General features: G+C 68.8%; 48 protein-coding genes, 4 pseudogenes and 1 riboswitch (1 of these 53 running past the window's edge). Of the genes and pseudogenes, 43 read left to right on the top strand and 9 right to left on the bottom strand.

What is annotated here, in order from left to right; translation table 11 throughout:
- Positions 1–23, top strand: partial view of a hypothetical protein gene (locus ACWDZ6_RS24450; RefSeq protein ID WP_451504556.1) — the final stretch only. The gene continues 199 nt to the left of window position 1, outside the view; the window shows 23 of its 222 coding nt (coding positions 200–222); its start codon lies beyond the left edge, outside the window; the stop codon is at positions 21–23.
- 8 nt (positions 24–31) lie between these two features.
- On the opposite strand, the pseudogene ACWDZ6_RS24445 reads toward ACWDZ6_RS24450, so the two are convergent.
- Positions 32–147 (bottom strand): annotated as a pseudogene (locus ACWDZ6_RS24445) (glutathione S-transferase family protein); the annotation flags it as partial.
- A gap of 338 nt (positions 148–485) precedes the next feature.
- On the opposite strand from ACWDZ6_RS24445, the pseudogene trpD reads away from it, so the two are divergent.
- Positions 486–1,516, top strand: a pseudogene (gene trpD, locus ACWDZ6_RS24440) (anthranilate phosphoribosyltransferase).
- Positions 1,517–1,817: 301 nt separating this feature from the next.
- A pseudogene (locus tag ACWDZ6_RS24435) lies at positions 1,818–1,928 on the top strand (gas vesicle protein); the annotation flags it as partial.
- Positions 1,929–2,457: 529 nt separating this feature from the next.
- Here the strand turns inward: ACWDZ6_RS24435 and ACWDZ6_RS24430 are convergent.
- Positions 2,458–3,834 carry an L-serine ammonia-lyase gene (locus ACWDZ6_RS24430; RefSeq protein ID WP_451504509.1) on the bottom strand — a complete coding sequence of 459 codons (1,377 nt, stop codon included), beginning with the start codon at positions 3,832–3,834 and terminating at the stop codon, positions 2,458–2,460.
- 176 nt (positions 3,835–4,010) lie between these two features.
- On the opposite strand from ACWDZ6_RS24430, the gene ACWDZ6_RS24425 reads away from it, so the two are divergent.
- The 3 genes from ACWDZ6_RS24425 (at position 4,011) to ACWDZ6_RS24415 (ending at position 6,794) form a co-directional block, all read left to right on the top strand.
- Positions 4,011–4,373 carry a bifunctional 3-phenylpropionate/cinnamic acid dioxygenase ferredoxin subunit gene (locus tag ACWDZ6_RS24425; RefSeq protein ID WP_326654540.1) on the top strand — a complete coding sequence of 121 codons (363 nt, stop codon included), beginning with the start codon at positions 4,011–4,013 and terminating at the stop codon, positions 4,371–4,373.
- Positions 4,370–5,533, top strand: a complete 1,164-nt coding sequence (locus ACWDZ6_RS24420; RefSeq protein WP_451504508.1) for an NAD(P)/FAD-dependent oxidoreductase — start codon at positions 4,370–4,372, stop codon at positions 5,531–5,533. The genes ACWDZ6_RS24425 and ACWDZ6_RS24420 overlap by 4 nt, the downstream gene beginning before the upstream one ends.
- Before the next feature lie 127 nt (positions 5,534–5,660).
- Complete coding sequence (locus tag ACWDZ6_RS24415; protein ID WP_451504507.1) at positions 5,661–6,794, top strand: aromatic ring-hydroxylating oxygenase subunit alpha; 1,134 nt, start codon at positions 5,661–5,663, stop codon at positions 6,792–6,794.
- Positions 6,795–6,937: 143 nt separating this feature from the next.
- Here the strand turns inward: ACWDZ6_RS24415 and ACWDZ6_RS24410 are convergent, their stop codons facing one another.
- Positions 6,938–7,735, bottom strand: a complete 798-nt coding sequence (locus tag ACWDZ6_RS24410) for an IclR family transcriptional regulator (RefSeq protein WP_351453633.1) — start codon at positions 7,733–7,735, stop codon at positions 6,938–6,940.
- 144 nt (positions 7,736–7,879) lie between these two features.
- On the opposite strand from ACWDZ6_RS24410, the gene betA reads away from it, so the two are divergent.
- Together betA and ACWDZ6_RS24400 are read left to right on the top strand one after the other, a co-directional pair.
- A complete protein-coding gene (betA, locus tag ACWDZ6_RS24405; protein ID WP_451504506.1) occupies positions 7,880–9,538 on the top strand; it encodes a choline dehydrogenase in 1,659 nt (552 codons plus the stop codon).
- Positions 9,535–10,359 (top strand): methylenetetrahydrofolate reductase, encoded by an 825-nt coding sequence (locus tag ACWDZ6_RS24400; RefSeq protein ID WP_451504505.1) that lies wholly within the window; start codon positions 9,535–9,537, stop codon positions 10,357–10,359. Before betA ends, ACWDZ6_RS24400 begins: the two co-directional genes overlap by 4 nt.
- A 134-nt stretch (positions 10,360–10,493) precedes the next feature.
- Here the strand turns inward: ACWDZ6_RS24400 and purU are convergent, their stop codons facing one another.
- A complete protein-coding gene (gene purU, locus ACWDZ6_RS24395; RefSeq protein ID WP_351453639.1) occupies positions 10,494–11,366 on the bottom strand; it encodes a formyltetrahydrofolate deformylase in 873 nt (290 codons plus the stop codon).
- A gap of 218 nt (positions 11,367–11,584) precedes the next feature.
- Here purU and ACWDZ6_RS24390 point away from each other — a divergent pair, with 218 nt between their 5' ends.
- From ACWDZ6_RS24390 to ACWDZ6_RS24345, 10 genes are all read left to right on the top strand, one after another.
- Complete coding sequence (locus ACWDZ6_RS24390; RefSeq protein ID WP_451504504.1) at positions 11,585–13,054, top strand: aldehyde dehydrogenase family protein; 1,470 nt, start codon at positions 11,585–11,587, stop codon at positions 13,052–13,054.
- A 20-nt stretch (positions 13,055–13,074) separates the two neighbouring features.
- Positions 13,075–14,163, top strand: a complete 1,089-nt coding sequence (locus tag ACWDZ6_RS24385; RefSeq protein WP_389185293.1) for a quaternary amine ABC transporter ATP-binding protein — start codon at positions 13,075–13,077, stop codon at positions 14,161–14,163.
- Complete coding sequence (locus ACWDZ6_RS24380) at positions 14,163–16,154, top strand: ABC transporter permease (protein ID WP_451504503.1); 1,992 nt, start codon at positions 14,163–14,165, stop codon at positions 16,152–16,154. The genes ACWDZ6_RS24385 and ACWDZ6_RS24380 overlap by 1 nt, the downstream gene beginning before the upstream one ends.
- Before the next feature lie 47 nt (positions 16,155–16,201).
- Complete coding sequence (locus tag ACWDZ6_RS24375) at positions 16,202–17,203, top strand: ABC transporter substrate-binding protein (protein ID WP_351453650.1); 1,002 nt, start codon at positions 16,202–16,204, stop codon at positions 17,201–17,203.
- A 198-nt stretch (positions 17,204–17,401) separates the two neighbouring features.
- Positions 17,402–19,867: a GcvT family protein gene (locus ACWDZ6_RS24370; RefSeq protein ID WP_451504502.1), complete on the top strand. Its 2,466-nt coding sequence runs from the start codon at positions 17,402–17,404 to the stop codon at positions 19,865–19,867.
- 27 nt (positions 19,868–19,894) lie between these two features.
- On the top strand, positions 19,895–20,746 hold the full coding sequence (locus ACWDZ6_RS24365; protein WP_451504501.1) for a bifunctional methylenetetrahydrofolate dehydrogenase/methenyltetrahydrofolate cyclohydrolase: 852 nt from the start codon (positions 19,895–19,897) through the stop codon (positions 20,744–20,746).
- A complete protein-coding gene (gene glyA / locus ACWDZ6_RS24360) occupies positions 20,743–22,020 on the top strand; it encodes a serine hydroxymethyltransferase (RefSeq protein WP_451504500.1) in 1,278 nt (425 codons plus the stop codon). The genes ACWDZ6_RS24365 and glyA overlap by 4 nt, the downstream gene beginning before the upstream one ends.
- Complete coding sequence (locus ACWDZ6_RS24355) at positions 22,017–23,249, top strand: sarcosine oxidase subunit beta family protein (protein WP_389185311.1); 1,233 nt, start codon at positions 22,017–22,019, stop codon at positions 23,247–23,249. The genes glyA and ACWDZ6_RS24355 overlap by 4 nt, the downstream gene beginning before the upstream one ends.
- A 12-nt stretch (positions 23,250–23,261) precedes the next feature.
- Positions 23,262–26,507 (top strand): sarcosine oxidase subunit alpha family protein, encoded by a 3,246-nt coding sequence (locus ACWDZ6_RS24350; protein WP_451504499.1) that lies wholly within the window; start codon positions 23,262–23,264, stop codon positions 26,505–26,507.
- Positions 26,500–27,093, top strand: coding sequence for a sarcosine oxidase subunit gamma (locus ACWDZ6_RS24345; protein WP_366732718.1), 594 nt, complete (start codon positions 26,500–26,502; stop codon positions 27,091–27,093). The genes ACWDZ6_RS24350 and ACWDZ6_RS24345 overlap by 8 nt, the downstream gene beginning before the upstream one ends.
- A gap of 30 nt (positions 27,094–27,123) precedes the next feature.
- On the opposite strand, the gene ACWDZ6_RS24340 is transcribed toward ACWDZ6_RS24345, so the two are convergent.
- The gene (locus ACWDZ6_RS24340; RefSeq protein ID WP_451504498.1) at positions 27,124–28,506 is read right to left on the bottom strand and encodes a S1 family peptidase; all 1,383 of its coding nucleotides are present in this window, start codon (positions 28,504–28,506) and stop codon (positions 27,124–27,126) included.
- Between the two features lie 474 nt (positions 28,507–28,980).
- On the opposite strand from ACWDZ6_RS24340, the gene ACWDZ6_RS24335 reads away from it, so the two are divergent.
- The gene (locus ACWDZ6_RS24335) at positions 28,981–29,493 is read left to right on the top strand and encodes a hypothetical protein (RefSeq protein ID WP_451504497.1); all 513 of its coding nucleotides are present in this window, start codon (positions 28,981–28,983) and stop codon (positions 29,491–29,493) included.
- A 383-nt stretch (positions 29,494–29,876) separates the two neighbouring features.
- On the opposite strand, the gene ACWDZ6_RS24330 is transcribed toward ACWDZ6_RS24335, so the two are convergent.
- Positions 29,877–30,245: a low affinity iron permease family protein gene (locus ACWDZ6_RS24330; protein WP_451504496.1), complete on the bottom strand. Its 369-nt coding sequence runs from the start codon at positions 30,243–30,245 to the stop codon at positions 29,877–29,879.
- A 292-nt stretch (positions 30,246–30,537) separates the two neighbouring features.
- On the opposite strand from ACWDZ6_RS24330, the gene ACWDZ6_RS24325 reads away from it, so the two are divergent.
- From ACWDZ6_RS24325 to ACWDZ6_RS24285, 9 genes are all read left to right on the top strand, one after another.
- Positions 30,538–32,334: a hydrogenase maturation protein gene (locus ACWDZ6_RS24325; RefSeq protein ID WP_451504495.1), complete on the top strand. Its 1,797-nt coding sequence runs from the start codon at positions 30,538–30,540 to the stop codon at positions 32,332–32,334.
- Positions 32,335–32,382: 48 nt separating this feature from the next.
- Positions 32,383–33,468 (top strand): NADH-quinone oxidoreductase subunit B family protein, encoded by a 1,086-nt coding sequence (locus ACWDZ6_RS24320; RefSeq protein WP_366732723.1) that lies wholly within the window; start codon positions 32,383–32,385, stop codon positions 33,466–33,468.
- A gap of 74 nt (positions 33,469–33,542) precedes the next feature.
- On the top strand, positions 33,543–35,327 hold the full coding sequence (locus ACWDZ6_RS24315) for a nickel-dependent hydrogenase large subunit (protein WP_366732724.1): 1,785 nt from the start codon (positions 33,543–33,545) through the stop codon (positions 35,325–35,327).
- Entirely contained in the window at positions 35,324–35,938 is a 615-nt protein-coding gene (locus ACWDZ6_RS24310) for a hypothetical protein (protein WP_451504494.1), read from the top strand. Before ACWDZ6_RS24315 ends, ACWDZ6_RS24310 begins: the two co-directional genes overlap by 4 nt.
- Complete coding sequence (locus ACWDZ6_RS24305; RefSeq protein ID WP_451504493.1) at positions 35,935–36,603, top strand: DUF5947 family protein; 669 nt, start codon at positions 35,935–35,937, stop codon at positions 36,601–36,603. The genes ACWDZ6_RS24310 and ACWDZ6_RS24305 overlap by 4 nt, the downstream gene beginning before the upstream one ends.
- A complete protein-coding gene (locus ACWDZ6_RS24300) occupies positions 36,600–37,298 on the top strand; it encodes a DUF6084 family protein (protein WP_326654566.1) in 699 nt (232 codons plus the stop codon). Before ACWDZ6_RS24305 ends, ACWDZ6_RS24300 begins: the two co-directional genes overlap by 4 nt.
- The gene (locus tag ACWDZ6_RS24295) at positions 37,295–38,734 is read left to right on the top strand and encodes a hypothetical protein (protein ID WP_451504492.1); all 1,440 of its coding nucleotides are present in this window, start codon (positions 37,295–37,297) and stop codon (positions 38,732–38,734) included. Before ACWDZ6_RS24300 ends, ACWDZ6_RS24295 begins: the two co-directional genes overlap by 4 nt.
- Positions 38,731–39,279: a hydrogenase maturation protease gene (locus tag ACWDZ6_RS24290; RefSeq protein ID WP_451504491.1), complete on the top strand. Its 549-nt coding sequence runs from the start codon at positions 38,731–38,733 to the stop codon at positions 39,277–39,279. The genes ACWDZ6_RS24295 and ACWDZ6_RS24290 overlap by 4 nt, the downstream gene beginning before the upstream one ends.
- Positions 39,280–39,289: 10 nt before the next feature.
- Positions 39,290–39,406, top strand: coding sequence for a DUF6893 family small protein (locus tag ACWDZ6_RS24285; RefSeq protein WP_389185347.1), 117 nt, complete (start codon positions 39,290–39,292; stop codon positions 39,404–39,406).
- Between the two features lie 20 nt (positions 39,407–39,426).
- On the opposite strand, the gene ACWDZ6_RS24280 is transcribed toward ACWDZ6_RS24285, so the two are convergent.
- Positions 39,427–40,233: a transglycosylase SLT domain-containing protein gene (locus ACWDZ6_RS24280; protein ID WP_451504490.1), complete on the bottom strand. Its 807-nt coding sequence runs from the start codon at positions 40,231–40,233 to the stop codon at positions 39,427–39,429.
- A gap of 2 nt (positions 40,234–40,235) precedes the next feature.
- A riboswitch (cyclic di-AMP (ydaO/yuaA leader) is annotated at positions 40,236–40,396 on the bottom strand.
- 719 nt (positions 40,397–41,115) lie between these two features.
- On the opposite strand from ACWDZ6_RS24280, the gene ACWDZ6_RS24275 reads away from it, so the two are divergent.
- From ACWDZ6_RS24275 to ACWDZ6_RS24245, 7 genes are all read left to right on the top strand, one after another.
- Positions 41,116–41,256, top strand: a complete 141-nt coding sequence (locus ACWDZ6_RS24275; protein WP_451504489.1) for a hypothetical protein — start codon at positions 41,116–41,118, stop codon at positions 41,254–41,256.
- Positions 41,257–41,363: 107 nt separating this feature from the next.
- Entirely contained in the window at positions 41,364–41,525 is a 162-nt protein-coding gene (locus tag ACWDZ6_RS24270; RefSeq protein WP_451504488.1) for a hypothetical protein, read from the top strand.
- A gap of 1,185 nt (positions 41,526–42,710) precedes the next feature.
- Positions 42,711–43,445 carry a class I SAM-dependent methyltransferase gene (locus ACWDZ6_RS24265; RefSeq protein ID WP_451504487.1) on the top strand — a complete coding sequence of 245 codons (735 nt, stop codon included), beginning with the start codon at positions 42,711–42,713 and terminating at the stop codon, positions 43,443–43,445.
- Positions 43,446–43,691: 246 nt separating this feature from the next.
- Positions 43,692–44,585 (top strand): hypothetical protein, encoded by an 894-nt coding sequence (locus ACWDZ6_RS24260; RefSeq protein ID WP_451504486.1) that lies wholly within the window; start codon positions 43,692–43,694, stop codon positions 44,583–44,585.
- Positions 44,586–44,806: 221 nt separating this feature from the next.
- A complete protein-coding gene (locus ACWDZ6_RS24255) occupies positions 44,807–45,748 on the top strand; it encodes a class I SAM-dependent methyltransferase (RefSeq protein WP_451504554.1) in 942 nt (313 codons plus the stop codon).
- Positions 45,745–46,773, top strand: a complete 1,029-nt coding sequence (locus tag ACWDZ6_RS24250) for a UbiA family prenyltransferase (protein ID WP_451504485.1) — start codon at positions 45,745–45,747, stop codon at positions 46,771–46,773. The genes ACWDZ6_RS24255 and ACWDZ6_RS24250 overlap by 4 nt, the downstream gene beginning before the upstream one ends.
- A gap of 44 nt (positions 46,774–46,817) precedes the next feature.
- Positions 46,818–47,420 carry a class I SAM-dependent methyltransferase gene (locus tag ACWDZ6_RS24245; RefSeq protein ID WP_451504484.1) on the top strand — a complete coding sequence of 201 codons (603 nt, stop codon included), beginning with the start codon at positions 46,818–46,820 and terminating at the stop codon, positions 47,418–47,420.
- A gap of 163 nt (positions 47,421–47,583) precedes the next feature.
- On the opposite strand, the gene ACWDZ6_RS24240 is transcribed toward ACWDZ6_RS24245, so the two are convergent.
- Positions 47,584–48,300 carry a hypothetical protein gene (locus tag ACWDZ6_RS24240; protein ID WP_451504483.1) on the bottom strand — a complete coding sequence of 239 codons (717 nt, stop codon included), beginning with the start codon at positions 48,298–48,300 and terminating at the stop codon, positions 47,584–47,586.
- A 283-nt stretch (positions 48,301–48,583) separates the two neighbouring features.
- On the opposite strand from ACWDZ6_RS24240, the gene ACWDZ6_RS24235 reads away from it, so the two are divergent.
- From ACWDZ6_RS24235 to ACWDZ6_RS24200, 8 genes are all read left to right on the top strand, one after another.
- Complete coding sequence (locus ACWDZ6_RS24235) at positions 48,584–50,119, top strand: FAD-dependent monooxygenase (RefSeq protein WP_451504482.1); 1,536 nt, start codon at positions 48,584–48,586, stop codon at positions 50,117–50,119.
- A 263-nt stretch (positions 50,120–50,382) separates the two neighbouring features.
- Positions 50,383–50,778 (top strand): hydrogenase maturation nickel metallochaperone HypA/HybF, encoded by a 396-nt coding sequence (locus ACWDZ6_RS24230; protein ID WP_366732732.1) that lies wholly within the window; start codon positions 50,383–50,385, stop codon positions 50,776–50,778.
- Between the two features lie 3 nt (positions 50,779–50,781).
- Positions 50,782–51,546, top strand: coding sequence for a hydrogenase nickel incorporation protein HypB (gene hypB, locus ACWDZ6_RS24225; RefSeq protein WP_451504481.1), 765 nt, complete (start codon positions 50,782–50,784; stop codon positions 51,544–51,546).
- On the top strand, positions 51,543–53,945 hold the full coding sequence (hypF, locus tag ACWDZ6_RS24220; protein WP_451504480.1) for a carbamoyltransferase HypF: 2,403 nt from the start codon (positions 51,543–51,545) through the stop codon (positions 53,943–53,945). Before hypB ends, hypF begins: the two co-directional genes overlap by 4 nt.
- Before the next feature lie 53 nt (positions 53,946–53,998).
- Positions 53,999–54,322, top strand: a complete 324-nt coding sequence (locus tag ACWDZ6_RS24215; RefSeq protein WP_451504479.1) for a HypC/HybG/HupF family hydrogenase formation chaperone — start codon at positions 53,999–54,001, stop codon at positions 54,320–54,322.
- Complete coding sequence (gene hypD / locus ACWDZ6_RS24210) at positions 54,319–55,443, top strand: hydrogenase formation protein HypD (RefSeq protein WP_366732735.1); 1,125 nt, start codon at positions 54,319–54,321, stop codon at positions 55,441–55,443. Before ACWDZ6_RS24215 ends, hypD begins: the two co-directional genes overlap by 4 nt.
- Before the next feature lie 31 nt (positions 55,444–55,474).
- Positions 55,475–56,557, top strand: a complete 1,083-nt coding sequence (gene hypE / locus ACWDZ6_RS24205) for a hydrogenase expression/formation protein HypE (protein ID WP_451504553.1) — start codon at positions 55,475–55,477, stop codon at positions 56,555–56,557.
- Between the two features lie 226 nt (positions 56,558–56,783).
- Positions 56,784–57,332, top strand: a complete 549-nt coding sequence (locus ACWDZ6_RS24200) for a CchlQ (RefSeq protein WP_451504478.1) — start codon at positions 56,784–56,786, stop codon at positions 57,330–57,332.
- 81 nt (positions 57,333–57,413) lie between these two features.
- On the opposite strand, the pseudogene ACWDZ6_RS24195 reads toward ACWDZ6_RS24200, so the two are convergent.
- Positions 57,414–57,671: pseudogene (locus tag ACWDZ6_RS24195) on the bottom strand (hypothetical protein); the annotation flags it as partial.

Here is a 57,671-nt window from a genome sequence, read left to right as displayed (position 1 = left end):
ACCGCCTCGTTAGCAGCCCTTGAAAACCACTGCCGGCCCGGTAGACCCCGTTGTTCACGTCCTTGTAGACCGCCTCGTTCATCGCATCGATCTCCGACCGCAATGCCGACGGATACAAGGCCGGAGCACCTCGTCACGGTGATACTCGGCCCTCTCCAGCGCCATGTTGGCAACGGGCGCCGATCGGGTGCCCTGCTCAGACGATCGGCTCGTGGATGGCCAGCAATGTCCCATCGCTGTCACGGAACCAGGCGCCGCGCCCATCTCCTGTGCAGTCAGGACGAGTTCGGTGTGCTTGGCTTGGTGGGGGCTGCGGCCCGGCCGGCGATGCGGTGACTCACGCACACGGTCTCCACTGTCATCTACACCACTCTCGGGGCAGTCGAACCGGCTCGCGCCAGTCACTACGCTTTCATTCACTGCCGGCCCGCAGCGGCCGCACCGAGAGGATCCCCGTGTCTGAGCGCGCCCGCTCCTGGCCACACCTGCTCGCAGCCCTCCTGCGCGGGCAGAATCTCACCGCGGACGACACCCGGTGGGCGATGCGGCAGGTCATGGACGACTCCGCCGACTCCGCTCAGCTCGCCGGATTCCTGGTTGCCCTGCGCGCCAAGGGAGAGAACACCGCAGAACTCCACGGCATGCTCGGCGCCCTTATGGAACGGGTCGTGCCCCTTCCAGTCGACGGCGCAGACGTTGTCGACATCGTGGGCGCACCGGCGGGGACGGCGCCCACACGGTGAACGTGAGCACCATGGCGGCGATCGTCGTCGCTGCCACAGGCGCCCCGGTGGTCAAGAACGGCGGCCGTTCGGTGTCCAGTAAGGCCGGCTCCGCCGATGTCCTTGAAGCCCTGGGCCTGCCGCTCGACCTCACTGCCGACGACATCGCCCGGTGCCTGCGCGAAGTCGGCATCGGCTTCACCTTCGCCCCGCGTTTCCACCACGGGCTGCGCCACGCCGGCCCGGTACGTAAGGCGCTCGGCGTCCCCACCGCCATCAACTACGTGGCGCCGCTGACCAACCCCGCCAGCCCCCGCGCTGCCCTCGTCGGCTGCTCCAACACCGCCCTCGCCCCGGTCCTGGCGGGAGTGCTCGCAGAACGGGGCACCAGCGCCCTGGTCGTACGCGGAGAAGACGGCCTCGACGAAATCACCACCGCGGCACCCACCAGCATCTGGATCGCTGACAGCGGCGGCGTCCGGCAAGAGACGCTGGACGCCGCCGATTTCGGGCTCGCCCGCAGCACACCCGATGCGCTCCGCGGCGGTGACGCCACCTACAACGCCTTGGTCGTCCACCGGGTCCTGGGCGGTGAGCTGGGTGCCGCCCGTGGCGCCGTCCTCGCCAACGCCGCCGGGGCCCTCGCTGCGCACCGCAGACTCGACGGAGGCCTCCATGACGCCTTCGCGACTGGTTTGAAGGAAGCGCGCCACGCGATCGACAGCGGCGCCGCCGCCGCCACACTCAAGAACTGGCTGAAGCTCGCGGCGTCCCTGACCAGCCAGAAGCGCTGACAGAACTGAATTGCCTGCGGGGCTGTGGGCTCGGGGTGGTGTTCGACTAGCGCCCGATAACGCTCCGGCGGCGGGCGTCACCCCGGGCGCGCCTATCTCCATAACCGCAGGGAACAGCAGAGTGTCACGGACGGCATCTACAGCGCGGCCCAGCAGGCCGATGAGCGGGTGGAGGCGGCCGGGCACAGGCACGCCGAGACGGACTCCCAGGGGTCAGGGCCGATTGTCACGGGCCATGGGCGCCGTACCCCTTCGCCATGCCCGTTGCTGGATCTCCCGACGCGTCAGAAGGCGCAAGCCCATGACTGAAGCCGACCGGCCATCCGTGCTGGAGCCCCTGCCGAACCGACAGGTCGCACTCATCGACCTACTGGCCCGCCTACTCAGCGGCGGAGTCGTCGTCACCGGCGATTGCCCGCGACGTCCTCCTGGGTATGGCCACCTGCCTCTACGGCGTGTGCGACGCCTGCCTCGGACGCTGTCAGCTCGCCCGAGCCGACCACCTCCCGGCCGTCACCATTTCCCCGAGTCGGCGGATTCGGACAGAAACGGTCATCGGACTCATCTCCTCTTTCGGATCGGCCGCCCGCGTTGCGGTGTTCTCCCGCATTCAGCCCGGGAACTCGGGTCCCGGACGGCTGTCCGCAGGAGGGCTTGTGGAAGCCGACAACCTCGGCGACCCTCCTTCTTGTCACTAGCAGTGCCCGTCCTGGTGGCCAGCCGGTGGCCGGACGCCTGGCCGAGCCAGGCGAGAAGAGAAGCGGGCCCAGGGATAGGCTCACGCTTGCCTTGGAAGCCACCGCTGAACATGGGACAACCCAGGGACTTTTCAGGGACTTTCAGGACTGTGCCAGGGAGGTTGCAGGGACTTTCCGCTGTGCAAGCAGGGAAGGTCCTGACAGCGCTGAAAGAGACGAAGGCGCTGGTCAGGGCCCATCTCCTCAGCACTCGATGACGTTGACCGCGAGGCCGCCGCGCGAGGTCTCCTTGTACTTCACCTTCATGTCGGCGCCGGTCTCGCGCATGGTCTTGATGACCTTGTCGAGAGAGACCACATGGGTGCCGTCGCCGCGCAGCGCCATCCGCGCCGCATTGATCGCCTTGACCGAGGCGATCGCGTTCCTCTCTATGCAGGGGATCTGGACCAGGCCTCCGACCGGGTCGCAGGTCAGTCCGAGGTTGTGCTCCATGCCGATCTCTGCCGCGTTCTCGACCTGTTCCGGTGTGCCGCCGAGCGCCTCGGCAAGGCCGGCGGCCGCCATGGAGCACGCCGATCCGACCTCGCCCTGGCAGCCCACCTCCGCGCCGGAGATCGAGGCGTTCTCCTTGAACAGCTCTCCCACCGCTCCGGCGGCCAGCAGAAAGCGGACGACTCCGTCCTCGTCGGCCCCGGGGACGAAGCGGGTGTAGTAGTGGAGCACCGCAGGCACGATCCCGGCGGCGCCGTTGGTGGGCGCTGTCACGATGCGGCCGCCCGAGGCGTTCTCCTCGTTCACGGCCAAGGCGTAGAGATTGACCCAGTCCATGACCTTCAGCGGGTCCCCGGGCCGGGTGTCCCCGGCGAGCCTGCGCAGCAGGTTGGGGGCGCGGCGTGGCACTTTCAGCCGCCCGGGCAGGGTGATCTCGGTCCGTGAGCAGCCGCGGTCGACGCACTCCCGCATGACGGTCCAGATCCGCAGCAGGCCGGCTCGCACCTCGCTCTCGCTCCGCCAGGACAGTTCGTTGGCGAGCATGACTCCGCTCAGGGGCAGGCCGGACTCGTAGGCGCGCAGCAGCAGTTCGGACGCGGAGTGGAAGGGGAGGCGTACGGGTGTGTCGTCGGGCTTGATCCGGTCGGCTCCGGTGGCGGACTCGTCGACGACGAAGCCGCCGCCCACCGAGTAGTACGTACGTGTCCGCAGCTCGCCGCCGTCGTGGTCCAGAGCCTGGAACCGCATGCCGTTCGGGTGGAACGGCAGGGTGCGCCTGCGGTGCAGCACCAAGTGCTCGCGCTCGCGGAAGTCCACGTCCTTGACGCCCAGGAGTCGCAGCCGGCCCGTCTCGCGGATCCGGCGCACCCGGTCGTCCACGGTGTGGGTGTCCACGGTTTCGGGTTCCTCGCCCTCCAGGCCCAGGAGTACCGCCTTGTCACTGCCGTGACCGTGGCCGGTGGCGCCGAGGGACCCGAAGAGCTCTGCCCGCACCGAGACGGCGCGGGCCAGCAGGCTGTCCTCGTTCAGTGCGGTGACGAAGAGGCGGGCTGCTTTCATCGGCCCCACGGTGTGCGAGCTGGAGGGCCCGATACCCACTTTGAACAGGTCGAAGACGCTGATCGCCACGTCGTTCCCTCCGGGTCGGGAGTTGTGTACTGCGCACAGCGTTGCGTAAAAAGAAACATGGAACAAGGGGTCGGCCTGTCCGGGGGATGCCTTGACACGGGCTTTGGGGGACTTCAAACTGGCGTTGCGCTAACCGCAATCCGTTCCGCTATATGCACCCGAGCGCCCGAGGTGTCATGATGATTCCCGCGTGCCGTCTCGCGGATCTGCCGCGAGGTGAGGCCCACCGGCTCGACATCGATCCGCCCGTCTCGGTGTTCCATACCGATGACGGCGAGGTCTTCGCCATTGACGACACTTGCACCCACCAGGACGCGTCGCTCGCCGACGGCTGGCTGGAGGGGTGCGAGGTCGAATGCCCGCTGCACGCCTCGAAGTTCGACCTCCGGACGGGGGCCGTCGACTCACCGCCGGCCAAGCTTCCGGTCCGTACCCATCAGGTGCTGATCGAGGACGGCATGATCTACGTACAGCCGTCCACGGATGCGCCGAATCTGCCGCCCTGTATCGTGGCGCGGCTCGCCGGGGGTCCCGCGTGAGGACTGTCGCCGTGGTCGGCGCCTCGCTCGCGGGGCTGTCGGCCGCACGCTCCCTGCGGAAGCAGGGCTACGACGGACGGCTCGTCGTGATCGGTGACGAGCCGCACCGGCCGTACGACAGACCGCCGTTGTCCAAGGAGTTCCTCGCCGGCGCGATCGGCGAAGCGGACCTCGCGCTGGAGACGAACGGCGAGGACCTGCAGGCAGAGTGGCTGCTCGGCATGCGTGCCGCGGGATTCGACCCCGGTGACCGCTCCGTGAAGCTCGCGGACGGCAGGTCCGTCCGTGCCGACGGGGTCGTCATCGCCACCGGTGCGACCGCACGCATGCTGCCGGGGGGTGACGGCCTGGCCGGGGTACATACGCTGCGCACCCTGGACGACGCCCGTGCCCTGCGGGCCGACCTGGCCGCGGGCGGGCGACTGGTGGTGATCGGTGGCGGGTTCATCGGCGCCGAGGTCGCCTCGACCGCGTACGGCCTGGGGCTTGACGTGACGGTCGTCGAGGCCGCGCCGACTCCGCTGGCCGGGCCGCTCGGCGAGCTGATGGGAGGCGTCGTCTCCACACTCCACGCGGATCACGGCGTACGCCTGCTGTGCGGCGTCGGCGTCAAAGGGCTGAGCGGGGCGGCCCGCGTAGAGGCGGTCCTGCTGGAGGACGGACGGCGCCTCCCGGCCGACACCGTCGTCGTCGGCGTGGGCGCCCGCCCGTGCGTCGAGTGGCTGGACGGGTGTGGCGTCGTACTGGACAACGGCGTCAAGTGCGGCGCGGACGGCCGCACAAGCGTGTCCGGTCTGGTCGCGGTCGGAGACTGCGCGTCCTGGTACGACCCGGTCGCCGGGGTCCACCGTCGCGTCGAGCACTGGACCGGCGCGCGGGAACGGCCCGATGCGGCCGTGGCCGCGCTGCTGTCCGGCGGCGCGGCCACGCCGGGAGTGCCCAAGCCGCCGTACTTCTGGTCGGACCAGTACGGCGTACGGATCCAGTTCGCAGGGCACTCCGCCGGGGCCGACAGTGTGACGGTCGAGGAGGGGCTCCCGGACGACCGCAGCTTCCTGGCGGTCTACCGGCGGTCGGGGCATCCGGTCGCTGTCCTCGGAATGAACCAGCCGCGCCTGTTCACCCGCTGGCGCAAGCAGCTCTCCGCCACCACGCTCTGACGCCACTCGTGGGGCGTCGCCTGCTGTTGCTCATCACGCCCTTCATACATACCGCGCCACGCCGCTCGGACTACCTCGTCCCGGGCGCGACGACCGACCGACGACGTCACCCCGCGAGGAGTGCACCATGAGCTCGACCAGCCTGCCGGACAGCCTGATCGCCACGCTCCCCGGCTCCTATTACACCGATCCCCAGATCTTCGCCCAGGAGCAGGAGCGCATCTTCGAGGAGATGTGGTTCTGCGTCGCGCGTTCCTCGGATCTGGCCAGGCCCGGCGCCTTCCGGACCGTCGAGGTGGGCCGCGAGAGCATCCTCGTCACCCGGGCCCGGGACAACTCCGTCCGCGCCTTCTTCAATGTCTGCCGGCACCGCGGCGCCAAGCTGTGCACGGAGGAGACCGGCGAGGTCAAGCGGGCCTTTCAGTGCCCGTACCACGCGTGGACGTACGACCTGACGGGCAAGCTCGTCGCGGCGCCCAACCTCACGAAGATGCCCGACGTCGGCCGTGTCGAGTACGGCCTGGCGAATGTGGCCGTTCGCGAATGGCTGGGCTATGTCTGGGTCTGTCCGGCGGAGACCCCGCCCTCCTTCGAGGAACAGGTCGTCGGCGAGGTCGTCGCACGGCTGGGTGACGTGGAGTCGATCGAGCGCTACGACATGGAAAGTCTCGAAGTCGGCAGGCGGATCGTCTACGACGTGAAGGCGAACTGGAAGCTCATCATCGAGAACTTCATGGAGTGCTACCACTGCGCCACGATTCACCCGGAACTCACCGAGGTTCTGCCGGAGTTCGCCGACGGTTATGCCGCGCAGTACTACGTCGGCCACGGCGCCGAATTCGGCGCGGACATCAAGGGCTTCACCGTGGACGGCTCCGAAGGGCTCGACCGCATTCCCGGGGTCTCCGAGGACCAGGACCGCCGCTACTACGCGATCACCGTCCCACCGCAGGTATTCATCAATCTCGTCCCCGACCACGTGATCTTCCACCGGATGTACCCGGTCGCCGTCGACCGCACGATCGTCGAGTGCGACTGGCTCTATCTCAAGGACGTGGTGGACAGTGGCAGGGATGTCAGCCGGTCCGTGGAGCTCTTCGACCGGGTCAACCGGCAGGATTTCGACGCCTGCGAACGCTGCCAGCCCGCGATGAGCTCCCGCCTGTATGCCAAGGGCGGGGTACTCGTCCCCAGCGAGCACCACATCGGCGCGTTCCACGACTGGATCCACGAGCGCCTCGGTACCCGGCAACTGGAGTAGACCGATGACGGCACGCAACGGCGCCGCCGCCCGAAAACCCGGCGACGACGACCTGGAGAACAGCGGGAGCAAGACCTGGGCCGAAGGGAGTCCCCGACGACGCCGCACGCCCTGCCTGCGGATCCGGCTGCAGCGCGCCCGGGTCAGCCCAGGTAGCCCATCCGGTGACTGATCTCGTCCGCGCCCTCGATCAGCAACGGGGCGAGCTCGCGCATGCGCTCCTCGGTGAACCGGTACGAAGGGCCCGAGGCGCTGAGTGCCGCGATGACCTCTCCGTCCCTGTTGCGGACCGGCGCGGCCATGGCGTGCAGCCCGAGCTCCAGCTCCTCCAGGGTCCAGGAGTAGCCGTGCTCTCTGGCGTCGGCGAGGTTCTTCTCGAGCTTCGTCTTCCCCGTCAGGGTGCGCGGGGTCATCTTCTTCAGGCCCGTCTGCGCCAGCAGTTCGGCGCGCTCCTTGGCGGGCAGGTGGGCCAGCAGGATCTTGCCGCTGGAGGTGGCGTGCAGCGGGGTCAGCTGGCCGACCCAGTTGTGCGCCGCGACCGCCGCGGGCCCGCGCACCTGGAAGAGGTTGATCGCGAAGTGTTCCTGCATGACCGCGATGTTGACGGTCTCGCCCATCTCCTCGGCGAGGCGCTCGCAGACCGGGCGGCCCTGCTGCGTGATGTCGATGCGGCCCGTGACCGCGCCGGCCAGGCGCACGATGCCGAAGCCGAGACGGTACTTGCCGCGCTCGCCCGCCTGCTCCACCAGACCGCGCGATTCCAGTGCGCCGAGCAGGCGGAACGCCGTGGATTTGTGGACATCGATCTCGGCTGCCACGTCACTGACGCCTGCTTCGCCCTGTTGGGCAAGGATTTCCAGCACGCTGATGGCGCGGTCGACGGACTGGACCCCGCCGGGCTGCGAACCGGTCGTTTCGGTATCTGGACTGTAGTTGCTCACAACGAAACTATACGCGCAGTAAACAACAGCCGCGTAGAGGAACGCACCTCCCCGTAAGTTGCGTGGCTCGCAACCTGGTGCGTATAACGCTACTCGTACTACCATGCCGGGCGTATCGAACGGCGCGATCGAGACGAGGCAGCCATGGCTCCCCAGCAGTACGACTTCGTCATCGTCGGCGGCGGATCGGCCGGCAGCGCACTGGCGAACCGGCTTTCCGCCGATCCGGACAACAGCGTTCTGGTGCTGGAGGCCGGCCGGTCCGACTATCCGTGGGACGTGTTCATCCACATGCCGGCGGCGCTGACCTATCCCATCGGCAGCCGCTTCTACGACTGGAAGTACGAATCCGAGCCCGAGCCCCACATGGGCGGCCGCCGCGTCTACCACGCCCGCGGCAAGGTGCTCGGCGGTTCCAGCAGCATCAACGGCATGATCTTCCAGCGCGGCAACCCCATGGACTATGAGCGGTGGGCGGCCGACCCGGGCATGGAGACCTGGGACTACGCGCACTGCCTGCCGTACTTCCAGCGGATGGAGAACTGCCTGGCGGCCGACCCGGACGATGAGTTCCGCGGCCACGACGGCCCCCTCGTCCTCGAACGCGGCCCAGCCTCCAGCCCCCTCTTCCCCGCCTTCCTCGAGGCCGTCCAGGAGGCCGGCTACCCCCGCACCGACGACGTCAACGGCTATCGGCAGGAAGGCTTCGCCCCGTTCGACCGCAACGTCCACCGAGGCCGCCGTCTGTCGGCCGCCAAGGCGTACCTCAAGCCCGTGAAGAGGCGGCCGAACCTCACGGTGAAGACCCGTGCCCTGGTCACTCGCGTGATCTTCGAGGGCAAGCGCGCCGTCGGTGTCGAGTACCGGCGCGGCCGTGGCAAGCCCCAGCAGGTCCGTGCCCGCGAGGTGATCCTCTGCGGCGGTGCCATCAACTCCCCGCAACTGCTGCAGCTCTCCGGCGTGGGCAACGCGGAGGAGCTGAGCGCGCTCGGCATCGACGTCGTCCACGACCTCCCCGGCGTCGGCGAGAACCTCCAGGATCACCTGGAGGTGTACGTCCAGTACGCCTGCAAGCAGCCGGTCTCCATGCAGCCGTACATGGCGAAGTGGCGTGCCCCGTTCATCGGCCTCCAGTGGCTCTTCCGCAAGGGCCCGGCCGCCACCAATCACTTCGAGGCCGGCGGCTTCGCCCGCAGCAACGAGGACGTGGACTACCCCAACCTGATGTTCCACTTCCTGCCCGTCGCGGTCCGTTACGACGGCTCCTCGCCCTCCGGCGGGCACGGCTACCAAGTGCATGTCGGACCCATGTACTCCGACGCCATCGGCTCCGTGAAGGTCAGGAGCAAGGACCCGCGCGAGCACCCGGCCCTGCGGTTCAACTACCTGTCCACCGAACAGGACCGCCGCGAGTGGGTCGAGGCGGTCCGGGTGACCCGCAAGCTCCTCAACCAGCCCGCGCTCGCCCCGTACAACGGCGGAGAGGTCTCGCCCGGACGGTCCGTGGAGAGCGACGAGGAGATCCTCGCCTGGGTCGCGAAGGAGGGCGAAACCGCCCTGCACCCTTCCTGCACCTGCAAGATGGGCACCGACGAGATGGCCGTCGTCGACCCCGCCAGCATGCGCGTGCACGGTCTGGAGGGACTGCGCGTGGTGGACGCCTCGGTGATGCCCTATGTCACCAACGGCAATATCTACGCGCCGGTGATGATGATCGCCGAGAAGGCCGCCGACCTCATTCTCGGCAAGGACCCCCTGCCGTCCTCCAAGGCCGTGTACTACAGGCACCGCGATCCGCGGTGAGAACGCTGCTGAAGAGCGTCCGGTACGAAGTCCTGCCGGCGAAGTCCACCGAGGACAAGGTCCTCGCCGATGTGCCGCACGACGTGGTGGTCACGGTCACCGCGTCGCCGGTCAAGGGCCTGGAGCCGACCCTGGACCTGGCGACCCGGCTGGCCGCGCACGACTACCGCGTCGTGCCGCACGTTCCCGCCCGGCTGCTGCGCGACGGTGCCCATGTGGCGGAGGTCGTCCACCGGCTGCGTGAGGCGGGCGTGGATGACGTCTTCGTACCTGCCGGGGACGCCGATCCGCCCGTCGGCCCGTACGAGGGCGCGCTGCCCCTGCTACGGCACCTCGCGGAGCTGGGAAGCCCCTTCGCCCGGGTCGGCATCACCGGCTACCCGGAGAGACACCCGCTCATCGACGACGACATCACCATCCAGGCGATGTGGGACAAGCATGCCCACGCGACGTACATAGTCAGCAACTTGTGCTTCGACCCGCGCGTACTGGGGGAGTGGGTGACACGGGTGCGGCGGCGCGATGTCACGCTCCCGGTGTATGTGGGCGTGGCCGGGCCCGTCGAGCGTACGAAGCTGCTTGCGATGGCGGCGAAGATCGGTGTGGGGGAGTCGACGCGCTTCCTGGCCCGGCACGCCTCCTGGTTCGTGCGCTTCGCGGCGCCGGGCGGCTACGCGCCGGAGCGGCTGCTGCGGCGCAGCGCGCCCGCGCTGACCGCGCCCTCGGCGGCGGTGGCGGGGCTGCACCTTTTCACGTTCAACCAGATCGCCGAGACGGAGCGCTGGCGACAGGCCATGCTGGACCGCCTCGACGGGTGTTAGCGCCCACCCGCGCTTTCCCGAAACCGGGGCAAGCCCCGGACCCCGTACGCCCTTCGGGCGTGTCCTCAATCGCCGGACGGGCTGATCAAGCCTCGCCGGCGATTGAGGCGCGGGGTCCGGGGCGGAGCCCCGGTTCAGCGGAAGACAACCGTCCGGCTCCCGTCGACCATGACGCGGCTCTCGCTGTGCCACTTCACCGCGTGCGCCAGCACCTGCGCCTCCACGTCCCGCCCCACCGTGACCAGTTCGTCCGGGTCGAGCGAGTGATCCACGCGAACCACGTCCTGCTCGATGATCTGTCCCTCGTCCAGGTCCGGTGTCACATAGTGCGCCGTCGCGCCGACGAGCTTCACACCGCGGTCGTACGCCTGCCCGTACGGGCGTGCGCCCTTGAAACTGGGCAGGAAGGAGTGGTGGATGTTGATAGCCCGGCCCTCGAGCTGCTTGCACAGGTCGTCGGAGAGGATCTGCATGTAGCGGGCGAGCACCACCAGGTCGACGTCCAGCTCACGCACCAGCTCCAGAAGACGTGCCTCGGCGTCGGCCTTGGTGTCCCTGGTCACCGGGATGTGGTGGAAGGGGATGCCGTACGTCCCGGCCAGCTCCTCGAACTCGTCGTGGTTGGAGACGATGGCCGGGATTTCGATGTTGAGCGCGCCGGTGCGCCGGCGGAAGAGCAGGTCGTTCAGGCAGTGGCCGAATTTCGACACCATGATGAGCGTGCGGGTCGGGGTCGAGGCGTCCCGCAGGGTCCACGAGATCCGGTAGGCCTCGGCAACGGGGCCGAATCGGTCACGCAGATGTTTCACATCGGTGTCGGGATCGGACACGGCGAAGTGGACCCTCATGAAGAAGCGGTCCTGGAGCCGGTCGTCGAACTGCTGGCTCTCCAGGATGTTGCCGGAGTTCCTGACCAGGTAGCCGCTCACGGCGTGTACCAGTCCGGCCTGGTCCGGGCACGAGAGGGTGAGGACGTATTCGCGGCCAGGTTGCGGTCGAGGGGACATACGCGGCCTCCGTTGGTGCGTATTGCACAACGCGGTGAGTGATACGCAACATGGTCCGTCCCTCGCGGGTCCGTGGTCAAGAGAAGAGGGACAACTGGACCTCGGGGTGAAATCCGCCCGTCTCGCCCTCTTGACGTGGGTCACACGTTCGGCCAGGGTTCCACCACAAGCAATGCGGTGCATGATGCGCAACGAACTTCGGTCGAAGGGTTCCGCTCGTGGCAGACCTGTATGTGGACGGAGAATGGTGCGATCCGGTGGCCGGAAACCACCGGGAGATCCTCTGCCCCGCAGATGGCACGCTTGCGGCGGTCGTGTCCGAAGGGACGCGGGCCGACAGTGAGGCCGCGATCGCGGCGGCCCGCCGGGCGTTCGACGAAGGCCCCTGGCCGAGAACCCCCGAGCGGGAGCGCGGCGCGCTGCTGCTGCGTACCGCCGATCTGATCGAGCGCGACGCCAAGGAGTTCGCCCGCGCCGAGTCGCTGGACACCGGCAAGCGGTTGGTGGAGAGCGAGTACGACATCGCCGATGTGGTCTCCTGCTTCCGCTACTACGGCGGGATCGCGGGCACCAGCACCGGCCGGGTGGTCGACACCGGACGCGACGACGCCGTCAGCCGCGTCACGTACGAGCCGGTCGGAGTCTGCGGATTGATCACCCCGTGGAACTACCCGCTGCTCCAGGCTTCGTGGAAGGTCGCCCCCGCTCTGCTGGCCGGAAACACGATCGTCGTGAAGCCGAGCGAGCTCACCCCGTCCACAACGATCATGCTGATGCGGGCACTTGAGGAGGCCGGTCTGCCGGCCGGTGCCGCCAACCTCGTGCTCGGCACCGGTCCCGAGGTGGGCGCGCCACTGTCGGAAGATCCCGCCGTCGACATGATCTCCTTCACCGGGGGCCTGGACACCGGTCGAAGGATCATGGCCACAGCCGCCGCGACCGTCAAGAAGGTCGCTCTCGAACTGGGCGGCAAGAACCCCAACGTCGTCTTCGCCGACGCCGATTTCGAGACCGCGGTGGACTTCGCTCTCACGGCCGTCTTCCTGCATTCCGGACAGGTCTGCTCGGCCGGCGCCCGCCTGATCGTCGAAGACTCCCTCCATGACGCCTTCGTCGACGAGGTCGTGCGCCGCGCGGGGCGAATCCGTCTGGGCGGCCCCTTCGATGCCGAGGCCGACACCGGCCCACTGGTCTCCGCACAGCACCGGGACAAGGTCGAGGCCTATGTCGCGGCGGGCCTCGCCGAGGGCGCCGTACTGCGCTGCGGCGGCAGTCGCCCCGAGGACCCGGCACTCAAGGACGGCTACTACTACCCGCCGACCGTGCTCGACGAGTGCCGCCAGGACATGCGCGTGGTGCATGAGGAGTCCTTCGGCCCCGTGCTGACCGTGGAGCGCTTCAGGGGCGAGGACGACGCCGTACGCATCGCCAATGACACCGAGTTCGGACTCGCCGGAGCCGTATGGACGCAGGACGCCGGCAAGGCCCAGCGGGTCGCGCGACGGCTGCGCCACGGCACCGTGTGGATCAACGACTACCACCCCTATGTGCCGCAGGCGGAATGGGGTGGCTTCGGGCACTCCGGCGTGGGCCGGGAACTGGGGCCGACGGGCCTGGACGAATACCGCGAGCCGAAGCACATCTGGCAGAACATCCAACCCCGGCCGCAGCACTGGTTCCGCGGCTGAACGCCGAAGAGAGGTCGACCGTGACCCCAACGCAGACTGAACTGCCGCAGCGGCGCGGCACATCCCAGAACCAGGACGGACCGCCGGTCGTCTCCGTGCGCGGGCTGTGGAAGGTGTTCGGGCCCAAGGCCGACCAGGTGCCGGATTCCGAGGAGCTGTGCGGGCTCACGCGTCGCGAGCTCATGGACCGCACGGGATGCACCGCCGCCGTACGGGATGTGAGCTTCGACGTGTCGCCCGGCGAGGTCTTCGTCGTGATGGGTCTGTCCGGCTCGGGCAAGTCCACATTGGTGCGATGTCTCACCCGGCTGATCGAACCCACCGCGGGCGAAGTCAACTTCGAGGGTGAGGACATCCGCGGCGCTGACGCCAAACGGCTGCGGGAGCTGCGGCGCCACAAGTTCTCCATGGTCTTCCAGCACTTCGGACTGCTGCCGCACCGCCGGGTCGTCGACAATGTCTCGTACGGCCTGGAGATACGCGGCATGGGCAGGGCCGAGCGCGCCAAGCGGGCCATGGAGGTCGTCGAACTGGTCGGCCTGGCCGGATACGAGAACTCCTACCCCGACCAGCTCTCCGGCGGCATGCAGCAGCGCGTCGGCCTGGCCCGCGCGCTTGCCGGCGATCCGGACGTGCTCTTCTTCGACGAGCCGTTCTCCGCGCTCGACCCGCTGATCCGCCGCGATATGCAGAACGAGGTCATCCGCCTGCACCACGAGGTCGGCAAGACCATGGTGTTCATCACCCATGACCTGTCCGAGGCGCTCAAGCTCGGCGATCGCATCCTCATCATGCGCGACGGCAAGATGGTCCAGTGCGGCACGGGTGACGAGCTGGTCGGCGCGCCCGCCGACGACTATGTCCGCGAGTTCGTCAAGGACGTGTCCCGCGCCGAAGTCCTGACCCTGCGCTGGATCATGCGCGAGCCCGAGCCCGGCGACGCCCTCGACGGCCCGGAGCTGGGCCCGGACGTCGTGGTGCGCGAGGCGACGCGGGCGGTGCTGGCCGCCGACAGGCCGGTCAAGGTCGTCGAGGGCGGGCGGCTGCTGGGCATCGTCGGCGACGAGGAGATCCTCGCGGTCGTCGCCGGACAGGAAGGCGGCAGGTGATGGCTGTCGCGGCCGACGTGGCCGCCCCGGTCCAGGCCGCGCGCCGAGTCGGCCGCCGCGTCGTGGTGGCCGCGATCGTGATCGCTTGGCTGGTGCTGTTCGCCGCCCTGCGTGGGCGGCAGACCCTGGCGCTGGCGGCGGCCGACCTGACGGACCTGCACCGCTGGTTCAACTCGGTCAACGACAGCATCGGGGCGAACCGGAACAGCAACCCGCTCTTCCTCTACTTCTTCAACGAGATCCGTCTGGTCATCGACAATCTCGTCACCTTCATCCAGTCGCTGATCTCCCAGCCGCAGGGCGGGCGTCCGGTCCCCGCCATCGGCTGGCTGGGCGTCGTCGGCCTCGCCGGCTACATCTCCTGGGCGTTCGGGAACATACGCGTCGCGGCCCTGGCCGTGGCCGGGTTCGTCTTCCTCGGCCTGCAGGGACTGTGGCAGGAGAGCATGGACACGCTGGCCCTGACCCTCTCTGCGGTCTTTGTCTCCCTGCTCATCGGCATTCCGCTCGGCATCTGGGCGGGGCTCTCCGACCGGGTGAACCGTGCCATCACGCCGTTCCTGGACTTCATGCAGACGATGCCGACTTTCGTCTACCTGGCTCCGCTCACCCTGATCTTCCTCATCGGCCCGGCGTCCGCGACGATCGCCACACTCATCTACGCGGCGCCGCCCGCCATCCGCATCACCGCGCACGCCATCCGCTCGGTGCCCGCCACCACGGTCGAGGCCGCCGAGTCGCTGGGCTCCACCCGGCAGCAGACGCTCACCAAGGTGCTGCTGCCCATGTCCAAGCAGACCGTGGTGATGGGCGTGAACCAGACCATCATGGCCGCGCTGTCCATGGTCACCATCGCCGCCCTGATCGACGCGCCCGGTCTGGGCAAGACGGTCGTCAAGGCGCTGCAGACCCTGGACGTCGGTGTCGCCTTCAACGCCGGCCTGGCCATCGTCGTCATGGCCATCGTGCTGGACCGGGTGACGACCGCGGCGGGTGAACGCGTGGAGGCCGCGAGGAAGCGCGGCCCCGGCCGCTTCACGAAGTGGCGTCGGCCGCTGCTGTTGGCCGGCGGCGCGGTGGCCGCGGTATGCGTGTGGCTGTCCCACACCTATGTGTGGGCAGCCCAGTTCCCCGGGGACTCCGGAGTCGGCGGCGCGATCGCGCGCACGACGGACTCGGTCACCCTGTGGACGCAGGACACCTTCGGCCCACTGACCAACGGAACCAGGGACCTGGTCACCAGTGCCCTGCTCAATCCCTTCGAGACGCTCCTCACCGAGTCCCCCTGGTGGCTGGTCGGCGTGGTCCTCGTCGCCATCGGCGCGGTGCTCGGCGGGTGGCGCGCGGGTGTCACGGCGGCGCTCTGTGTGGCCCTGCTCGTCGGAACCGGAGTGTGGTCGGACAGTATGACGACGCTGGCCTCCACGGCGGTGGCGACTCTGATCGTGATGCTGTTCGGCGTCGTGGCCGGCGTCTGGATGGGCCGCAGTCCGCTGGTCGACCGGCTGATCAGACCCAGTCTCGACGCGGGGCAGACCATGCCGTCGTTCGTGTACCTGGTGCCGTTCCTGGCGCTGTTCGGGGCCACTCGTTTCACCGCGATCATCGCCGCGGTCGTCTTCGCGGCCCCCGTGACGATCAAGATCATCGCGGATGGTGTGCGAGCGGTGCCCCAGACCACGGTGGAGGCCGCCACGGCTGCCGGCTCCAGCACCTGGCAGATCATCACCAAGGTCCAGCTCCCCATGTCACGCAGCGCCCTCACCCTCGCGACCAACCAGGGCTTGATCTACGTCCTGTCCATGGTGGTCGTGGGAGGTCTGGTCGGTGCGGGCGCCCTGGGCTACGACGTCGTAGCCGGTTTCTCCCAGGGCGAGTTGTACGGCAAGGGCCTCGCGGCGGGTCTTGCCATCGTTCTGCTCGGGGTCATGTTCGACCGGATAACCCAGGCAGCGGCACGGCGCACAACGAGAGCGCCCGGCGCCCGCTAGGCCGGACACCACTCAGCGGCCACAGGATGCAGCACAGGAGGCAGTACATGATCGGGAACTTCATTACGCAGTCGCGGCCCGCGAGACAGCGGGCCGCGGTGGCCGGGCTGGCGGCGCTGAGTCTGGCCGCGCTCACCGCCTGCGGCGGAGCCAAGGTCGGCGAGTCGGGTTCGGACAAGGCGGGGGGTGCCTCCGGCAAGTGCGGCACGTTCAACCTCGCGGTCAACCCCTGGGTCGGTTACGAGGCCAACGCGGCGGTCATCGCCTATGTCGCCGAGAAGGACCTCAAGTGTCAGGTGACCAAGAAGGACCTCAAGGAAGAGGTCGCCTGGCAGGGCTTCGGCACCGGCGAGGTGGACGCGGTCGTCGAGAACTGGGGCCATGACGACCTGAAGAAGAAGTACATCACCGACCAGAAGACCGCCGTGTCGGCCGGGGCGACCGGCAACACGGGTGTCATCGGCTGGTTCGTGCCGCCGTGGCTGGCCAAGGAACACCCGGACATCACCGACTGGAAGAACCTCAACAAGTACGCCACCAATTTCAAGACCTCCGAGTCGGGTGCCAAGGGCCAGTTCCTCGACGGAGATCCGTCGTTCGTCACGAACGACGCCGCACTGGTGAAGAATCTCAAGTTGGACTACAAGGTTGTCTATGGCGGCAGCGAGGCCGCGCTCATCCAGGCGTTCAGACAGGCCGAGGCCAAGAAGTCCTGGGTGATCGGGTACTTCTACGCTCCGCAGTGGTTCCTGTCGGAGATAGAGCTGGTGAAGGTGAAGCTGCCACCGTACGCGGAGGGCTGTGACGCGGACGCGGCGAAGGTTGCCTGCGACTACCCCCAGTACGAGCTGGACAAGATCGTCAGCAAGAAGTTCGCCGACTCGGGCAGCCCCGCCTATGACCTCGTCAAGAACTTCACCTGGACCAACTCGGACCAGAACCTCGTGGCCAAGTACATCGCCGAGGACAAGATGACACCGGAGGCGGCGGCCAAGAAGTGGGTGGACGCCAACCGCGACAAGGTCGATTTCTGGCTGAAGAAGAGCTGATCCACCAGAGGGGCCGGGAAGCGTCAACCGTGCCCGGCGGGCTGCCGTGACAGCCCGCCGGGCACGGCTCTTTTTTTGCCCCGGGCACGGCCGTGAAGGCCCCTTGACACCCTCCTCGGCGACCGGCATCGTGAGTTGCGCAACCTGAAGCATGTTGCGCTCACAGCAACTGGACTGCTTAAAGGCGGAGGTGCGGCGATGGCGGGACCCCGAGTGGTCATCATCGGAGCGGGCGTCGTGGGAGCGGCGCTCGCGGACGAACTGTCCTTCGCGGGCTGGACCGACATCACGGTCGTCGACCAAGGGCCCCTCCCCGCCACCGGCGGCTCGTCGTCCCACGCGCCGGGGCTGGTCTTCCAGACGAACTCCTCGAAGACCATGACCGAGCTCGCCCGCTACACCGTCGAGAAGTTCTGCAGCCTCGACGTCGACGGACAGCCCTGCTTCCTGCAGGTCGGCGGACTCGAGGTGGCCACCACCCCCGAGCGCCTCACCGAGCTGCACCGCCGCCACGGCTGGGTCACCGCCTGGGGTGTCGAGTCCCGGCTGCTGAGCCCGGAGGAGTGCATCGAACTGCACCCGCTGGTGGACCGCGGCCGCGTCCTCGGCGGCCTCCTGGTCCCCACCGACGGCCTGGCCAAGGCGGTACTCGCCGTCGAGGCCCAGATCCGGCGGGCCACCGAGCGCGGCGTACGCTTCCTCGCCCGCCACGAAGTCCTCGACGTCGTACACAGCGAGGGCGAGGTCAGCGCCGTCGTCGTCACCGACCTGGGATCCCCCACGCCGCGGGCCACGGGAGAGATCCCCGCCGACATCGTCGTGTGCTGCGCCGGCATCTGGGGCCCGAAGATCGCCCGCATGGTCGGCATGAACCTGCCGCTGACCCCGCTCGCACACCAGCTCGCCTGGACCGGCCCCGTCCCCGCGCTTGAGGGCCAGGCCGAGGAGGCCGTCCGGCCGATCCTGCGCCACCAGGACGCGGACCTGTACTACCGCGACCGCTTCGACCGCATCGGTATCGGCTACTACGGCCACCGGCCCATGCCCGTCGACCCGGAGGACATCGCCTCGGTGGACGAGGCCGAGCAGATGCCCTCCGTCCTGAAGTTCACCGAGGACGACTTCGCCGAAGCCTGGGCCGAGACGCAGGCACTGCTGCCCGCCACCCGCGAAACCAAGATCGAAGAGGGCATCAACGGCCTCTTCTCCTTCACCACCGACGGACTGCCGCTGCTGGGTGAATCACCGGACGTCAAGGGCTTCTGGGTCGCCGAGGCCGTGTGGGTCACCCACTCGGCCGGCGTGGCCCGCGCGGTGGCCGAATGGCTCGTGGACGGTCACTGCTCGTCCTTCGATCTGCACGAGTGCGACGTCAACCGCTTCGAGCCGCACCAGCTCTCCCCGGAGTACGTCCTGGCCCGCGACTGCCAGAACTTCGTCGAGGTCTACGACATCCTCCACCCCCTCCAGCCGGCCGGCGCGCCACGCCCCCTGCGCACCAGCCCCTTCTACGGCCGCCAGCAGGAACTCGGCGCGGTCTTCCTGGAGGCCACGGGCTGGGAGCGGCCCCAGTGGTACGGAGCCAACGAGCACCTGGCAGCCGGGCGTGCCATTCCCACGCCGGGCGACTGGGCAGCCCGCTACTGGTCGCCCATCGTCGGCGCGGAGGCCCAGACCACGCGCGAGACGGTCGCGATGTACGACATGACGGCACTCAAGCGCCTGGAAGTCACCGGTCGCGGCGCCGCCGCCTTCCTTCAGCGACTGTGCACCGGCAATGTCGACAAGTCGGTCGGCTCGGTGACGTACACCCTGCTCCTCGACGAAGGCGGACGCATCCGCAGCGACATCACCGTCGCCCGCCTCGGCCGCGACCACTTCCAGGTCGGCGCCAACGGCAACCTGGACCTCGACTGGTTCGGCCGGCACCTGCCGGCGGACGGGTCGGTCCAGGTGCGCGACATCACCGCCGGCACCTGCTGCATCGGTCTGTGGGGCCCACTGGCCCGCGAGGTCCTCCAGCCGCTCGCCGACGCGGACTTCTCGGGCGACGGTCTGAAGTACTTCCGCGCCAAGCGCGCCCACATCGGCTCCGTCCCCGTCACCGCGATGCGCCTGTCGTACGTCGGCGAACGCGGCTGGGAGCTGTACACCACCGCCGACATGGGCCTGAAACTGTGGGACACCCTGTGGCGGGCCGCCCAGCCCCTCGGTGGCATCGCCGCCGGTCGCGGCGCCTTCAACAGCCTCCGTCTGGAGAAGGGTTACCGCTCCTTCGGCACCGACATGACCTATGAGCACGACCCCTACGAGGCGGGCGTCGGCTTCGCCGTCAAGCTCGACAAGGACGACTTCATCGGAAAGGCCGCGCTGGAACGGCGCAAGGCCGATGTGCGCCGCCGCCTGACCTGTCTGACCATCGACGATCCGCAGGCCGTGGTCATGGGCAAGGAGCCGGTGTACGACGGCGACCGCCCCGTCGGCTACGTCACCAGTGCCGCGTACGGCTACACGATCGGCAAGGGCATCGCCTATGCCTGGCTGCCCGCCGAGCTCGCCACGGCCGGCACCGCCCTGCACATCGGCTCCTTCGACCGGCGCGTGGAAGCGGTCGTCGCCGACGAGCCGCTGTTCGACCCCTCCATGTCCCGCCTGCGCGGCTGAGCCCCCACCCGTAAGAAGAGGAGCGATGTGAACGCACGGATCCTGGACGGCAAGCGGACCGCGGCGGCGATCCGCACCGAACTCGCCGAGCGCGTCGCCAAGCTGGCCGCGCGGGGCATCACACCGGGCCTCGGCACCGTACTGGTCGGCGACGACCCCGGCAGCCACGCCTACGTCGCCGGTAAGCACCGCGACTGCGAACAGGCAGGCATCGGCTCCATCCGGCGCGAACTGCCCGCCGACGCGACGCAGGAGCAGGTGGAGGCCGTCATCGACGACCTCAACGCCGACCCCGCCTGCACCGGCTACATCGTCCAGCTGCCGCTGCCCCGGGGCCTGGACGCCAACGCGGTCCTGGAACGCATGGACCCGGCCAAGGACGCCGACGGTCTGCACCCCGTCAGCCTCGGCCGCCTTGCCCTCGGCGTCCGGGCCCCGCTGCCCTGCACCCCGCGCGGCATCGTGGAACTGCTCCGACGCCACGACGTCCCCCTCGCCGGAGCGCGGGTCTGCGTCATCGGGCGGGGCATCACCGTCGGGCGGCCGATCGGGCTGCTGCTCACCCGTAAGTCCGAGAACGCCACCGTGACCCTGTGCCACACCGGGACCAAGGGTCTCGCCTGGCACGTACGCGAGGCGGACATCGTCATCGCGGCCGCCGGATCGCCCGGACTCATCACCGCCAAGATGCTCCGGCCCGGCGCCGTCGTGCTCGACGTCGGCATCACCCGCACCGACGAGGGGCTGATCGGCGATGTGCACCCGGATGCCGCCCGAGTCGCCGGATGGGTCGCGCCCATGCCCGGCGGCGTAGGACCCATGACGCGGGCCATGCTGCTCGCCAATGTCGTTGAGGCCGCCGAGAGGAACGCCGCATGAACCCGCTGAACGCGCCGCTCGCCGAGGTGGACCCCGAGGTCCATGCCGCAGTCTCCGCGGAGCTGGACCGCCAGCAGTCGACCCTGGAAATGATCGCGTCGGAGAACTTCGCCCCCTCGGCGGTCATGGAGGCCCAGGGGTCGGTCATGACGAACAAGTACGCCGAGGGCTACCCCGGCCGCCGCTACTACGGCGGCTGTGAACACGTCGACGTGACCGAGCGGCTGGCCATCGAACGCGTCAAGTCGCTCTTCGGCGCCGGATTCGCCAATGTACAGCCACACTCGGGCGCGCAGGCCAACACCGCAGTCTTCTTCGCCCTGCTGAAGCCCGGCGACACCGTCCTCGGCCTCGACCTCGCGCACGGCGGGCATCTGACCCACGGTATGCGCATCAACTACAGCGGCAAGATGCTCAATGTGGTGCCGTACCACGTCGACGAGAGAGACAACCTGGTCGACATGGAGGAGGTGGAGCGGCTCGCCAAGGAGCACAGCCCCAAGATGATCATCGCGGGCTGGTCGGCGTATCCCCGGCAGCTGGACTTCGCGGCGTTCCGGCGGATCGCCGACGAAGTGGGCGCGTATCTGATGGTCGACATGGCCCACTTCGCCGGGCTCGTGGCCGCCGGGCTGCACCCCACTCCCGTACCGCACGCCCATGTCACCACCACGACCACGCACAAGACACTCGGCGGCCCGCGCGGGGGCGTCATCCTCACCAATGAGGCCGACCTCGCCAAGAAGATCAACTCGGCGGTGTTCCCCGGTATGCAGGGAGGCCCGCTGGAGCATGTCATCGCCGCGAAGGCGGTGTCGTTCAAGTTCGCCGCGTCTCCGGAGTTCGCCGAGCGGCAGGCCCGCACGCTGGCCGGCGCCCGCATCCTCGCCGAGCGGCTCACGCGGCCCGACGCGGCCGCGGCCGGAGTCAGCGTCCTCACCGGCGGCACCGATGTCCATCTGGTCCTGGTCGACCTCAGGGAGTCGGAACTGGACGGGAAGCAGGCGGAAGACCTGCTCCACGACATCGGCATCACGGTCAACCGCAACGCCGTTCCCTTCGATCCCCGTCCTCCCATGGTCACTTCCGGGCTGCGTATCGGCACCCCCGCGCTGGCCACCCGCGGCTTCACCGAAGAGGACTTCGCCGAGGTCGCCGATGTGATCGCGCTCGCTCTCCAGCCCACGCCGGACGCCGCCGCGCTCCGCGCCCGTGCGCAGACACTGGCCGCCAAACACCCGCTGTACCCGCACCTTTCAGGAGACGCCCGATGAGCCCCCGCACCCCGGGCGCCGACCTCCCCGAGCACCCCGACTGGCTGTGGCGCACACCCGAGCCGAAGCGGTCGTACGACGTGGTGATCGTGGGCGGCGGCGGACACGGCCTCGCGACCGCTCACTACCTGGCGAAGAACCACGGCATCACCAATGTGGCCGTGCTGGAGAAGGGCTGGCTCGCGGGCGGCAACATGGCCCGCAACACCACCATCATCCGTTCCAACTACCTGTGGGACGAGAGCGCCGGAATCTACGAGCACGCCCTCAAACTCTGGGAGGGGCTGGCGGACGAACTCGACTACCCGATTCTCTTCTCCCAGCGCGGTGTGCTGAACCTCGCCCACAGCCTGCAGGACGTCCGCGACAGTGTGCGCCGTGTCGAGGCCAACCGGCTCAACGGCGTCGACGCCGAATGGCTGGACCCGCGGCAGGTCAAGGACGTCTGCCCCATCGTCAACATCTCGCCCGACGTGCGGTATCCGGTGATGGGCGGCACCTACCAGCCGCGGGCCGGCATCGCCAAGCACGATCACGTCGCCTGGGGGCTGGCGCGCTCCGCCGACGCCGCCGGCATCGACATCATCCAGAACTGCGAAGTCACCGGCATGGACATAGAGGGTGGCCGGGTCGTCGGTGTGCAGACCACGCTCGGACCCATCGCGGCCGGCAAGGTGGCGCTCTGCTCCGCCGGGCACACCTCGGTGCTGGCCGCCATGGCGGGCTTCGAACTGCCACTGCAGAGCCACCCGTTGCAGGCGCTGGTGTCCGAGTTGCTCGAGCCGGTGCACCCCACCGTGGTCATGTCCAACGCCGTGCATGTGTACGTCAGCCAGGCCCACAAGGGCGAACTGGTGATGGGCGCGGGCATCGACGCGTACAACGCCTACACCCAGCGCGGTGCCTTCCACATCATCGAACACCAGATGTCCGCCGCACTGGAACTCTTCCCGGTCTTCGCCCGAGCCCATGTGCTGCGTACCTGGGGCGGCATCGTCGATGTCAGCCCGGACGCCTCGCCGATCGTCGGGCTGAGCCCGGTCGACAACCTCTACCTCAACTGCGGCTGGGGGACCGGCGGGTTCAAAGCCACCCCGGGCGTCGGCTGGGTCTACGCCCACACCATTGCCCACGACACCCCCCACCACCTCAACGCCCCCTTCTCGCTCGACCGATTCACCACCGGCGCGCTCGTCGACGAGCACGGCGCGGCCGCGGTGGCCCACTGAGGAGCCGAATCGATGCTGCTCATCCCATGCCCATGGTGCGGGCCCCGTGACGAGGCCGAATTCCACTACGGCGGTCAGGCGCACGTGCCCTATCCCGAGGCTCCTGCCGACCTGACCGACCAGGAGTGGGCCCGCTACGTCTTCTTCCGCGACAACCCCAGAGGTCCGTTCGCGGAGCGCTGGAGCCATGCGGCCGGATGCCGTCGCTGGTTCAACGCTGTGCGCAATACGGCGACGAACGAGATCCTGGCGGTGTACCGAGCGGGCGCGCCGCGTCCGGAACCGGCGGCCTCCCCTTCAGCCGGCAGGGTCGGCGGACAGGCTGCCCCGCACAATCCAGCCCCTCCGGCGTTCGAGGAGCGGGGTCCAGGGGCGGAGCCCCTGGTTACGGGAAAGGGCGGAGTGGGGGAGTCGACACCCGCCCCCACCACCGGCACCGGCACTCAGCACTTCCGCCGTACCACGGGCGGTCGCGTCGCCCGCGACGAACCGCTCACGTTCACCTTCGACGGCACGACGTACGAAGGCTTCCGCGGTGACACCCTTGCCTCCGCGCTGCTCGCCAACGGGATCATCCAGGCCGGGACCAGCATCAAGCTCGGACGCCCGCGCGGCATCTTCTCCGCCGGAGTCGAGGAGCCCAACGCGGTCGTCCAGATCGAGGAGCCGTTCCCCGAGCCCATGCTGCCCGCGACGGTGGTGGAGTTGTACGACGGGCTCGTCGCGACCAGCCTGCCCGGTCAGGGACGACTCGCCACCGAGCCCGACCCCGCCCGGTACGACGCCGTCCATGCCCACTGCGACCTGCTCGTCGTCGGCGCGGGACCGGCCGGACTCGCGGCCGCCTCCGCCGCCGCCCGCAGCGGCGCGCGCGTCATCCTCGCCGACGACCAGCCCGAGCCGGGCGGCAGTCTCCTCGGAACAGGTCAACTCCTGGACTGGGCAGCCGGGATCGAGGCGCTGCTCGAAGCCGCACCGGAAACCCGCATCCTGCGCCGTACCACCGTCTTCGGCTACTACGACGACAATCACGTCCTCGCCGTCGAGCGCCGCACCAACCACCTCGGCGGCGAAGCCCCCGCGCATGTCTCCCGCGAGCGTGTCTGGCGCATCCGCGCCCGCCGCGTCGTCCTGGCCACCGGAGCCCACGAGCGCTCGCTGGCCTTCGCCGACAACGACCGCCCCGGCGTCATGCTGGCGGCCTCGGCCCGTACGTACGCCAACCGCTACGGCGTCCTGCCCGGCAGCCGCGCCGTCGTCTTCACCACCAACGACAGCGCCTACGCGGCCGCGCTCGACCTGGCGGCGGCGGGCGTGGACATCGCGGCCGTCGTCGACACCCGCCCCGAACCGGGGGAGTGGGCGCGCCGCGCCCAGGACGCCGGGATCGAGGTGCTGGCGGGGCATGCCGTCGTCGGCACCGAGGGCGATCAGCGGCTGTCGGCGGTGACCGTCGCTCCGTACGGAGAGGCCGCGGGGCACCGCGAGTTCGCCGCCGACCTGCTGCTGGTCTCCGGCGGATGGAACCCCGTCGCGCATCTGTTCAGCCAGGCGGGCGGAAAGCTGCGCTACGACGACACGCTCGGCACCTTCGTCCCCGGCTCGTGCCCTCAGGCGGTCGAGGTCGCAGGCTCCGTTGCCGGCGTCTTCGATCTGCCCGGCGTCCTGGCTCAAGGCTCCGCGGCGGGCGCCCGCGCGATCGAGGCCGAGGGCTACCTGGCCCGAGCCCCCGAGCTCCCGGTCGTGACCGGCGAACCGCAGTCCCCACCCATGCAGGTATTCGTCGTCCCCGGCGCCGCCGGCGCGCACCGCTTCGTCGACCTTCAGCGCGATGTCACCGTCGACGACCTCGCCCGCGCGACCGGCGCCGGTATGCGCTCGGTCGAGCACACCAAGCGCTACACCACCGCAGGCACCGCCAATGACCAGGGCAAGACGTCCGGCGTCCTGGCGAGCGGCACCGTCGCCCAGCTCCTGGGCGTGGACATATCCGCCCTCGGCACGACGACGTTTCGCCCCCCGTACACACCCGTCTCCTTCGCCACCCTCGCGGGCCGCGACCGTGGCGCGCTGCATGACCCTGTGCGCGTGACCGCCCTGCACGACTGGCATGTCGACCACGGCGCGCTCTTCGAGAACGTCGGTCAGTGGAAGCGGCCCTGGTACTACCCCCAGGAGGGTGAGGACATGTCGGCCGCCGTGCTGCGTGAGTGCCGCGCCGCCCGCGAGGGTGTCGCCTTCATGGACGCCTCCACGCTCGGCAAGATCGACGTGCAGGGGCCGGACGCCGCCGTCCTTCTCGACCGGCTCTACACCAACATGATGAGCACTCTCAAAGTCGGCATGATCCGCTACGGCGTCATGTGCCGCCTCGACGGCATGATCTTCGACGACGGCACCGTCATCCGCCTCGCCGAGGACCGTTTCCTTGTCACCACCACGACCGGAAACGCCGCCGCCGTCCTGGACTGGATGGAGGAATGGCTGCAGACCGAGTGGCCCGAACTACGCGTCCACTGCACCTCCGTCACCGAACAGTGGGCCACCGTCGCCCTCGTCGGCCCCCGCTCCCGCGACGTACTGGGTGCCCTCGCACCGGAACTCGCCGTGGACAACGACAGCTTCCCGTTCATGGCATGGCGCGAGTCGGCCGTCGCCGAAATCCGGGCGCGCATCTGCCGGATCAGCTTCTCCGGCGAACTGGCCTACGAGATCAACGTGTCGCCGTGGGACGCCCGCGCACTGTGGGAGGCGCTGCACGCGGCAGGGAGCCCGTTCGGAATCACCCCGTACGGCACCGAGACCATGCACGTCCTGCGCGCCGAGAAGGGCTATCCGATCATCGGCCAGGACACCGACGGCACCGTCACCCCGCAGGACCTCGGAATGAGCTGGGTGGTGTCCAAGAAGAAGCCCGATTTCATCGGCAAGCGGTCCCACGCGCGCGCCGACACCACACGCGGCGACCGCAAGCACCTCGTCGGCCTGCTGCCCGAGGACCCGGACTCCTTCCTCCCCGAGGGAACGCATCTGGTCGCCGACAGCGTGCTCCCCGAGCCGCCGGTGCCGATGCTCGGCCATGTCACATCCAGCTACCACAGCGCGGCGCTCGGCCGCACCTTCGCGCTCGCCCTGATCAAGGGCGGCCGGGACCGCATGGGTGAGCGGCTGTACGCGCCCGTGGGCGACCGTCTGGTCCCGGTGACGGTCGCGAGCCCCGTTCTCTACGACCCCGAGGGAGCCCGCCGCGATGGCTGACACCGCAACCCGTCACAGCCCGCTGGAGCACGCCGCCGGCCGCTTCGCCGCCGTCACCCGCGCCTCGGGCGGCGCCCTGCGACTGGCCGAACTGCCCTTCCTCGCCCAGGTCAATGTCCGGCTCGACCCCAAGGGGGCGGCTGCCGACGCCGTCGGGCTTGCTCTGGGTCTCCAACTTCCCCTCGAGCCGGACACCGTCGTACACGCCGGTGACCGCTCAGCACTCTGGCTCGGCCCCGACGAATGGCTCGTCGTCGGGCCGCCCGGCGGACAGTCGGGCCTGGAGAACCGGATCAGGGCGGCTGCCGGAGACGAACCGGCAGCGGTCACCGACGTCTCCGCCCAGCGCACCACCCTGCTTGTCACCGGCCCCCGCGCCCGGGACCTGCTGGCCCACGGCTGCCCGCTCGACCTGCACCCACGTGCGTTCGGCCCCGGACGCTGCGCCCAGACCACGCTGGCCCGCGCACAGGTCGTGCTGGTCGCACGGGACGAGTCCCGGGCCGGCTTCTGGTTGCTGGTCCGTTCGTCCTTCGCCGGGTATCTGGCGGACTGGCTGCTGGACGCCGCGTCGGAGTACGTCTGACGGAGCGGGCGGGCGGACGCGGGTCTTGGATCAGTTCCAGCTCTGCTTGTAGTGCATGCGGAATTCGCGGCGGTCTTGTGCCGTCCAGATGGCACGGGTGGCGATGAGACCCGTGAGGCTGATGGCGATGACGATGATGCCGGGCGCGAGAGTCTCGGTGTCGATGATGCTCGTGACCCGGGTGGGGCCGTTCGAGCCGTTCGACTGTCCGGGGACGAGGGGCGTGTCGCCCCCGGCGCCGGCGCCGGTTTGAGTGTTGTCGGGCGGTGGGGGCGTGGGGTTGTTGGACGGAGCCCCGGCCGAGGTGTTGTTGTCCGAGGGCGCGGTGCCGGTGAGGCGGACGCCGAGGGCGGCCATGGCTGCGGTGGCGGGCTGGAAGTAGGTGGTTCCGCCGTTGCGGCAGTCGCCGTCGCCGCCGGAGGTGATGCCGAGGGCGATGCCCTGGGCGATGAGGGGGCCGCCGCTGTCGCCGGGTTCGGCGCAGACGGTGGTTTCGATGAGTCCGGTGACGGTGCCTTCGGGGTAGTTGACGGTGGCGTTGAGGCCGGTGACTTTGCCGGTGCGCAGACCGGTGGTGCTGCCGCTGCGGAAGACTTGCTGGCCGACGAAGGGGTCGGCGGCCGACGTGATCTGCACTCCTTGGCCGTCACCTATGTTCACGACGTTGGGGCCGACGGGAGCCTGGTTGTTCTGGTACCGGATGAGCGCGTAGTCGGTGCCGGGGAAGTCGCTGGCGGTCATGGTGCCGACTTGCTGGGTACCGCGGTTGCCGCTGAACCACGTGCTGCCGGCCGGTCCGCAGTGTCCTGCCGTGAGGACGAACGTGTCGGAGCCGTTGGTCACGTTGAATCCGGCGGAGCAGCGCCCCGCCTGGTCGAGGATCGGCTCGGCACCGTTGACCCTTGTGGTGAAGGTGCCCTGAGTGCGCTGCATCTTCACGAAGCCGCCGACCTCCTCGGCGGTCTTTGAGAGGTGCTGCCAGTCGGCGGGGGAGACGGTGGAGTCGGCCTGCACCACCACGGTGTTGGTCTTGTAGTCCATCCTCCACGCAGTCCCGGGCACCCGGCGGGCCTGGCCCAACGTGTCGGTGGCCGAGCGGAGTTGCCGCATGCTGTGGCGGACGATCTCGGCATGCGCCCCGGCCCGCTTGACCTCGGCAGCCGCACTTGTGTCGGTGACAGCGACGACCGGGCGCCCGTCCGAGCCGATCCAGGTTCCTGCGGTACGGGAGGTGCCGAGCTCGGAGACGAGACCGGCCCCGAGTTCATTGCCCTGTGATGTGCCGCCTGCGGCTTCTGGCCGGCTGGGGGGTTCACTTGCCACAGCGTTGGTGATCATGAAGGTGCCGCTGAGCAATCCGCCGACGGCTGCCAGCCGCGCGATGCGTTGCAGCCTGCGTCGTGCGTGCGCCATCCGCCAGCCCCTCTGTCGTCCCATCACGGCATGTGCAACACCGAGGGGCCCGGAGTGGACCAAGCCCCCCTTCCATACGCGGCGCGCTGCCGTGTGGTTCACCGCAGCCCTCGACAGGATGGCCGGAGGGTGGGTCGGTTGTGCCGGGCGGGGCGGTTCCCGTGGGGTCCGCAAGCTCTGGCCGGGGGCTGCGAGCCCTGTCCGGGCCCGCAATTTTCCCATTCACCGGGCATACCGGACCGCGGGACCCGACCAGGACGCCGGAACTCGGGCCCCTCGCCTGTCGGCAGCCATCCCACCCGAGCCGGGACAACTCATCAGCAGCGAACCGTCGTTGAGGACATCCGCCAACCTCAGGGGCTGCTGGGGGCTGACGCCCAGCCGTGGGCCGGTCCGGCTGTGGCCGAAGACTGCAGTGCGCCTCGTCTGAGGGTTCACTGGTCGTGCACAGGTTCGTCGACCATACTGCCCGTCGTGGAGCAGCGCGTAGATCCAAAAGACATCCCGCTCGAGTACGCCGCGGGGACAGACCCGGCGTACATCCCTGGCCTCACGGCCCCCCGCTCTGCCGGGACGCGTGAGGTGGAGGAGGCGGACGAGCCAGTCCCGGAGCCGACCGAGGAGCGACGGTCCGACCCGGCCGTCCCTGAGGATGCACCCACCCCCGGCGAGGAGGATGCCGTCAGCGGGACGGGGGAGGAGGTGAGCGGCCCAGTCTTCGAGGTCAGTGACCGCCGCGGTTCGGTCAGGGCGGACCGCGACGGCGTCCGGTTCCGGCTGGACGAAGAAGAGGCCGAGTTCCGGTGGGACGAAATCGGTGCCGTCGAGACCAAGTCCAGCCGACTCGGGCGTCGGTTCACGGTCACGGTCCACTTGACGACCCGCCGATGGTTCAACGCCGAGGTCGAGGCCCCGGCCAGGAGTCTTCTCAAGGAGTGGGTGGTGGAACTCGACGCAGTTCTGGACGCCTACTTCGAGGAATCCTGACCACACATTTCAGCAGGCCTGTTGCGTATCGGGGGATGGGCACCCGGCAGTGGGTCCTCGTCGGAGTTCGCCGGGCCGGGCTCCGACGAGGATCGAGCCGACGCGGGTCTCGACCGTGCGGGGCCGGTCCCTGGTCCGGGGCCGCCACCGTGGTCTGCTCGCACGGGCTCGTGCCGCCCCACCCGCACCGGGTCCCCTCGGCGGCATTCCCGGCCGCCGCCGGCCATGAGGTGACACCGCCGCGGGTCCTGCCGGGGCAACAGCTGGAGCGGGTGAGGTGGCAGGCACAGACGCGTGGCGCGCCTGCCGCATCTCCGCGATGGCGCGTGGCCGGGAAGGTTCACGTTGCCGTCGTCGGTCCGCAGGCGTACCTCGGCCGTCCCTCAGGACTCCTCTTCCATCCGGATGGCGCTCCTGAGGTCCTCGAACGCCTTGCCGGGGTTGTTCTCCTGCATCTCCAACAGCGCGGCGGCGATCGCATCGAGCTTGCGCTGGATCGCGTGCTCGGCCCGCCGTTCCGAGTTCTTGAGCAGGGCCAGAAGCAGCAGGGTGACGGCAGTCATCGATTCTCCGGCCAGCAGCAGCCACTCGTCCGGAAGCTTCAGGGCATGAGCAGTGATGACGAGGGCCACCAAGGCCAAGCACCCTCCGAAGAAGACGGGCGAGCTGGTGAAGTTCGAGGCGTTCTCCGCCAGCCGGGCGAACCGTGCGCGTCTGTCGCCACCTCGGTCGGCGGGATGTTGAAGAGTCATACGACGTGCCTACCCGACCACGCGAAAACATGCAGACCGGCGTGACCGGGGTGTGGGCGCGCGGGGTGCGGAGGCCATGCCCGCCGGGGCCGCCCCGGTGCCGACGTCGCTCCGAGGCGGCCGACCACAGGATGGGGGAAGGCCGCGAGGGACCGAACCGCCGGGTGGCCGTCGCGGTGTCCGCTTTCGGGTGACCCCGTGGCTCGGCGTCGCCATGGCCGGGCCGGCGTACTCAACGATCACAGGGGCCGGGGAGACCTGCCCGAGACGCTGACCGCTGGGAGGGCCTGCCGTGTACATCCTGCTCGTCGCTACCGCCTTCAACAGCCTCACGCAGCGCCTCCACGCCGAACTGAGGGATCGCGGTCACACCGTGGCGGTGGAACTCGCCCTGCACGGCGAGTCCTTGGCGGGCGCCGTACGACGTCATGAGCCGCAGCTCGTCGTCGCGCCGATACTGAAGACGGCGATCCCACGAGAGGTGTGGTCCTCCTGTACATGTCTTGTCGTCCACCCCGGCCCCGTCGGGGACCGCGGGCCTTCGTCCCTCGACTGGGCGATTCAGGGGGACGTCGGCCAGTGGGGTGTGACGGTCCTGCAGGCCAACGCGGAGATGGACGCGGGTGACGTGTGGGCCTCTGTCGCCTGCCCGATGCCGCCGGTGGCCAAGAGCGACCTGTACCGCGGCGAGCTGTCCGACGCGGCGGTCACCGCGGTGATGCTGGCGGTGGAGCGGTTCGCCACCGGGACGTACTCCCCTCGGGCGCAGACGGTGGAAGACGGAGTGGGAACCGGCCGTGCCCGCCCGTATCTCGATCAGAGCGTCCGGCGGATCGACTGGGCGTCGGAGTCCACCGAGACGATCATCCGCAAGCTGCGGGCCGCGGACTCGCAGCCCGGAGTGCTCGACGAACTGCTGGGCGACGAGTGGTACTTGCACGGGGGCCACCCCGAGGGCGAGCTGTGCGGGCATCCCGGCGAACTCCTGGCCACACGCACGGGAGCCGTCTGCCGGGCGACGACGGACGGCGCCGTGTGGATTCCCGAGTTGCGGGCCCGGCGCAGGCCGGGGCAGCCACCCACGTTCAAGCTGCCCGCCGTCACGGCGCTTGCCGGCCGGCTGCCCTCCTTGCCGGAGAGCCCCGCGCCGTCGCGTCTTCCCACACATCGCCGTACCTGGACCGATATCAGCTATCGCGAGGAGCGCAGCGTCGGCTTCCTCTCGTTCTCGTTCTCCGGCGGCGCGATGAGCACGACGCAGTGCCGTCGTCTGCTGGCGACCTATCGAGAGGCCTGCTCGCGTCCCACGTCAGTGCTGGTGCTCGGCGGCAGCCGGGTCTTCTCCAACGGCATCCACCTCAACGTCATCGAGGCGGCCGAAGACCCCGGCGCGGAGTCCTGGGCCAACATCAATGCCATCGACGACCTGGTCGAGGCCGTCCTGACGACTACGGACCGGCTGGTGGTCGCTGCCGTCGGCGGATATGCCGCCGCAGGCGGGTTGATGCTCGCGCTGGCGGCGGACGAGGTGTGGTGCCGATCGGGCACCGTGCTGAATCCGCACTACCGGCTGATGGGCCTGTACGGCTCGGAGTACTGGACGTACACACTGCCGCGCCGGGTCGGTCCGGCGGCGGCCGAGCGTCTGATGCGCCAGGCTCTGCCGGTGAGCGGGATGGCGGGGCAGCGGCTGGGCCTCATCGACCGGCTGGTCGAGTGCACCCCACAGGACTTCACGGCAGAGGTCGGCCGGCTTGCCGGACACCTCGCTTCGCTGCCCGCGGTGCAGTCACGCATCGCTGCGAAGAAGGCCGAACGGGACCACCAGGAGGCTCTCAAGCCGCTCGTTGCCTTCCGGGAGGAGGAGCTGGCCCAAATGCGGCGGACCTTCGCCGACCCGGCCGCCCCCTACCACATGCTGCGCCGCGCATTCGTCCGCAAGGAGAAGCAGCTGCGAACGCCGCAGCATCTGGCACACCCGGTGTGCGGAGCGCGCGTGACGGATCAGCTCCGGTCCGAGGCCCGTGTCACTGATTCGGACCTCGAAAACTCGGCCGCAGCGCCGGATGCCTGTTATCAAGAAGGCTGAGGGCGAAATGCCGACTTTCATGTCATACCTCCCCGAGGGGGCACCCTGATGAATGCAGCAACGCCGACCGCTCAGGACACGGCCGCCGCCGGCGCACCCGCCGACGAGGCTCCCCCGATCCACATTCTCTGGATCAACGCGGGGCTCAGCTGCGACGGTGACTCGGTGGCCCTGACGGCGGCAATGCAGCCGAGCATCGAGGAGATCGTGCTCGGCGCGCTGCCCGGCCTGCCCAAGATCGCTGTCCACTGGCCCCTGATCGACTTCGAATGCGGGCCGGTCGGGGGTGCGGACACGTTCATCGAGTGGTTCTTCAAGGGTGAGCGCGGCGAGATCGACCCCTTCGTCCTGGTGATCGAGGGGTCCGTACCCAACGAGACCATCAAGCCGGAAGGCTACTGGTGCGGCTTCGGCGACGACCCCGAAACCGGCCAGCCGATCACCACCAGTGAATGGATCGACCGGCTCGCCCCCAAGGCGCTGGCTGTCGTCGCGATCGGAACGTGCGCCACCTACGGCGGGATCCACGCCATGGCGGGCAACCCGACCGGTGCGATGGGCGTGCCCGACTACCTGGGCTGGGACTGGACGTCCCAGGCCGGCATCCCGATTGTGTGTGTGCCCGGCTGTCCGATCCAGCCCGACAATTTCTCGGAGACCCTGACCTACCTGCTCTACCAGGCGGCTGGCGCCGCTCCGATGATCCCGCTGGACGACAAGCTCCGGCCGGCCTGGCTGTTCGGCGCCACCGTGCACGAGGGGTGCGATCGTGCGGGCTACTACGAACAGGGACAGTTCGCCCTCACGTACGACTCGCCCAAGTGCCTCGTCAAGCTCGGCTGCTGGGGGCCCGTCGTCAAGTGCAACGTGCCCAAGCGGGGCTGGATGAACGGGATCGGCGGCTGTCCGAACGTCGGCGGCATCTGCATCGCCTGCACCATGCCGGGATTCCCCGACAAGTTCATGCCGTTCATGGACGAACCGCCCGGCGGGAAGGTGTCCAGCGCCGCCAGCGGAGCGTACGGCGCGGTGATCCGCAGGCTGCGGTCGATCACGGCCAAGACCGTGGACAAGGAGCCGAAGTGGCGCCAAAGGGGGCAGAAGCTGACCACCGGGTACCGGCCGCCCTGGTGATCCCCCGCTGAACCGAAGCACATCGCCTCACCGCGCGACCCACCTCCAGCTTGAAGAAGGGCACGGCACTCACGATGGCACCGAAGACAAAGGCGGCCGGCGACGGCAGTGGCCTGGTGGAGATGGCCTGGGATCCGATCACCCGGATCGTGGGCAGTCTCGGCATCCACACAAAGATCGACTTCAAGCAGAAGCGGGTCGCGGAGTGCTACAGCACCTCGTCGGTCTTCCGTGGCTACAGCGTCTTCATGCGCGGCAAGGATCCCCGGGACGCGCATTTCATCACCAGCCGCATCTGCGGGATCTGCGGCGACAACCACGCCACGTGTTCGGTGTACGCCCAGAACATGGCTTACGGGGTGAAGCCTCCGCACCTCGGTGAGCTGATCATCAACCTCGGGGAGTCCGCCGAGTACATGTTCGACCACAACATCTTCCAGGAGAACCTGGTCGGGGTCGACTACTGCGAAAAGATGGTCCGTGAGACCAACCCCGGCGTCCTCGAGCTCGCCGAGCGCACCGAGGCGCCGCACGCCGGGGACCACGGCTACCGCACCATCGCCGACATCATGCGGTCGCTCAACCCCATCGAGGGTGAGTTCTACCGCGAAGCCCTCCAGGTGAGCCGCTACACCCGTGAGATGTTCTGCCTCATGGAGGGCCGCCATGTACACCCCTCCACGCTCTACCCGGGTGGCGTGGGCACCATCGCATCCGTGCAGCTCTTCACGGACTACCTCAGCCGCCTCATGCGCTATGTGGAGTTCATGAAGCGCGTCGTCCCCCTGCACGACGACCTCTTCGACTTCTTCTACGAGGCTCTGCCCGGGTACGAGGAAGTCGGCCGCCGACGAGTGCTGCTCGGCTGCTGGGGAGCGCTCAACGACCCCGAGTACTGCGACTTCACCTACGCCAACATGACCGACTGGGGGCGGCGGATGTTCGTCACCCCCGGCATCATCGTCGACGGCAAGCTTGTCACCAACGACCTCACCGAGATCAACCTCGGTATCCGCATCCTGCTGGGCAGCTCGTACTACGAGGACTGGCAGGGCCAGGAGCAGTTCGTCACCCACGACCCGCTCGGCAACCCCGTCGACCCGCGCCACCCGTGGAACCAGCACACCATCCCCGCCCCGCAGAAGCGGGACTTCAACGACAAGTACAGCTGGGTGATGTCCCCCCGCTGGTTCGACGGAAAGGACTACCTGCCGCTGGACACCGGAGGCGGCCCCATTGCCCGCCTGTGGTCCACGGCGCTGTCCGGGCTCGTCGACGTCGGCTATGTCAAGGCCACCGGCCACAGTGTCGTCATCAATCTGCCGCGCACGATGACCAAGCCCGAAACCACCTTCGAGTGGAAGATCCCGCGCTGGAGCAACGCGCTGGAACGCAACCGCGCCCGCACCTACTTCCAGGCCTACGCCGCGGCCATCGCCCTGCACTGCGCAGAGAAGGGCCTCGAGGAAGTACGCGCCGGCCGCACCCAGACCTGGGAGAAGTTCGAGGTGCCGGACGAGTCCATCGGCTGCGGCTTCACCGAGGCCGTACGCGGTGTCCTCTCCCACCACATGGTCATCCGGGACGGGAAGATCGCCAACTACCACCCGTACCCGCCGACTCCGTGGAACGCCAGCACTCGCGACACGTACGGCACGCCCGGCCCGTACGAGGACGCCGTGCAGAACACACCCATCTTCGAGGAGAACTCCCCGGAGAACTTCAAGGGCATCGACATCATGCGCGCGGTGCGCAGCTTCGACCCCTGTCTGCCCTGCGGCGTTCACATGTACGTCGGCGGCGGAAAGACCGTGAAGTCGATGCACGTACCCACCGGCCTGAGCGGCCTTGCCGGATGAGCGCGGCAGCCCACACCGTCAACTCGCAGGCCGCTGCTGCCACCCGGGTCATGAACGCTGAGCAGGCAGGGCGGCGGGTGGAAGAAGTGCTCGACCGACTGGCCGCCACCGGAGATGAATCGGCGCGTGCCGGGGCCGAGGAACTGGTCCGGGTCCTGATGGACTTCTACGGGGCCGGTCTGGCCCGGATCGTCCGGCTGCTCGATGCCCCCGCCGCCGGCAAGGTCCCGGGCGGCCCCCTGGCCGGGCTGCTGGCGGATGAACTGGTCTCGAGCCTGCTGGTCCTGCACGATCTGCACCCCGAGGACACCGCCACACGCATCGATCGTGCTCTGGACGCGGCCGGTGACCATTCCTGGGAGGTGGCGGGCTTCGACGACTCCTCCGCGACGCTGCGCCTGCGGTCTGCCGGCGGTACGGGCTGCGGCTGCGCCGGCACCGCCGCGGCGTCACAGCAGGCGGTCGAGGACGCTCTCGCCTGCTTCGCACCTGAGGTGGCCGCTGTGGAAGTGGAGACAGGCGCCGCCTCCAGGAGACCGGCGCTGCTCCAGATCGGGACGGCTCCTCCGTCCCGCACGGCGCCCGGACCGGCCGCGGCGAAGACGCGGTGAGCGCGCCTCGGCTCCGGTCGCAGCCTTCCGCGCCGGCCGGTGAACTGCGCGGCCTGCGCCGGTTTCTGACCGAGCGTCCACCCCGGAAGGAACGGTGCGAACTGTGCGGAGTGGCGGTGGCCGACGACCGCCACCGCCACCTGGTGGACACGGACGAACGCGCACTCGCCTGCGCATGCGTCTCGTGTGCCCTCCTGTTCGAGCGGCCCGGCGCCGCGGGTGGCCGCTTCCGGGCGGTGCCGGACCGCTATCTGGCCGACCCGGACCACAGCCTCGACGAGAACGCGTGGGAAATTCTTCAGATCCCGGTCGGCGTCGCCTTCTTCTTCCGCAACGCGGCGCTCGACCGCTTGGTCGCGCTCTACCCGAGTCCGGCCGGCGCGACCGAGAGCGAACTGGAGCCGTCGGCATGGCAGACCGTGCTGGGCGGCAGTCGGCTGGCCGCGCTGCTGGAACCCGACGTGGAGGCGCTCCTGCTGCGCCGAACGCAGGGCCGGGCCGAGTGCTACCTCGTCCCGATTGATATCTGTTACGAACTGGTGGGCCGTATGCGCCTGTTGTGGCAGGGCTTTGACGGCGGAGCCGAGGCGCGGGCCGATCTGGAGGCGTTCTTCGAGCATGTGGGCGGCCGCGCCCGGCCGGTTCATGAGGTGAACCAGACATGACACAGTTCGCCTTCACCTGTACGGACGTACGGGCCGACCAGTACGCCGCCGGTCCGACACTCGTCTTCAGGCTGCGCATCACGGCGTCCGAAAACGCCCGCGTGCACGCCCTGGCCCTGCGCTGCCAGATCCGCATCGAGCCCGCGCGGCGCGGCTACGAGCCCACGGAGGCCGAAGGGCTGGCCGACCTCTTCGGAGAGCGCTCGCGGTGGGGCAGCACGCTTCAGCCGGTTCAGTTCGCCCAGGTCTCGCACATGGTTCCCAGCTTCACGGGAGAGACGGAAACCGACCTCGCGGTGCCGTGCACCTACGACATGGACGTCGCCGCGACCCGGTACTTCAACGCCCTCGAGGCGGGCGAGGTGCCGCTGCTCATGCTGTTCTCCGGAACGGCATTCACCGGGGCGGGCGGCTTCCGCGTCGAGCCCGTGCCGTGGGACCGGGAGGCAGCCTTCCGGATGCCGGTAAAGGTGTGGCAGGAGATGGTCGAGCAGCACTTTCCCGGTTGCGGCTGGATCCGGCTGCCCCGCGACACCGTGGACGCGCTGCTCTCCTTCCGTTCGCAGCGGGCACTTCCCTCCTGGGAGGCGGCCGTCCGGGCCCTGCTGGCCGAGGCCGGTACGCCGGACCTCCCACCGGGCCACGCCCTGGACCGAGCACTGCTGCCACGCGCGACCGGAAGGACGGCACGTTGACGACAACTGCCTTCGCACCGGCGACGGAAGCCCGGTTCGCCGTCGCCCGACAGGTGGCGGACGCGGTGCTCTTCGAGGGCTACGTGCTCTACCCGTACCGCGCCTCGGCGGCCAAGAACCGGCTGCGCTGGCAGTTCGGGGTGCTCGTGCCGCCCGGCTGGGGCGCCGAGTGCGAAGAACACGACTTCCAGCACACCGAGTGTCTGATGGAGCCGAAGGGGGACGCGAATCTCGCTGTCGAGGTCCGTTTCCTGCACGCACAGCGCCGGACCGTGCAACAGGTCCGGCAGGACGGCGGTTTCGAGACGGTGCCCGAGCTCCCTCTCGAGGACCGGGTCCTGGTGCCCTGGGACGAGGGAGTCGAAGAGCGGGTCGAGGTGCTCGCCGGAGTGGAGGAGCTGACAGGAGACGGCGTCACGGTCCCCTTCACCCGTCCTGCCCGCGAGGAGACCGAGCCCGTCCTCGACTCGGCCGGCCGGATGGTCGGCCGTCTGATTCGCCGCTGCGAGGAGATCAGCGGCGCCGTGCGGCTGTCCGCGCGTGAACTCGGCGGGCCCTACCGGGTGATGCGCCTGACCGCTGTCGTGGAGAACACCAGCGGCTGGAGCCCGCCGGACGGTACGGCCGACCGTGACGCCGCGCTGCCGCGCTCGCTGGTGGCCGCGCATCTGCTGATGAGTCTCAGCGCCGGGTCGTTCCTGTCGATGACGGATCCGCCCGAGTGGGCCAAGGGCGCGGTCGCGTCCTGCCGCAACCTGCACACCTGGCCGGTCCTCGCCGGCGAACCCGGCCGCGCGGATCTGGTGCTGTCGTCCCCGATCATCCTGGAGGACCACCCCGCGATCGCCCCGGAGAGCCCAGGGGCGCTCTACGACGCGACAGAGATCGACGAGATCCTCGCGCTGCGCACCGCAGCCCTCACCGACGAGGAGAAGCGCGAGGCCCGGGGCACCGACGAGCGGGCCGCCGCGGTGATCGAACTGGCCGATTCGATGCCCCCTGAAGTCCTTGAACGCCTGCACGGTGCGGTGCGCGCACTGCGCGAGGTGACCGGTCCCGAAGCGCCGGACGCACCCCCGGCGGCCGCCCCTCGCGGCTTTGCCGACGAACATGGCGTGCAGGCCCCGGACACCCCGTGGTGGGACCCGGCGAGCGACTCCGGCTTCGACCCGGCACGCGACCGGATCCTGGTGGACGGCCGGTCGCTGGGCGCAGGCAGCCGCGTGCTGCTGCGCCCGGGCCTGCGGCGCAGTGACGCACAGGACCTGTTCCTGCACGGCCGCAGCGCCAGAGTCGAGGCGGTGCTGCACGACGTGGACGGGGCAGTGCACCTGGCAGTGACCGTCGAGGGTGATCCAGGAGCCGACATCCGCCGCGAGCAGGGCCGCTTCCTGTACTTCCAGCCCGACGAGGTCGCCCCCCTGGAGGACGCATGAGCCGCCCCGACCGGACCAGCGACCGGATTCTGGTCGCCGGGGTCGGAAACATCTTCCTCGGCGACGACGGCTTCGGCGTCGAGACCGTGCGCAGGCTGGCCGCGGAACAGCTGCCCGAGTACGCCGAGGTCGTGGACTTCGGCGTACGGGGCGTACACCTGGCGTACGAGCTTCTCGAGGGCTACGACACCCTCGTCCTGGTCGATGCCACGGCGCGCGGTGGCGAGCCCGGCACGGTGTATCTGATCGAAGCCGACAGCGCGGGCGACATCGAGCCCGAGACCGCCCTGCTGGACGGCCACCGGATGTCCCCCGACGCGGTCCTGGCGCTCCTGGGGACCCTCTGCGCCGGCACCGGCACTCGGCCGCCGCGGCGCACCCTGGTAGTGGGATGTGAACCCGCCGGTGTGGAGGAAGGCATCGGTCTCAGTCCGCCCGTTGCCGCCGCCGTGCCGGAGGCCGTACGGCTGATCATGGGCCTGGTACGGGACGGCAGGCACGAATCGTCCGCGCCACCGGCTGCGGTCGGCGAGGTTGCGAAGTGAGGAGAAGAGCATGAAGAAGACGATCATTGGCAGCGTGGCCGCCGCGACTGCCGCGACGGCTGTGGCTGCTGTTGTCAAGCAGCTCCTGCCGGACGTCATGCGCTATCTGCGCATCCGCAAGATGTGACACGACGGTGGTGACAGGCCTCAGTAGGCGCCGTTCACATTGTCGATGGAGCCGTACTTGTCGGCGGCGTAGTTGCACGCGGCGGTGATGTTGGCGACCGGGTCGTAGCTGTCCATCGACGTGCCGGGCACGTGGTACGCGAGGAACGTCGGCGCAATGACCTGCAGGAGCCCCTTGGACGGTGTTCCCGCCACGGCGTTGGAGTCCCAGTTGTTGATGGCCCGCGGGTTGCCCGAGGACTCGCGCATGATGTTCCGGTGGATGCCGTCGTACGAGCCGGGGATGCCGTGCTTGGCCATGACGGCGAGTGACTCCCGGATCCAGCCGTCGAGGTTGTTCGCATAGGTCGCGGGCTTCGTGGCGGTGGTGGCGCCCTTGGTGGCCAGCGTGCTCCTCTGCACGGAGCGGCTGGCCCGATCCTCCGGGGAAGACGTGTTGGGGGTCACCTTGGCCTTTTTGCCGACCGACAGCTGGAGACCCGAGTGAATCAGCGAAGGGTTGCTGCCGATTGCCCTCCGGTTGTCCTTGTACAGCTGCATCCAGCCGCCGCTCAGGGAGTGCGCCCGAGCGATCTTGGCAAGGGAGTCACCCACGACGACGGAATAGGTGGTGGGCAGGGCCTTCTTCGCGGCGACGTGCGTGGTGCCCGCGGCGGCCGGGGCCACAGCCTTTGCGGCTGTGACGGGATGTGCCGTCGGCTGGGCCGCGCCGGCAGTGGTCGCGCCGATCACCGGCAGGACGAGTGCGGCACCGCCCGCACCCGCGGCGACGAAGCCCCGGGTGATCGGGCTGGACTTGGGACGACGGTGCTTACCCTTTGCGGGCATGATGAGTTCCTCTCCGTCGCCTGCGAGGTGAGCTGTCGGGTTCGGGCTGGAGATGCCCGGCCGCGGTAGGAATGCGACTTGACCCCGAGCCGTTCCGGATTCCGGATCGGCGGCTTACCTGGGTCCCCCGCTCCTGCCGTAAGTGAGTGGGTGGTTTGCCGGGCGGCGGCAGGATTCGGCGTTCCGTCCGGATTGCGGCGACCGTAAGCGAAAAGCGCTGGATTGAACAAGCCCTGAATTCACCACTGCAATCCGCGCGGCGGAATCAGCCGCGGAAAATCACGCGATCCACCGAGGACGGGAAACTCAACTCGCTTCTATGGAAAGGGACTGGGCCGGATCGGCGCCCTTCGCGCACTGTCGAGGACGTGACCCATATCACGGGTTTCGATGCGGGATGGCCGGCCCTGCGCCGCCGCGAAAATGCACGACAAGTCGCATGTTTTCCTGCAATATGGACGTCGAGAGCAATGCCGAGTAAACGTTCATTCCGGACATGCATGGGCGGAGTTGTCCTCGAAGATGAGCATTTAGTCCCCACATTCGCGCTATAAATGCATTAGCGCCCTCTATGGGTAGATTCTGTCCGTTTGGGTAGTAATTGGGGGTCGCCTCTCCGCCTGGCTGTCCTGTGGCGACGTGCCCCCCGAGACCGGTAGGCGACCACCGCTGCCCGCACGGCGTACGCGCCCGGGTGGCGCAGGTGTGCCGGGGCCCTGCCGCCGGGTCCCGGCGGCAGGGCGGGTGTCGAACGGCTCCAGCGCTCGGCGGGCACGGGCGTGCGGCACTCGGCGAGCACAGAGGCTTCGACGGCCCTCGGTCTGTGCCGGGGCGGAGACCCGTGACCTGTCGAACGACGGCCCCGTCCTGGACATCAGCCTCATGGCCGCCGCGATTCCCACGCCACCGGGCAGCCGTCGAAACGGAGCGCTGGACGGCTACTCCGTCATGGCGAGCGGCACCCAGGCTGCCGACGACGACCAGCGGCACGGCGAACCCGAACCTTCGATCACCTGCTGGTGATCGTGCCCCCGACCGCCCCGCTTCAGTGTCGCTTCGGCAGCAACAGCTTCGTCAGTTCCCTCTGGGCATCGGTCACTGGGCCACTGGTGCTCGGCGCAGGAGTGCCCGTGGGTGAGGTGCTCACACTGCCGGAAGGACTTGCGGAAGGAGTCGGCGTCGGCGAGGCCGAGTGGCTGGGGCGGCCACTGGAGGGGCGGGGGGTCGGCCTGGCCCTCACGGGCGGCCTGGTGGTGGCTGTGGGAGTCGTGGATGCCGCTGATTCCCGGTGAGTGGCCGTCGCGCTGGGGCGCCGAGGCGTACCACTGCTCCGGTCCCGGACACTCCCTCGGGCCGGGTGCGTGGCCGGCCGTTCCGGCGTGGCTTTCGGTGATTTGGTGACGTGGGGCTCGGGCTCGGGCTCGTCGGGGGATACCCGTTCCGGGCCCGGCGCTGCTCCTGGGGCACCGGCGGAGTGCTCGGGCAGCAGCGATACGGCGGCCAGACCGCCGAGCATGGCGAAGGCGGCCGCGGCAAGAGTCCGCCCGCCGTACTTCTTCAATCGCTGCGGATGGCGCCCCCGGGCTGCGGGCACATCTGCCGAGGGAGCGGGGGACCAGAGAGGCTCGGGGGACTCGAACGAGCCCGGTCCCTCGCTGAACAGGATCTCCGGCACCATCGTGTCGACTGTCGGAGCACCACCGCCGCTCCGATCGCTCGGCGGTGCTGTTGCGGAGTCGTATGCGCCGCACTCCGGGCACGTCACGGCGCCGTTGAGGACGCGGCGGCAGGGGAGGCAGTAGTCCATGATCTCGCCCCTTAGTGCGTGAGTTGCTGGAAGGAGCCGTGGCCGGCCGGCCAGGCTGGGCAGCAGCCGGCCGCCGGAAGGCGGCGCTCGGTGACTTTCCGAAGCATCCTTGGCATGCGCGAACCTCACTCACTCACCGGTCTGCAGGTGTTTCACCGGTTACCGAGGTCAACGGGCTTGAGCGAATCAGTGTTCAAAAGGCGGTTGAAACGTGGCGCACGCAACTCCATCGGAGGTTGTAGCTGGTCGCACGGGCGCCCCACTCGGCGTCCGAGCCGGCAATCAGGGCTGACTCCGAGTCAACCGCGCTCATTGTCATGGGGTGTTACGAGCCATCTGCCTGTTCCCCGGGTGCTGTTCCAGCAGCATGCTCGACCATTTCACGATGCACAGCCGCTCCTTCCACGGCGCCGCATACGCGCCGGTCGCCCGGTCGACGCACTTGCCCTCGGTGCCCAGCTGTCCACTTTCGGATCCCCGCACGGGCGGTAAGCGCCCGCGACGAATCACTTGTTCGCAAGTCGGGAAGAGATGGGCAACTATTCCTACTTCTTGGTCGATTTCGGTCAGGCATGATCACATACTGACATGTGCGCATAGCCTATCCGGCAAACCGCTAACATGATGATTTGTATGAAGTAGCTGGATTGCATCGTTGATTGGGGGTTTCGTGGCGCGAGCGGGGCTGGCCGTCACCAGGGCGCACTATGAAACTTTCCCGTTCGTATCGGGGGGCGAACCTCGGATCCGTCACTGGGCACGCCGGCTGAGGAAACCGTTGCCGAACGGGCTGCTGGCCGGCCGCACAGTTCTCGACCTCGGCTGCGGATCAGGTGAGATCACGCACGGTCTTCTCCGGCGCGGAGCGCAAGTTGTCGGTGTCGATCTGACCAGCGCTGCCACGCGGGCCACGCGATCGCTCAACCCGGCGGCCGCTGTCGTCCAGGCGAATGCGCTCCGTCTTCCGTTCGCCACCGCCGCGTTCGACCTGAGCGTCTCCATCGGTGTGCTGCACCACACCCCGGATGCGCGTTCCGGCCTTGCCGAAATGGTTCGTGTCACCCGGCCGGGTGGGCGCGTCGTCATCATGTTGTACAGCCGGTGGACGCCGTACCACCTCGTTTACACGGCGACAGCGCCATTGCGCCGTGTGGTCCCGGTGACGGCCCTGAATCGTCTGCCGAAGTGGATTCTGGCTGTGGTGCGGCTTGCTGTCGCGGCACAAGGGCGCACCAGACTGCCGAACGAACAACTACGGCGGCTTCTGGCGGACCAATTGTGGACGCCTTGCGTCACGTTCCACAGTTTGCGGGAGATCCATGAGTGGGCACGTGTTCTCCAGGCCCGTGTTGTCTGGCGCAAGGGGCTTTTGTGCCACGCCAATCTCGTGGCGCTCGAATGCTGATGAAGGCCCGTCAGGGCTGGGCTGACTGTCCGGCCATGACGGCAAAACAAAAGGAAGGGTCGATCACATGAACAGCGGGGCGACGGTCGAAATCAACACCTGTGAAAAAGTCAGTGCCGAGATCGAAAGGGTAGCCCGCACGGCCGAACAGCCCCCAGAACTCGACGACATCCGGCGGCGGCTTCCACAGGCGAACGGGGACCAGGACACTTGGTAGAAGAGAGCGGAACCCTCTCAAGGCTTCCTGTGGCTATTGTGCAGGAATGCGAGAAGTATCCCTTCTCTGTGGTCGCGAGTCGGGCGCGCGACCGGTTGACCGCTGCGGTGCCGGCTCTGTCCACGCGCATCCTGGGCTTGCCGGTCACTGTTTTCGGTCTGGGCAGTGGGTTCTTCTATCTCACCGCGGCCCAGGGGCGTGCGTGGGGTATGCGGGAAGAGCACATTGCCGAGGTACTCACGGTGCAGGCGTTGGGGCATTGCCATTTCGCGTTTCATGATCTCGTCATAGACGAGGGCGCGGCTCCTGCCGAAATGTGTCTCGTGTCGGACGCATGCCTGTGGGAGTACCTTGAGGGGGTCTCCGCCCTGGCCGTCAGGGATTCAAGACGGTTTCACGCGCTGCACTGGCACTATTACAACTTGTATGCGGCTGCCATTGAACGCGATATGGCCCACCGGGACAGGCTGTTCGCCTACGCCCCGCAGGACATCATGGGTCTGGGCGACAAAGCAGGCCCCGGAGCCACGGTGATCCATCTCGCTGCGGAACTCGCGGGTCGTAGCAGTTGTGACGAGCGCCCCGCTTCCGCTCTGCTCCGCTTGTGTACGGGACTGCAACTGGTCGACGACCTCAATGATTCCGGGCTCGACGCGGCTGTCAACAACCGGACATGGCCTGTGACATCGGCCCTGCTCGCGTATCCGCACGTGGACATGACCGACAGGGGCATGATCGAGGCCGCCGTTGTCGGCTCCGGAGCCGCCGAGGGATGCCTGCGACTGGCCCTGGAAGCGTTCTCCGACGCACGGGCGCTCGCCCTGGAAGCCGAGGCGACAGTGATCGCCGACCTCGCAGAGAGCTGGAAGGGCAGGACAGCAGAGCGCCTGCAACAGCTCGAGACCGCACTGGGGGTGGCTTGACCGGCTCGGTGGTGCGGTGGGCAGGCCCGGGGGAGATCCGAAGCACAGCGGTGCTTCTCAGCCGTGCTTTCCCCGGTCTGCAGTGGAGACACCTGGTCAAGGCGGCTGCTGTTCCCCATCTGGTGGTACCAGGCCAACCGGTCACCCTCGGGGTCGTCCCGGACGACGGCTTACGGCGCTACCGGAGGCGAGTTGCCGACTGCTTGCTGAACATCGCCTGGATGATGGCTGCCTGTCTGATTCCGGGCCATATCAGTCGGTTGCCGTGGGGACTGCGACCAAGCAGGAACCTCCGATGGCGCCTGGTCAACCTGACACGTGACGCCGACTGTCCCCAGGCATCGCCTCTGACCCTGCCGCTGTGCCGAACGGCCCTCGCCCTCGCGGACTCGGCGGGAATGGAACTGGAAGCCGCCGTTGCCTCGGACTGTCCGCGCCTGGCCCGGGCGTACCGACGATACGGATTCGCGGATGTGTCCGCCTCCGGCACTCAGCTCATCCTGCGCAGGACTTCCCGGAACACTGAGAAGGAGATTCCCCGATCGCGGCGGTGGGAGTCTGTCATCAGAACCGGCCGCGTCAGTGCCACGAGCCTGCGGGCCCGTTTCGGCGAGGTCACCGGGCCTGTTCTGGATGCTGGATCCGGGGACTCGACCTTGACGAGCGACCTGCTCAGCAAGGGTGTCGACGCGGTCGCCCTCGACCCCCAATTCGCGATACGCGCGCCGAAGCCGACGCACCAGCATGCCGTCGCAGGCGTCATGGAACAGTTGCCGTTTGCGACGGGCGTTTTCGCGACCGTGCACGCCTCCTACAGCCTCCAGCACTCCTCGAACCCCGACCGTGCGCTTCGAGAGCTCCTACGAGTCGCCGGCAGGGACGGGGTGGTGCTCATTCACCCGGTCTGGGGGCCGGCGCGACTGCGACGTGCGGTTCAGGCGCTGCCGGGCGTCACGGTGTTTCCGGGCCGGATGATTCCGCCTGGAAGGCAGCGTCCCAGTGTCCGCATCGCATGCGCCCGGTTCGACAGGGAGGCCGACCGCACGATGTTGATCCGTGCTCTCCGGCCCAGCGGATTCGTGGTGGCCATGGGCACACTGGCGATGCGGTTGACGATCCGGCTGCGGAAGACGACGTCGGTCGGCCCGGGGGCGGCGAGGTGATCTCGACCCTCGCTGGTCTGGCGAACCTGCTGCGGATGCACACCGCTGGGTTCGAAGGGCTGGTGTTCACCATCGGTCCATTGCTCACCAACCGGTCCGCCACCGCCGGCGACCTGGTGTGCCTGTGGTGGATCGGAGTCGTGGTCAACGGCTATATCTTCGCCCTCAATGACCTGGTCGACCTGCCGCACGACCGCAGGAATCCGGCCCGCACCCGTAGTCCGCTGGTCACCGGCGGCATATCCGAGCGGACTGCGCTCAGCGCGGCGATCGTTCTGCCGCTTGCCGCAATAGGTACGGCAGTTGCCGCCGGATGGCAGCGTGCTGCGGCTGTCTTGTTTGTTGCGCTGCTCGCGATGGCAGCCGTCGTCAACGTCTACCAAAAGGTCACCCGCCATCCGGTGCTCATGGACCTCGCGTATGCGACGACGATGGCGGCGCCGCTGCCGATAACGGCTCAGGCATACGAGCACGAGGTAACACCACTGGTGTGGTGTGCCACTTCGTCTCTGTTCTTCCTCGCGCTGCAGCTGAACAGCGTCGCCGGAAACCTGAAGGACCTGGCCTCTGACCGGTCCACCGGGTTTCGGACTGTGGCGATCGTGCTCGGCGCCGCGGTGGAATCGGACGGGAAACTCGTCGCCGGGCACCGCTACCGCGCCTACTGCTGGACGGTGCACGCGTTGGCGGGGTTCACCGCGACCGTCACCGTGGGGGCCGCGGTCACCCAGCACCGTGGCTGGATCGTGGTGGCTGTGGGGGTTGCCGCCACCGCGGCGCTTGCTTTCGGGACGCGTGACCTGTGGCGGCTGCTCAGCGGTGCCCGACAGCCGGCACGAAACGGCCGTGAGTGGTACTTCGCCTGCGGATTCGCTCTTTTGCTCATGGCCGTCGGGCTGAGCGCTCCGCAGAAGACGTTCTGGGCAGTGATCACTGCCCTCGCAGCATGGGAGATCGCCTTCAGGCTGTACCGGTACTGGATGCGCTCTCGGGGTGCCATCCCAGCCATAGTGAGGGGCCGATGAGCCGATCAGCACAATCGCAGTCTGCACGACACGGACCCACCGCCGTGCAGACGGCGCTGGGCAGAGCCACCCGCGCCCACTACGAGGCGTTCCCGTTCATCGAGGGAGGCGAGGAGCGTGTCCGGCTGTGGCGGAGACGACTGCGGGCTGATCTGCCCGATCAGCTCATCCGCGGGACACGCATCCTGGACGTCGGCTCCAGCATTGGGGAAGTCGCCCAAAGCCTGCGCCTACGGGGCGCGGACGTGGTGTGTGTCGACGTCACGCACACAGCCCTCGTCCGCAACCGACAACTACATCCCGGGGCGCAGACGGCTCAGGCGGATGCGCTGAAGTTGCCATTCGCCGACGCGACTTTCGACCATGCCATCTCCATCGGCGTTCTCCACCACACCCCCGACTGCCGACGCGGACTGGAAGAACTCGCCAGGGTCACCCGTCCCGGCGGAACACTGCTCGTCCTGCTGTACGACCGCGGTACGCCCTATCACGCCGCATATCTGGCCACGGAAGGTCTGCGCAGGCACGTGCCTGTCGACCGGCTCCGCAAGACTGCCGGGCAGATGGCTGGCACCCTTCCGGTTCGCAGCAAGGCTGCTGACTCGTCAGCGCCTCAGCGACGAACAGGTGCGCCGCCTGGTGGCTGACCAGTTCTGGACCCCGCAGGCCACGTTCCACTCCCCGAAACAGATGCAGCGGTGGGCAAGTGCCTGCGGTCTGACGGTGACGCGGGTACGGCGCGTACACCTGTACTCCAGTTTCTACGTCCTGCAACGGACCGGGGGCTGACCCCGGACAAGTCGTCATCAGTTACTCACCGGGGCGCCGCGTGCCCAGCTGGTCCGGGGAAGAAACAGGGGGCTGCTCAGCCCCCCGAGCGGGCGCTTCCCCCGCCCTCTTCGAGCTGCCCCCCGATGCGGCGAGGATGCGGTGTACGGAGAGACCGCATGCGGTTACGGCTGCTGCCGACGCGATCAGCGTAGTCACGACCGTGTTCTCTTCGACGAATGACAGCATTCGCGTGGAGAGCGGCAGGAGCTGTTGTCCTGTGTAAGCAAATGCGGTCGTTGACGTCAGGGCGCCTACCGCCAGTGCGATGACGACCCGCATTCGCGACGTCGATCGGGCGCCCAGCGCCAGGTCCAGCGGGCTGGACGGATGAAGCAGACTCAAGACGATCAGAAGCCGACCGGGTCGAGGGCGCTCCGCTGCCGCCAGCAACCACCTGCTGACACGGGTGCGGACCATGAACCTCTGCCCGCTCCACAGCCCCAGCTCGTAGTAGGAGAGGTGAATCAGGAACCGAACCGGCGCTGCTATGAGGATGACAGCCGCCACCTCCATCCGGGAACTGAGCAAGAGCATCACCTCCGGCTGAGGCCGGAGGACCAACAGCAGCACCGGTGCACTGGTTGCCAGAATCGACAGCGCAGCCAGCCCGACCTGGTTGGCCAGCATGAAGGCGACGACCCATATGGCGCTTTTCCAACCCCGCATGCCACCGTCCTCCGTCGCGCCGTACTCCACCTGACGGACGACGAGCCGACATATCCCCAGGCAACAGGATCTCACGTAGAGTATTTCTCTCGTCACGGAATCGAGGACCTGCTTCCGGAGCCGGTACCCGAGGCCACCTCGCCGGCGGCCGCAGACCAGGACCGTCGCGGCGCGCGGCGACCTGCTCGACCGAGCAGCGTGTGGCCGATCTCGGCATGCCCCCCAGGCGCCGTCCAACGCCCGGCCCAGTGCGGCACTGACCGCGCTTCGCTCGCAGCGAGCGCGGCCGGCACTTCGGCGGCACACTGCTGCCATGACTGTGGGGCAATCGCTTGATGTGCTGGTGGTGGGCGCCGGGCCGACGGGGCTGGCTCTCGCGGCCCAGTTGCATACCTACGGGGCGCGGTTCCGGATCGTCGACCGGCATCTGGACCGGGCCCGGGAGTCACGTGCGCTGGCCATCCAGCCCCGCACTCTGGAGGCCCTCGCCCCGTTCGGTGTGACGGACGAACTGGTCGCGCGGGGGAATCCGGCCGTACAGCTGCGGATGCATTTTCCGGGCCGCACCGTACGGCTGTCGCTGTTCGACATCGGCGTCGCCGACACCCCGTACCCCTTCCTGTTGTTTCTGTCCCAGGCCGAGACGGAGCGCGTGCTCGGCAGTCATCTGGCTGAGGCCGGTACGGCGGTCGAGCGGGGCACCGAACTGGTGGAGCTGACAGCCGAAGGCGGGCACGCTGCCTGCCGGTTGAGGCGTGGAGACGGTACCGAGGAGATCGTGAACGCCCGCTATGTCGTCGGCTGCGACGGGGCGCACAGCACGGTCCGGGACCAGGCCGGAATCGGCTTCGAGGGCTACGCCTACCCGCAGACGTTCCTGCTCGCAGACCTGGAGGTCGACGGACTGGAGAAGGGAGCCGCGCACGGGTACATGACCGAATCCGGGATGCTGTTCTTCTTCCCGCTCGGCTCACCGGCGAGCTGGCGGATGCTCGCGATGCGACCACCCCAACTCCCGGATACCGAAAGCCCGGTGGATCTTGGGCAGTTGCAAGCAATCGTCGACGGTTACGTCAGTGACCCGCTGCGGCTGCGGGATCCGGTATGGATGACCGACTTCCGCATTCACAACCGGGGCGCCAATGCCTACCGGGCCGGCCGCGTCTTTCTGGCCGGCGACGCAGCCCACATCCACAGCCCCGCTGGAGCCCAGGGCATGAACACCGGCATCCAGGATTCGCTCAATCTCGGCTGGAAGCTCGCCCTCGTCTGCCGGGGCATGGCGCCGACGGCCCTGTTGGACACATACGAGAGCGAGCGTGCCCCGGTCGGCCGGAACGTGCTGCGCTTCACCAACCGCGCATTCACCGTCGCCACCAGCCGAAACCCCGTGCTGAGCCTGGCCCGCACCCGTATCGCACCCCACCTCGCACCCATGGCTCTGCGATGCACTTCCCTGCGGGCCGCCGCCTTCCGGACGCTCTCCCAGCTGGCCATCAACTACCGGCACAGCCCTGCCACGACCGAGGGTCCGCGTTCGCCCAAGCGACGCCCGCGGGCAGGTGACCGGCTCCCGGACACCGCCGGAAACCTGCACGCGATGACTGCCCGGCCCGGATACCACCTGCTCCTGTGCGGCCTGGACAACGGCTGGGACGCCGGCCGCATCGCGGCCGCCACAAAGGGTCGCGAAGACCTGGTCCACGTCCACACGCTGGGCACGAGCGGGCCCTGGCGCGGCATCACGCAGGTATTGGTCAGGCCCGACGGCTATATCGGATACCTCGCCGGAGGTACGGACCTGACCGCTCTTCTCAAGTACCTCGACCGCTGGCTGCCTCTGTCCTGAATCGAGCAGCGACACTGAGCTCGTTCTCGATGCCCAGGCGCCACGGAGGTGGGTCGAGTCGCCTCCCGGAACCATCCCCGCTCGCCAGGGGGATGGTCCGTCCGCACGAGCGTGGGCGACCACGTCCGCCACTGCCCCGAACGGCGTATGCGGCTGGGCGGCGTCGGCGTGCCGGGCCCCGGGCCGTAGGGCACCGGCCTCTAATGGAGCCGAACGGGCCGCAGAGCGTTCGAGGCGGAAGGTCTGTGCCAGGACGGAGAGCGATGCACGAGATGTCCATCGCGTTGGCTGTCGTCGGCCAGGTGGAGCAGGCGGCGGCCGAGGCAGGCGGCGTCACCGCGGTGACGTCCGTACGGCTCCAGGTCGGCGAGCTGGCCGGAGTGGTCCCCGACGCCCTCTCCTTCTGCTTCGAACTGGCCTGTGCCGGGACCGTTCTGGAAGGTGCCGAGCTGGTCGCGGAATCCGTGCCCGGCCGTGCCCGCTGCGGGCCGTGCGCGGACGAATGGGCGGTCGGCATGCCGCCGCAGCTGTGCTGTCCGGTGTGCGGAGCGGCGACCGCCGAGCTGCTCTCGGGCCGCGAACTGCAGATCGTCAGCGTGCACTGGGAGGACGGCCAGGAGCACGAACGCACCCGTGAACCCATTTCCGAGGAGTGCTGAAGCATGTGCCGAGTGGTCGATCTGCAACAGGCGGTCCTCGCCAAGAACGACGCGACCGCGCACACGCTGCGCGCCGAACTTTCCGCACGTGGCACCACGGTCGTCAATCTGCTGTCCAGCCCCGGCAGTGGGAAGACGGCTCTGCTGGAGGGCGAACTGCTGCTGGCACGGCAGCGGGGAGTACGCGTCGCGGCCCTGACCGCCGACCTCGCCACCGAGAACGACGCCGTGCGCCTGGCCCGTTCGGGAGTCCCCGTCAAGCAAGTGCTGACCGACGGTCTGTGCCACCTGGAGGCCGGGATGCTGGGCCGGCATCTGGAGGGATGGCTTCCCGATGACACCCGGCTGCTGTTCGTGGAGAACGTCGGCAACCTGGTCTGTCCGGCTTCGTACGACCTTGGTGAGTCCTTGCGGGTCGTGCTCGCGTCCGTGACGGAGGGGGAGGACAAGCCGCTGAAGTACCCCACCGCCTTCGGTCTGGCGCACTTGGTGCTGGTGACCAAGACCGATATCGCGGAGGCGGTCGAGTTCGACGAGGCGGCGTTCCTGGCGAATGTCGCGCAGGTCAATCCGGGGGTGGAGGTGCTGCTGACGTCCGCGCGGCGGGGTATCGGCGTCGGCACGCTGCTGGACCGGGTGACGGCGGTGGCCGACGGCGGGCCGGTCCATGCGCCTGTGATGGCCCGTCAGGAGCATCTCCATGACCACGAACACGGTACGCATACCCATACGGCGGCCTCAGGCGCCATGGCGCAGTCCGGCTCGTGAGTGGTTCGCGGCCGGCCGCCGCCGTCGCCGAGGAGGCGGTGCAGCGCAGACGGGTCACCGTCCGGGGCGTGGTCCAGGGCGTCGGGTTCCGGCCGTTCCTGTACACACTCGCCACCGGACTCGACCTGGTCGGCCATGTGACCAACACCGGTGAGGGCGTTGTCGCGGAAGTCGAAGGGCCGCCCGCTGACCTCGTTCTGTTCTGCGACCGCATCTCCGCGGACGCGCCGCCTCTCGCGCATGTGGAGTCCGTAGACCATCAGGAGGTCCCCACCACCGGGGGTGAGGGGTTCACCATCGCCGCCTCCACGGCGGGCGGACCCGCGCGCACCCTGGTCTCGCCGGACATGGCGACCTGCGCCGCCTGCCTCTCCGAACTGGCCGATCCGGCCGACCGGCGCCACCGACACCCCTTCATCACCTGCACCCATTGCGGCCCCCGCTTCACGATCGTCCGCGGCCTTCCGTACGACCGGGAACACACGACGATGGCCGGCTTCCCGATGTGCGCCGACTGCGCCCGGGAGTACGTCGATCCGGCCGACCGCCGCTTTCACGCGCAGCCGATCGCCTGCCACGCCTGCGGCCCCCGCCTGCGTCTGCTCGTGACGAAAACGGATACGGAGGGCTCGCCTCGGCCCGTATCCGCCAGGGACCCCATCGCCGGGGCCCGCAGGCTGCTGTCCCACGGCGCGATCCTCGCCGTGAAGGGCGTCGGCGGCTACCACCTCGCCTGCGACGCCTCCAACTCCCGGGCCGTGGCCACGTTGCGCCGCCGCAAGGCCCGCGGGAACAAGCCGTTCGCCCTGATGGCCAGGAGCCTCGCCGACATCGAGCACCTGGTGCACCTGGGCCCCGAGGAGCGGAGCCTTCTGACGGGCGGCGTCAGACCCATCGTCCTGCTGCGCCGCCGGAACGATCCTGTGCCGCCCGGGCTGCCGAGGCCCTCGGAGGAGGTCGCCCCCGGCAGTCCCGATCTCGGCGTGATGCTGGCCTACACCCCTCTGCACCATCTGCTCCTCGGCCTGCCCGGTGATGCCGACGGGCCACGCCTGCTCGTGATGACCAGCGGGAATGTGGCGGGGGAGCCGATCGTCACCGCGGACACCGACGCACTGACCCGGTTGGCGCACCTGGCCGATGCCTGGCTGACGCACGACCGCGGGATCCATGTTCCGTGCGACGACTCCGTGGTGCGTGTGTGCGACGGGGAGCTGCTGACGCTCCGCCGCGCCCGTGGCTATGCCCCGCTGCCGGTCGTACTGCCCGTCCCCGTGCCGGCGGCCCTCGCCGTCGGGGGCGACCTCAAGAACGCGTTCTGTCTCGCGGAAGGGCGCAGGGCCTGGCTGTCGGCGCACATCGGCGACATGGACGACCTCGCCACACAGCGGGCGTTCGAGCGCGCCGAAACCCAGCTGGAGTCGATCGCCGGGGTGAACCCCGGGCTGCTGGCGGCCGACCGGCATCCCGGTTACCGCTCCGGGCAGTGGGCCACCCGGCACGCGGCGGGCCGGCCGGTCGTGCGGGTCCAGCACCATCACGCCCACGTCGCCGCCGCGATGGCGGAGCACGGACTCGACGGGAGCCGCCCCGTGATCGGGGTCGCGTTCGACGGCACCGGCTACGGTGACGACGGGGCGGTGTGGGGCGGGGAGTTCCTGCTGGCGGACTACGACGGGTTCAGCCGCCTCGGACACCTCGCCTATGTCTCCCAGCCGGGCGGGGACGCCGCGGTGCGCCGACCGTACCGAATGGCACTCGCGCATCTGCGCGCAGCCGGCATTGCCTGGTCCGAGGACCTTCCCTGCACTGCCGCCTGTCCGCCCGACGAACTCCGTGTGCTGGAGCACCAGTTGGAGCGCAGTCTGAACTGCGTGCCCACGTCCAGTATGGGGCGGCTGTTCGATTCCGTGTCCTCACTCGTGGGCGTCTGCCATCGGTCCGGATACGAAGCCCAGGCAGCCGTCGAGCTGGAGGCGGCCGCCCTGACGGCCGCGGCCGGGGACGTTGTCGGCTACGCGTTCGCAGTGCGGCCACGGGGCGATGGCCGGGCCGCGGTGACCGCTGACCCCGCGCCCGTTCTGGCAGCCGTCGTCGACGACGTACGGGCAGGCGCATCCGTGGCCCTCGTCGCCGCGCGTTTCCACCGGGCCGTCGCCGATCTCGTACACACGATCTGCGTCCTGGCGCGAGAGGAACACGGGCTGGACACCGTGACCCTGACCGGCGGTGTGTTCGCCAACGTTGTGCTCTCCTCGGCGTGCGCACTCTCGCTTAGCGAGGACGGTTTCACCGTCCTGCGCCACCGCCAGGTTCCGCCGAACGACGGGGGGCTTGCGCTCGGTCAACTGATGGTGGCCGCACATGCCGCCGTGGCCCTGCGCGGAGGCGGCGACTGACGACGTGCCCCGGGAAGACCGGGCTACGGAACATCCACAGCGAGGAGAAGCGCATGTGCCTGGCGGTACCCGGGAGAGTACTGGACATCGAGGAACGCGACGGCACCCGTATGGCCAGCGTTGATTTCGGCGGCGTCGTCAAGGAGGTGTGCCTGGAGTATCTGCCGGACCTCCAGGTCGGCGAGTACGCCATCGTTCATGTGGGGTTCGCCCTGCAGCGCCTGGACGAGGCGTCGGCCAAGCAGACACTCGAGCTCTTCGCCACGCTCGGGATGCTTCAGGAGGAGTTCGGCGATCCGTGGGAGTCGGCGGCGGAGGCCGGCGGGTCCCCGTTGCCCGCCGCCGGCATCGACACACCCCAGGAGGCACAGAAGTGAAGTACATCGACGAGTTCCAGGACCCGGATCTGGCGCGTCGCCTGCTCGATGACATCCACTCCACCGTGACCAGGCCGTGGGCACTGATGGAGGTCTGCGGGGGGCAGACGCACACGATCATCCGGCACGGCATCGATCAGTTGCTCCCTGAGCAGGTGGAATTGATCCACGGACCCGGCTGTCCCGTATGTGTCACCCCGCTTGAAGTCATCGACAAGGCTCTGGAGATCGCCTCCCGCCCCGAGGTGATCTTCTGCTCCTTCGGTGACATGCTCCGCGTGCCCGGCACCGGCCGTGACCTGTTCCAGGTCCGCAGCGAAGGCGGCGATGTACGAGTCGTCTACTCGCCGCTCGATGCCCTGAGGATCGCTCAGCAGAACCCGGACCGCGAAGTGGTGTTCTTCGGTATCGGATTCGAGACGACCGCGCCGCCCAACGCCATGACGGTGTATCAGGCGCGCAAGCTCGGCATCCAGAACTTCAGCTTGCTGGTCTCCCATGTCAGGGTGCCCCCGGCGATCGAGGCGATCATGCAGTCCCCGCGCTGCCGGGTTCAGGCCTTCCTCGCGGCCGGGCATGTGTGCAGTGTGATGGGCGTCGCCGAGTATCCGGAGCTGGCAGAGCGGTTCCGTGTCCCGATCGTCGTGACCGGATTCGAACCGCTGGACATCCTTGAGGGGGTACGCAGGACCGTACTGCAGCTGGAACGCGGTGAGCACACCGTCGACAACGCCTACCCGCGTGCGGTCCGTCCCGAGGGAAACCCCGCCGCCCAGGCCATGCTGGCGGATGTTTTCGAGGTCACCGACCGCGCCTGGCGCGGTATCGGAACGATCCCCGGCAGCGGCTGGCGGCTGTCCTCGCGGTACCGGGACTACGACGCCGAGCACCGCTTCTCGGTCACCGGCATCCAGACCAGGGAACCGGCGGAGTGCCGCAGCGGCGAGGTTCTGCAGGGCCTGCTGAAGCCTCATGAGTGCGAGGCCTTCGGGACGTTGTGCACGCCCCGGACGCCGCTCGGCGCCACCATGGTCTCCAGTGAGGGCGCGTGTGCCGCGTACTACCTCTACCGGCGGCTGGACATCACGAACGCATCGCTGGAGGCGAGCACCGTTGTCTGAGACCACAGAAGCGCTCCCGACGGGTACGCCGTTGAACGGCTCATCACGGACTGCCGAGCCACAGCTGCCGGATCCCACGTCGTGGACCTGCCCGGCCCCGCTGCGGGACCAGAGCCGGGTGGTGATGGGCCACGGCGGTGGCGGCGCGCTCTCCGCCGAGCTCGTCCAGCATATTTTCGCGCCGGCCTTCGGGGGAGAGGTACTCGGACAGCTGGGCGATTCCGCGGCGCTCTCGCTCGGCGGAGTCCGGCTGGCCTTCTCCACGGACTCCTTCGTGGTCCGGCCGCTGTTCTTCCCCGGCGGCAGTATCGGGGATCTGGCCGTCAACGGCACCGTCAACGACCTTGCCATGAGCGGCGCCCGAGCCGCCTATCTCTCCTGCGGATTCATCCTGGAGGAGGGGGTCGAGCTCTCGGTGGTCTCACGCGTGGCGGAGGCGCTGGGTTCGGCCGCGCGCACCGCCGGGGTCGAAGTGGTGACAGGTGACACCAAGGTGGTCGAAGCCGGCCACGGCGACGGGATCTTCATCAACACGTCGGGGATCGGCATCATCCCGGCAGGCGTCGATCTGCGGCCGCAGCGCGTCGTCCCCGGTGATGTGGTGATCGTCAGCGGCGCGATCGGCGTCCATGGTGTCGCGATCATGAGCGTCCGCGAGGGTCTTGAGTTCGGTGTGGAGATCGAGAGCGATTGCGCGGCGCTCGGCGGCCTGGTGGAGACGATGCTCGCCGTCACCCCGGACCTGCATGTGCTGCGCGATCCCACGCGCGGGGGTCTGGCAGCCGCCCTGAACGAGATCGCGGCCGCCTCCGGCGCCGGAGTCGTCGTCCGGGAGCGCACCATTCCCGTCCCTCCACCCGTGGCCAACGCCTGTGCCGTCCTGGGGCTGGACCCGATGTACGTCGCCAACGAGGGCAAGCTCGTGGCGTTCGTCCCGCGCGAGCACGCGGAGCAGGTCCTGGAAGCGATGCGCTCGCACCCTCTGGGCGCCGACGCGACGGTGATCGGTGAAGCTGTGGAGGCGCATCCCGGCATGGTGGTGGCGCGTACCGGACTTGGCGGTACGCGGGTGGTGGACCTGCCGATCGGGGAGCAGTTGCCACGGATCTGCTGAAGCCGTCGTCGCCTGCGCCCGGTCCCGGGGCCGGTACCTGATCGAGCAGTTCGGTGACCGCTCGGCGAATGTCCGGGCCCGCGGCGCGGATCAGTACCGCTTGCCCACGGGCAGCCTGCCGGCTCCGCCGAGGTGGGGTCCGTCGGGTACCGGGGCAGTCTGTTCTTCGAGCGAAGCCACGCGTAGATTCCAGAGGTCGGCGTTGTGATCACTGCTGGGGGCAGACGTGGACTGGGGGACGCTCCTCGCGGCGGTCAGTGGTGGCTCTCTTGCCATTTCCGGCACCGTTCTGGCTGACCATCTGCGCCATCGCCATGAAGACGACCGCGGAGTCGGGGCACGGCGGCGGGCTGTGTACATCGAGTTCATCGGAGCAGCCGGGGTGTGTCACGCGCGGTTGCGCCAGATCGCGCAAGCCCCCGGTGCCGAAGCCGGCCTGGACGCGGCCACCCGCGCGGCATTGAGCGATTCCGCGATCTATGAGGTACGGGAACGGCTGTTCATCGATGCGACCGCGGCCGTCGCCGGCGCCGGGCAGGTGATGTTCGAGCAGCTCCGTGCGCTTCAGCGCGCGGTTGCGGCAGGGGCTTCGTCGGCATCACCCGCCTTCCACGATGTCTCCCACCCTTACATCGAGGCGGTCTGGACCTACCGGGTCGCCGTGCGCAAGGAGCTTGAAGGCCAGTCCCTCAAGCCCGCGGTTTTCGGATGGGACGGGTGGGATGGCAGGGACCGGTGCCCGATATGCCAAGGCGCGGTCGCTGCCGGAGGGTGAGGGGAGCGGACGATCCGGGGCAGGGGCGCAGCCTTCAGCCGCCGCCGAACCGTCTGGGAGCCGGCGCAGTCGGTACCCGGCTCACCCTCCGCCCGGGTGAAGCGAACCGAGGCGGACCGGTTCGTCCGCGGAGAGCCGCGGCGCACCCGCGGGCACGTTGTCGACGAGGTGGTCCGGACCGCCGGTGCCAGGGATGGCCGGCACGTGCGGTCCGTGCTGCAGCGTCCATGCCGGCCGGACCCGCGCGGCCGTCGCGCCGTGCGCGCGTGCGACGGGACGGCTCAGCGCGCCATACGCATGAGAGAGGTGAAGTTCATGGGCCGCAACGGTTACGCCCAC

It is taken from the genome of Streptomyces sp. NPDC002926, assembly GCF_053591755.1.
Note: the sequence above shows the minus strand (reverse complement) of the source record. Positions and strands in the feature narration are given on the sequence as shown.

What these genes read in the sequence shown, in the direction of transcription:
- ACWDZ6_RS24425 (WP_326654540.1), top strand. Translation starts at nt 4,011, where the DNA reads ATGATGATTCCCGCGTGCCGTCTCGCGGATCTGCCGCGAGGTGAGGCC.
- ACWDZ6_RS24415 (WP_451504507.1), top strand. Translation starts at nt 5,661, where the DNA reads ATGAGCTCGACCAGCCTGCCGGACAGCCTGATCGCCACGCTCCCCGGC.
- betA (WP_451504506.1), top strand. Translation starts at nt 7,880, where the DNA reads ATGGCTCCCCAGCAGTACGACTTCGTCATCGTCGGCGGCGGATCGGCC.
- purU (WP_351453639.1), bottom strand. Translation starts at nt 11,366, where the DNA reads ATGTCCCCTCGACCGCAACCTGGCCGCGAATACGTCCTCACCCTCTCG.
- ACWDZ6_RS24380 (WP_451504503.1), top strand. Translation starts at nt 14,163, where the DNA reads ATGGCTGTCGCGGCCGACGTGGCCGCCCCGGTCCAGGCCGCGCGCCGA.
- ACWDZ6_RS24375 (WP_351453650.1), top strand. Translation starts at nt 16,202, where the DNA reads ATGATCGGGAACTTCATTACGCAGTCGCGGCCCGCGAGACAGCGGGCC.
- ACWDZ6_RS24370 (WP_451504502.1), top strand. Translation starts at nt 17,402, where the DNA reads ATGGCGGGACCCCGAGTGGTCATCATCGGAGCGGGCGTCGTGGGAGCG.
- glyA (WP_451504500.1), top strand. Translation starts at nt 20,743, where the DNA reads ATGAACCCGCTGAACGCGCCGCTCGCCGAGGTGGACCCCGAGGTCCAT.
- ACWDZ6_RS24355 (WP_389185311.1), top strand. Translation starts at nt 22,017, where the DNA reads ATGAGCCCCCGCACCCCGGGCGCCGACCTCCCCGAGCACCCCGACTGG.
- ACWDZ6_RS24350 (WP_451504499.1), top strand. Translation starts at nt 23,262, where the DNA reads ATGCTGCTCATCCCATGCCCATGGTGCGGGCCCCGTGACGAGGCCGAA.
- ACWDZ6_RS24345 (WP_366732718.1), top strand. Translation starts at nt 26,500, where the DNA reads ATGGCTGACACCGCAACCCGTCACAGCCCGCTGGAGCACGCCGCCGGC.
- ACWDZ6_RS24340 (WP_451504498.1), bottom strand. Translation starts at nt 28,506, where the DNA reads ATGGCGCACGCACGACGCAGGCTGCAACGCATCGCGCGGCTGGCAGCC.
- ACWDZ6_RS24330 (WP_451504496.1), bottom strand. Translation starts at nt 30,245, where the DNA reads ATGACTCTTCAACATCCCGCCGACCGAGGTGGCGACAGACGCGCACGG.
- ACWDZ6_RS24320 (WP_366732723.1), top strand. Translation starts at nt 32,383, where the DNA reads ATGAATGCAGCAACGCCGACCGCTCAGGACACGGCCGCCGCCGGCGCA.
- ACWDZ6_RS24315 (WP_366732724.1), top strand. Translation starts at nt 33,543, where the DNA reads ATGGCACCGAAGACAAAGGCGGCCGGCGACGGCAGTGGCCTGGTGGAG.
- ACWDZ6_RS24310 (WP_451504494.1), top strand. Translation starts at nt 35,324, where the DNA reads ATGAGCGCGGCAGCCCACACCGTCAACTCGCAGGCCGCTGCTGCCACC.
- ACWDZ6_RS24300 (WP_326654566.1), top strand. Translation starts at nt 36,600, where the DNA reads ATGACACAGTTCGCCTTCACCTGTACGGACGTACGGGCCGACCAGTAC.
- ACWDZ6_RS24290 (WP_451504491.1), top strand. Translation starts at nt 38,731, where the DNA reads ATGAGCCGCCCCGACCGGACCAGCGACCGGATTCTGGTCGCCGGGGTC.
- ACWDZ6_RS24285 (WP_389185347.1), top strand. Translation starts at nt 39,290, where the DNA reads ATGAAGAAGACGATCATTGGCAGCGTGGCCGCCGCGACTGCCGCGACG.
- ACWDZ6_RS24280 (WP_451504490.1), bottom strand. Translation starts at nt 40,233, where the DNA reads ATGCCCGCAAAGGGTAAGCACCGTCGTCCCAAGTCCAGCCCGATCACC.
- ACWDZ6_RS24275 (WP_451504489.1), top strand. Translation starts at nt 41,116, where the DNA reads ATGGCCGCCGCGATTCCCACGCCACCGGGCAGCCGTCGAAACGGAGCG.
- ACWDZ6_RS24255 (WP_451504554.1), top strand. Translation starts at nt 44,807, where the DNA reads ATGATGGCTGCCTGTCTGATTCCGGGCCATATCAGTCGGTTGCCGTGG.
- ACWDZ6_RS24235 (WP_451504482.1), top strand. Translation starts at nt 48,584, where the DNA reads ATGACTGTGGGGCAATCGCTTGATGTGCTGGTGGTGGGCGCCGGGCCG.
- ACWDZ6_RS24230 (WP_366732732.1), top strand. Translation starts at nt 50,383, where the DNA reads ATGCACGAGATGTCCATCGCGTTGGCTGTCGTCGGCCAGGTGGAGCAG.
- hypB (WP_451504481.1), top strand. Translation starts at nt 50,782, where the DNA reads ATGTGCCGAGTGGTCGATCTGCAACAGGCGGTCCTCGCCAAGAACGAC.
- ACWDZ6_RS24215 (WP_451504479.1), top strand. Translation starts at nt 53,999, where the DNA reads ATGTGCCTGGCGGTACCCGGGAGAGTACTGGACATCGAGGAACGCGAC.